General features: G+C 47.8%; 47 protein-coding genes and 3 riboswitches (2 of these 50 only partly in view). Of the genes, 23 read left to right on the top strand and 24 right to left on the bottom strand.

Annotated features, from left to right (window positions below; genetic code table 11):
- Window positions 1–561, top strand: the 3' portion of a protein-coding gene (locus EYB58_RS01810; RefSeq protein ID WP_111959378.1) for a substrate-binding periplasmic protein. The gene continues 216 nt to the left of window position 1, outside the view; only the last 561 of its 777 coding nucleotides appear in the window; the start codon falls outside the window, past its left edge; the stop codon is at window positions 559–561.
- A gap of 189 nt (window positions 562–750) precedes the next feature.
- Complete coding sequence (gene tesB / locus EYB58_RS01815; protein ID WP_111959380.1) at window positions 751–1,644, top strand: acyl-CoA thioesterase II; 894 nt, start codon at window positions 751–753, stop codon at window positions 1,642–1,644.
- Between the two features lie 17 nt (window positions 1,645–1,661).
- On the opposite strand, the gene EYB58_RS01820 is transcribed toward tesB, so the two are convergent.
- From EYB58_RS01820 to EYB58_RS01845, 6 genes are all read right to left on the bottom strand, one after another.
- Complete coding sequence (locus tag EYB58_RS01820) at window positions 1,662–2,054, bottom strand: hypothetical protein (protein ID WP_242637514.1); 393 nt, start codon at window positions 2,052–2,054, stop codon at window positions 1,662–1,664.
- Window positions 2,055–2,060: 6 nt separating this feature from the next.
- Window positions 2,061–3,110: a prolipoprotein diacylglyceryl transferase family protein gene (locus EYB58_RS01825; protein WP_111959382.1), complete on the bottom strand. Its 1,050-nt coding sequence runs from the start codon at window positions 3,108–3,110 to the stop codon at window positions 2,061–2,063.
- Window positions 3,110–4,141, bottom strand: a complete 1,032-nt coding sequence (locus tag EYB58_RS01830; RefSeq protein ID WP_111959384.1) for a phosphatidylserine decarboxylase — start codon at window positions 4,139–4,141, stop codon at window positions 3,110–3,112. The genes EYB58_RS01825 and EYB58_RS01830 overlap by 1 nt, the downstream gene beginning before the upstream one ends.
- 80 nt (window positions 4,142–4,221) lie before the next feature.
- Window positions 4,222–6,627, bottom strand: coding sequence for a hypothetical protein (locus EYB58_RS01835; protein ID WP_111959386.1), 2,406 nt, complete (start codon window positions 6,625–6,627; stop codon window positions 4,222–4,224).
- A 150-nt stretch (window positions 6,628–6,777) separates the two neighbouring features.
- On the bottom strand, window positions 6,778–7,188 hold the full coding sequence (arfB, locus tag EYB58_RS01840) for an alternative ribosome rescue aminoacyl-tRNA hydrolase ArfB (protein WP_170299836.1): 411 nt from the start codon (window positions 7,186–7,188) through the stop codon (window positions 6,778–6,780).
- Window positions 7,189–7,226: 38 nt separating this feature from the next.
- Window positions 7,227–7,463 (bottom strand): hypothetical protein, encoded by a 237-nt coding sequence (locus tag EYB58_RS01845; protein WP_111959390.1) that lies wholly within the window; start codon window positions 7,461–7,463, stop codon window positions 7,227–7,229.
- 9 nt (window positions 7,464–7,472) lie between these two features.
- Between EYB58_RS01845 and EYB58_RS23745 the strand changes: the two genes are divergently transcribed.
- Window positions 7,473–7,619, top strand: a complete 147-nt coding sequence (locus EYB58_RS23745) for a hypothetical protein (RefSeq protein ID WP_242637515.1) — start codon at window positions 7,473–7,475, stop codon at window positions 7,617–7,619.
- Window positions 7,620–7,736: 117 nt separating this feature from the next.
- Here EYB58_RS23745 and EYB58_RS01855 read toward each other — a convergent pair whose 3' ends face one another.
- Both EYB58_RS01855 and thiM (EYB58_RS01860) read right to left on the bottom strand, forming a co-directional pair.
- Window positions 7,737–8,978, bottom strand: coding sequence for an Nramp family divalent metal transporter (locus EYB58_RS01855; RefSeq protein ID WP_111959392.1), 1,242 nt, complete (start codon window positions 8,976–8,978; stop codon window positions 7,737–7,739).
- Between the two features lie 16 nt (window positions 8,979–8,994).
- Window positions 8,995–9,861: a hydroxyethylthiazole kinase gene (thiM, locus tag EYB58_RS01860; RefSeq protein ID WP_111959394.1), complete on the bottom strand. Its 867-nt coding sequence runs from the start codon at window positions 9,859–9,861 to the stop codon at window positions 8,995–8,997.
- Between the two features lie 170 nt (window positions 9,862–10,031).
- Window positions 10,032–10,134: riboswitch (TPP riboswitch) on the bottom strand.
- A gap of 204 nt (window positions 10,135–10,338) precedes the next feature.
- On the opposite strand from thiM (EYB58_RS01860), the gene EYB58_RS01865 reads away from it, so the two are divergent.
- Together EYB58_RS01865 and EYB58_RS01870 are read left to right on the top strand one after the other, a co-directional pair.
- Window positions 10,339–11,754, top strand: a complete 1,416-nt coding sequence (locus EYB58_RS01865) for a SulP family inorganic anion transporter (protein ID WP_111959396.1) — start codon at window positions 10,339–10,341, stop codon at window positions 11,752–11,754.
- Between the two features lie 112 nt (window positions 11,755–11,866).
- Complete coding sequence (locus tag EYB58_RS01870; protein ID WP_278186425.1) at window positions 11,867–12,688, top strand: STAS domain-containing protein; 822 nt, start codon at window positions 11,867–11,869, stop codon at window positions 12,686–12,688.
- A 99-nt stretch (window positions 12,689–12,787) separates the two neighbouring features.
- Here EYB58_RS01870 and EYB58_RS01875 read toward each other — a convergent pair whose 3' ends face one another.
- The 3 genes from EYB58_RS01875 to EYB58_RS01885 all read right to left on the bottom strand — a co-directional run bounded on the left by EYB58_RS01875 (window position 12,788) and on the right by EYB58_RS01885 (window position 17,268).
- On the bottom strand, window positions 12,788–14,398 hold the full coding sequence (locus EYB58_RS01875; protein WP_111959400.1) for an acyl--CoA ligase family protein: 1,611 nt from the start codon (window positions 14,396–14,398) through the stop codon (window positions 12,788–12,790).
- Window positions 14,399–14,594: 196 nt separating this feature from the next.
- Window positions 14,595–15,260, bottom strand: a complete 666-nt coding sequence (locus EYB58_RS01880) for a response regulator transcription factor (protein ID WP_111959401.1) — start codon at window positions 15,258–15,260, stop codon at window positions 14,595–14,597.
- A gap of 130 nt (window positions 15,261–15,390) precedes the next feature.
- Window positions 15,391–17,268 (bottom strand): cache domain-containing protein, encoded by a 1,878-nt coding sequence (locus EYB58_RS01885; RefSeq protein WP_111959403.1) that lies wholly within the window; start codon window positions 17,266–17,268, stop codon window positions 15,391–15,393.
- 236 nt (window positions 17,269–17,504) lie between these two features.
- Between EYB58_RS01885 and prmA the strand changes: the two genes are divergently transcribed.
- The 6 genes from prmA (at window position 17,505) to hisA (ending at window position 23,193) form a co-directional block, all read left to right on the top strand.
- The gene (prmA, locus tag EYB58_RS01890) at window positions 17,505–18,425 is read left to right on the top strand and encodes a 50S ribosomal protein L11 methyltransferase (protein WP_111959405.1); all 921 of its coding nucleotides are present in this window, start codon (window positions 17,505–17,507) and stop codon (window positions 18,423–18,425) included.
- A 300-nt stretch (window positions 18,426–18,725) separates the two neighbouring features.
- On the top strand, window positions 18,726–19,907 hold the full coding sequence (locus tag EYB58_RS01895; protein WP_242637516.1) for an ABC transporter permease: 1,182 nt from the start codon (window positions 18,726–18,728) through the stop codon (window positions 19,905–19,907).
- Window positions 19,904–20,653 carry an ABC transporter ATP-binding protein gene (locus tag EYB58_RS01900; protein WP_111959407.1) on the top strand — a complete coding sequence of 250 codons (750 nt, stop codon included), beginning with the start codon at window positions 19,904–19,906 and terminating at the stop codon, window positions 20,651–20,653. Before EYB58_RS01895 ends, EYB58_RS01900 begins: the two co-directional genes overlap by 4 nt.
- A gap of 18 nt (window positions 20,654–20,671) precedes the next feature.
- Window positions 20,672–21,736 carry an MlaD family protein gene (locus tag EYB58_RS01905; protein WP_111959409.1) on the top strand — a complete coding sequence of 355 codons (1,065 nt, stop codon included), beginning with the start codon at window positions 20,672–20,674 and terminating at the stop codon, window positions 21,734–21,736.
- Window positions 21,737–21,742: 6 nt separating this feature from the next.
- Window positions 21,743–22,405, top strand: a complete 663-nt coding sequence (locus EYB58_RS01910) for an ABC-type transport auxiliary lipoprotein family protein (RefSeq protein WP_111959411.1) — start codon at window positions 21,743–21,745, stop codon at window positions 22,403–22,405.
- Between the two features lie 23 nt (window positions 22,406–22,428).
- Window positions 22,429–23,193, top strand: a complete 765-nt coding sequence (gene hisA / locus EYB58_RS01915) for a phosphoribosylformimino-5-aminoimidazole carboxamide ribotide isomerase (RefSeq protein ID WP_111959413.1) — start codon at window positions 22,429–22,431, stop codon at window positions 23,191–23,193.
- A 186-nt stretch (window positions 23,194–23,379) separates the two neighbouring features.
- On the opposite strand, the gene trxC is transcribed toward hisA, so the two are convergent.
- The 5 genes from trxC to thiM (EYB58_RS01940) all read right to left on the bottom strand — a co-directional run bounded on the left by trxC (window position 23,380) and on the right by thiM (EYB58_RS01940) (window position 26,660).
- On the bottom strand, window positions 23,380–23,826 hold the full coding sequence (gene trxC, locus EYB58_RS01920) for a thioredoxin TrxC (protein WP_111959415.1): 447 nt from the start codon (window positions 23,824–23,826) through the stop codon (window positions 23,380–23,382).
- A 65-nt stretch (window positions 23,827–23,891) separates the two neighbouring features.
- Window positions 23,892–24,620 (bottom strand): Rossmann-like domain-containing protein, encoded by a 729-nt coding sequence (locus EYB58_RS01925; RefSeq protein ID WP_111959417.1) that lies wholly within the window; start codon window positions 24,618–24,620, stop codon window positions 23,892–23,894.
- A 197-nt stretch (window positions 24,621–24,817) separates the two neighbouring features.
- Entirely contained in the window at window positions 24,818–25,513 is a 696-nt protein-coding gene (locus EYB58_RS01930) for a thiamine phosphate synthase (protein ID WP_170299837.1), read from the bottom strand.
- On the bottom strand, window positions 25,503–25,820 hold the full coding sequence (locus tag EYB58_RS01935) for an MTH1187 family thiamine-binding protein (RefSeq protein ID WP_111959420.1): 318 nt from the start codon (window positions 25,818–25,820) through the stop codon (window positions 25,503–25,505). The genes EYB58_RS01930 and EYB58_RS01935 overlap by 11 nt, the downstream gene beginning before the upstream one ends.
- 3 nt (window positions 25,821–25,823) lie before the next feature.
- Entirely contained in the window at window positions 25,824–26,660 is an 837-nt protein-coding gene (gene thiM / locus EYB58_RS01940) for a hydroxyethylthiazole kinase (protein WP_111959422.1), read from the bottom strand.
- Window positions 26,653–26,777, bottom strand: a riboswitch (TPP riboswitch). It overlaps the preceding gene by 8 nt.
- 346 nt (window positions 26,778–27,123) lie before the next feature.
- Between thiM (EYB58_RS01940) and icmF the strand changes: the two genes are divergently transcribed.
- A complete protein-coding gene (gene icmF / locus EYB58_RS01945) occupies window positions 27,124–30,411 on the top strand; it encodes a fused isobutyryl-CoA mutase/GTPase IcmF (protein WP_111959424.1) in 3,288 nt (1,095 codons plus the stop codon).
- Between the two features lie 20 nt (window positions 30,412–30,431).
- Here icmF and EYB58_RS01950 read toward each other — a convergent pair whose 3' ends face one another.
- Window positions 30,432–30,632: a hydroxyethylthiazole kinase gene (locus tag EYB58_RS01950; RefSeq protein ID WP_242637517.1), complete on the bottom strand. Its 201-nt coding sequence runs from the start codon at window positions 30,630–30,632 to the stop codon at window positions 30,432–30,434.
- Window positions 30,625–30,749, bottom strand: a riboswitch (TPP riboswitch). (Overlaps the previous gene by 8 nt.)
- Window positions 30,750–31,034: 285 nt before the next feature.
- Here EYB58_RS01950 and tnpA point away from each other — a divergent pair.
- Window positions 31,035–31,466 (top strand): IS200/IS605 family transposase, encoded by a 432-nt coding sequence (tnpA, locus tag EYB58_RS01955; RefSeq protein WP_131071986.1) that lies wholly within the window; start codon window positions 31,035–31,037, stop codon window positions 31,464–31,466.
- Window positions 31,467–31,836: 370 nt separating this feature from the next.
- Window positions 31,837–33,510 carry an AIPR family protein gene (locus EYB58_RS01960; protein ID WP_111958367.1) on the top strand — a complete coding sequence of 558 codons (1,674 nt, stop codon included), beginning with the start codon at window positions 31,837–31,839 and terminating at the stop codon, window positions 33,508–33,510.
- Between the two features lie 270 nt (window positions 33,511–33,780).
- Here EYB58_RS01960 and EYB58_RS01965 read toward each other — a convergent pair whose 3' ends face one another.
- Together EYB58_RS01965 and EYB58_RS01970 are read right to left on the bottom strand one after the other, a co-directional pair.
- Window positions 33,781–35,619, bottom strand: coding sequence for a bifunctional metallophosphatase/5'-nucleotidase (locus tag EYB58_RS01965; RefSeq protein WP_111958369.1), 1,839 nt, complete (start codon window positions 35,617–35,619; stop codon window positions 33,781–33,783).
- Between the two features lie 484 nt (window positions 35,620–36,103).
- Window positions 36,104–36,796 carry a transposase gene (locus tag EYB58_RS01970; RefSeq protein ID WP_111958371.1) on the bottom strand — a complete coding sequence of 231 codons (693 nt, stop codon included), beginning with the start codon at window positions 36,794–36,796 and terminating at the stop codon, window positions 36,104–36,106.
- Between the two features lie 378 nt (window positions 36,797–37,174).
- Between EYB58_RS01970 and EYB58_RS01975 the strand changes: the two genes are divergently transcribed.
- The 8 genes from EYB58_RS01975 to EYB58_RS02010 all read left to right on the top strand — a co-directional run bounded on the left by EYB58_RS01975 (window position 37,175) and on the right by EYB58_RS02010 (window position 50,900).
- Window positions 37,175–37,825, top strand: a complete 651-nt coding sequence (locus tag EYB58_RS01975; protein WP_111958373.1) for a TetR/AcrR family transcriptional regulator — start codon at window positions 37,175–37,177, stop codon at window positions 37,823–37,825.
- A gap of 45 nt (window positions 37,826–37,870) precedes the next feature.
- On the top strand, window positions 37,871–39,229 hold the full coding sequence (locus EYB58_RS01980) for a TolC family protein (RefSeq protein WP_111958375.1): 1,359 nt from the start codon (window positions 37,871–37,873) through the stop codon (window positions 39,227–39,229).
- A 6-nt stretch (window positions 39,230–39,235) separates the two neighbouring features.
- Window positions 39,236–40,339 (top strand): efflux RND transporter periplasmic adaptor subunit, encoded by a 1,104-nt coding sequence (locus EYB58_RS01985; RefSeq protein WP_111958377.1) that lies wholly within the window; start codon window positions 39,236–39,238, stop codon window positions 40,337–40,339.
- Between the two features lie 66 nt (window positions 40,340–40,405).
- Window positions 40,406–41,806 carry a transporter substrate-binding domain-containing protein gene (locus tag EYB58_RS01990; protein WP_163354461.1) on the top strand — a complete coding sequence of 467 codons (1,401 nt, stop codon included), beginning with the start codon at window positions 40,406–40,408 and terminating at the stop codon, window positions 41,804–41,806.
- Window positions 41,803–45,018, top strand: a complete 3,216-nt coding sequence (locus EYB58_RS01995; protein WP_111958381.1) for a PAS domain S-box protein — start codon at window positions 41,803–41,805, stop codon at window positions 45,016–45,018. The genes EYB58_RS01990 and EYB58_RS01995 overlap by 4 nt, the downstream gene beginning before the upstream one ends.
- A gap of 11 nt (window positions 45,019–45,029) precedes the next feature.
- Window positions 45,030–46,340, top strand: a complete 1,311-nt coding sequence (locus tag EYB58_RS02000; protein ID WP_111958383.1) for a diguanylate cyclase domain-containing protein — start codon at window positions 45,030–45,032, stop codon at window positions 46,338–46,340.
- A gap of 8 nt (window positions 46,341–46,348) precedes the next feature.
- Window positions 46,349–49,399 carry an efflux RND transporter permease subunit gene (locus EYB58_RS02005; RefSeq protein ID WP_111958385.1) on the top strand — a complete coding sequence of 1,017 codons (3,051 nt, stop codon included), beginning with the start codon at window positions 46,349–46,351 and terminating at the stop codon, window positions 49,397–49,399.
- Between the two features lie 133 nt (window positions 49,400–49,532).
- On the top strand, window positions 49,533–50,900 hold the full coding sequence (locus tag EYB58_RS02010; protein WP_111958387.1) for an alginate export family protein: 1,368 nt from the start codon (window positions 49,533–49,535) through the stop codon (window positions 50,898–50,900).
- On the opposite strand, the gene EYB58_RS24355 is transcribed toward EYB58_RS02010, so the two are convergent.
- The 5 genes from EYB58_RS24355 to EYB58_RS23030 all read right to left on the bottom strand — a co-directional run bounded on the left by EYB58_RS24355 (window position 50,897) and on the right by EYB58_RS23030 (window position 57,280).
- The gene (locus tag EYB58_RS24355) at window positions 50,897–51,028 is read right to left on the bottom strand and encodes a PAS domain-containing protein (protein WP_278186343.1); all 132 of its coding nucleotides are present in this window, start codon (window positions 51,026–51,028) and stop codon (window positions 50,897–50,899) included. The two genes, EYB58_RS02010 and EYB58_RS24355, sit on opposite strands and share 4 nt — an antisense overlap.
- Before the next feature lie 198 nt (window positions 51,029–51,226).
- Window positions 51,227–52,609, bottom strand: coding sequence for a tetrathionate reductase family octaheme c-type cytochrome (locus EYB58_RS02015; protein ID WP_306464101.1), 1,383 nt, complete (start codon window positions 52,607–52,609; stop codon window positions 51,227–51,229).
- A gap of 104 nt (window positions 52,610–52,713) precedes the next feature.
- Window positions 52,714–54,246, bottom strand: a complete 1,533-nt coding sequence (locus EYB58_RS02025; protein ID WP_111958393.1) for a glutamate synthase-related protein — start codon at window positions 54,244–54,246, stop codon at window positions 52,714–52,716.
- 400 nt (window positions 54,247–54,646) lie between these two features.
- A complete protein-coding gene (locus EYB58_RS02030; RefSeq protein ID WP_111958395.1) occupies window positions 54,647–56,884 on the bottom strand; it encodes a vitamin B12-dependent ribonucleotide reductase in 2,238 nt (745 codons plus the stop codon).
- A gap of 246 nt (window positions 56,885–57,130) precedes the next feature.
- The gene (locus tag EYB58_RS23030) at window positions 57,131–57,280 is read right to left on the bottom strand and encodes a hypothetical protein (protein WP_163354463.1); all 150 of its coding nucleotides are present in this window, start codon (window positions 57,278–57,280) and stop codon (window positions 57,131–57,133) included.
- 337 nt (window positions 57,281–57,617) lie between these two features.
- Here EYB58_RS23030 and EYB58_RS02035 point away from each other — a divergent pair, with 337 nt between their 5' ends.
- Window positions 57,618–57,671: the 5' portion of a flagellin gene (locus EYB58_RS02035; RefSeq protein ID WP_111958399.1), read on the top strand. 747 nt of this gene lie beyond the right edge of the window; the window shows 54 of its 801 coding nt (coding positions 1–54); it begins with the start codon at window positions 57,618–57,620; its stop codon lies beyond the right edge, outside the window.

Consider the following 57,671-nt stretch of genomic DNA (forward strand, 5'->3'; position numbering starts at 1 on the left):
GCGGATCTTCTGCCATGGAGGCGGGTGCTGGCCTGCATGAAAAATGGCACCTACGATATTACCTTCCCCATTCAAAGCAAGCTGGAACGAAAGGCTTTCATGGTTTTCACCAATGTAATTCTTGAGGACCGAGTTTTTCTATGGCACCGGAAAGACCGTAAGGACGGCCTGTCCGAATGGCAAACCATTGATGATCTCAAACCTTACACCATCGGCATTGTTGCAGGATATACCTACCGGGACAAGATGGACCAGGCCATAGAAAACGGCATTATAAAAACAGAGAAAATCAACTCGCCTGAATGCAACTTTAAAAAACTTTTAGGAAAACGGTTTGATGCATTTCTGGAAAGCGAATCCGTTGTGATGAGCTTTTTTCAAAAGTATCCGGAATACAGAAACCAGATCACTTATGCACCCCAAATTGTATCCAAGGATGTCTTCAGAATCGGAATCTCAAAAAAATCACCGTTTGCACAGATGGTACCGGAGATCAACAGGATAATTCACGAGATGAAAGAGGATGGAACCATTGACCGAATTATGACACTTATAAAATAAGAATCTCAGATGAAATAAAAGACGCAAACAGATTCAATCAAAATTCAGCCTGAATTTGACGCAGTTTCTGCACCTGTCTTCTTGCCGCGTAAAGACTGAGATCCGCATTAAAAGAACAAACAAATGCCAATCATATGTGCCCCATGACAATAGGCGGCCCGACCAGTTTAAAATGTTTAGGTGAATCCCATGACAGATAGTATCAGACAAAATGTACTTAAAGAGCTTTTGGGGCTACTCAGCCTGGAAAAAATTGAAGCGGACATATTTCGGGGCCAGAGCCAGGATCTGGGCTACGGCGCCGTATTCGGTGGCCAGGTCTTAGGTCAGGCATTGTCTGCAGCATCCCGCACAGTGCCGGACCCTCTTTGTGCCCACAGCCTGCACGGATATTTCCTACGGGCCGGAGATGCCACCTGCCCCATTGTCTATATGGTGGAGCGCACCCGGGACGGCCGCTCGTTTACCACCCGGCGGGTCAAGGCCGTACAAAAGGGCCGGACCATCTTTTCCATGTCAGCCTCATTTCACAAATTTGAAGAAGGATTTGATCACCAGGATCCCATGCCTGATGTTAAAGGCCCTGACGGCGTGGAAAGTGATTACAACATGATGGTCCGCTATGCTAAGGATATTCCTGAAAATATTGTAAAAAAACTATTGTATCCCAATCCCATTGAACTGCGGGTCGTCAACCCGGTAAATCCCTTTCATCCCGTCCCCATGCCGCCGGACAAATTCGTATGGTTCAGGGCCACCGGTCCCTTGCCTGACGATGCCGCAACCCACAGGTACATGCTGGCCTATGCATCGGATTTTCACCTGGTCCCCACAGCGCTTTATCCCCATGGCAAAACCTTCTGGTCCCGGGACATGCAGGTGGCAAGCCTGGATCATGCCATCTGGTTCCACAGGGATTTCCGGATGGACGACTGGCTGCTCTACGTGATCCACAGTCCCAGTGCCGCCATGGGCCGGGGACTTAACCGCGGCGCCATCTACACCCGGGACGGTAAACTTGTGGCCAGCGTGGCCCAGGAAGGACTGATCAGAAGAGTGGACAAAAACAAAGTATCAGATTAGATCAACGTTAACCCGCGTCACTGCTTTTCTGCGATCAAACCTGCTCTAATCGTACGTATCAGATTTGCAAGCATCAGTAAAATCAGTGTCCAGAACACCACCCAGGCAGCCGTATCAAATTGTGGCCCGCCTGCCAGGACCGCATACACATAGGGAAACAGGGTATTAACCAGCACGAGTATCCCCCAGAAAAGGACCTTGGGCCATGCCATGACCCGGCCACTCAGGGAATTGACCAGCCGGGCACACCCCACAATAAATCCGGGCACGGTGATCATGTCAAGAAACAAAAATACCAGGGGATCAATCCCCCGGTTTTCCAGAAGGCCTTTGAATACCACATACTTTATAATATCGTAGCACCACAGAAAGCACATGCCCCAAAATTCATGGCACCTTCTAATTTTCATGCTCAATTAAATATTTTCCTTGACCACATGAAAGGAAATTTTAGATGCAGTAACAGTACTTCGGCCCGAATGAAGAAAGGAGACAATCCAGACGCCCTGGAAAAACAGAATCATGCCTGGATGCCACAGGGCTTTAAATCCTTTATTCAAAGAAACGACCACCTCGGGATCAGGAAAAAAGGCCAGCAGCACGATGGTGTAAGCAATGGCTGCCAGTGCCATGATCTGATACATGGAAAATTTGCGTTGGCCCCTGAAATCCGCCCTGAAGAATTCAGACACAACTCGCCAGATCTGGGTCACCATCAGGGTTTCCACAAGTGCGGTGCCGGCAAACCCCTGGAGAAACAGCAAGGTGCCGACAAGACCGGATATCGCATAAATCACGGCGGTGATGATCTGGATGGGAATCAACTCTTCACCGGCCAGCTCCGACGCATAAGCCACTTTTTTGGTATCCCCTGTAAAGACCACATTAAAATGTTTAAATACTTTTCGGGTGTGGCCGGTACACTGGCTCAACGGCTTGCCATAGCAGCAGCCAAAACTCAGGCAGGCAAGACGCCCCAAAGATTCTCCAAAGGTATACCCAATGCTCAAACAAGCCATCATCACAGCAACAGGCACATGAAAGTTAAAGGCCGTACCCAAGGTAACATTCACCAGCATGATGATCCAGGGTGCGGTCACCACACCGGCAAACACGGCCCCGCCAATGGTCAGGGTGGCTTTTTTCTTCTCAACAATCCGGGCAATAATTTTAGAAGCCGGAATGGTCACGGCCAGCAGCAGAACAGTCAGCAACACCAAGACAGCAATGGGTATCCCGGCGGATGCGGCCAGAACAACGACCATGATCACGCCAAAGGTGTAAGCATTGGCAGACAAAAGCCCGTACCAGGTCAGATTCATCCCCCGCCACTGGCCCTGTTCCAGCTTTTCCAAGGGGAAGGCCGCTACCATCTGCCACTTTTCTTTAGGCAACGTTTTAAATCCCCATATCAATACAAGACCAATCAGCAAACCCAGCCCAACAACAAAAAAAATGGTCCCCATTACAAATCTCCCAAAGTTGCAGTTTCACCAAAAGCGCATGCGTGGCCGATACTTGAACGCACGGTCACTTCGGTTTCCACAAGGGGTCTGCCAAACCCTTCACTGAAACGACTGCTCACGTCGGTGCGAACCTGATTTTCCAGTAAGTCTTTGGAAAAACAGATACGCTGCTTTTGAAATATAACAATGGTTGTGGAGGACCCCGGACGGTACAGGCTTTTGGGGCACCCCTTTTCCATGAAAAGTCCGGGCACCACAGCCTGGGAATTTTCATAGCCTTTTTTACTGTAGCACTGGACAATTTTTCCGATCATCATGGCCACCACTTCCACCATGCACACAAGCCCGCATCCGGTGCCCCCGGGTACATCCGTATCAATGATGGTGACCACCCGCCTATTTTTAGAGTAAGGCGTGACCTCCCGGACCACAGCCCCGGGGTTACAGGAATGAAAATATCCGTCTATCTCATAAATATCCAATACCGTTCCGGCCACGGGCGTATGGTTATAGTGATATTTATCCGGGGTAAGCCGGGTTACGGCAAAACTGCCAGCTTCAAAGGCCCCAAGCCACTGGGGTTTATCCCGGCCGATAAGCTCATAAAAATCAAAAAACTTGCCCTTAATAAACAGGGTTGAGTTTTTTGAAAAGGCCCCCACCAGAAGACGGGAATCTGCCGGAGAGACCACAGCAGAAACGTCTTCCGGCATGGGGCGAAGCTGTTCATACCGAATCTTGCGCTCAAAAACTTTTCGAAGGGTATCCAGTTTTGCAGGGTCTCCTGCCACCTCACTTAAATCAATACCGTGGGCAGCCAGAAAGGTTCTCGCATCAGTCGGGAGAGTGAAAAAAGGCAGATCATAGGAAACAGCCCCGATCACACTGGACATTCGGGCCGAAGTCATCAGACGAAACAAAAAGAAAGAATTTTCACGAATTGACGAATAAATGGTGCTGATAACGGAATCTGCCTTAAGGATTTCTGTTCTCACCTGCCTGGTTTTACGTTCTATATATTGATGTTTCATAATACCAACATTATGCCCGCACTTTGTTTTAACCGTGTTAATCTACGACTAAAAAAATATGTGTGAAGAATGAGGAGATCTTAAGTATTATGCCAGGCTTTCATCTCCCGGCTGACCACAAGAACCATCAGAAAAATAAACGTCTTAAGGGTTTCAGGCGCACAGGTATCATCCATGAAATCCTGACGCATGGATTTTAAAAATTTAAGTATATCCCGTCTGCCCAAAATCTGACCCAGGGCCTGCCCATACGAAGTATCCCGGTATCTTGCCCACAGGTCTATTTGCTCAAAGGCCTTGCCGAGCAGGTCAAACCCCTGGCTGACATGGGCCTTTCTCAGGGTCTGGCCGTAATAGCGTTCTGCTTTTGCATTAAACTGCCTGCTCTGTATGGACATAGGTTTATGCTTTCTGGAACCTTCAAGAATACCCTGGGTGATCCGGCCCCATGCGGCATGGGTCTGGGGCATATTGACCCGGTTGTCAAGGTCATCAAGAATGGGAGCGCCGTTTAAGGCCGATACAAGGTCAGGCGCATCTGTTTGAATCAGGGAAATCAGGGCCCGCTGGTATTCCCGGACCAGCACCCGGGTGTAACCGGAATACCTGTGGCTGTGTCTGGTTTTGGCTGTATTTTTCAAAATTTTAGCCAAAAACTGATTCCGGGTCCGGGTTTTAACAAAAAATGTTGGTACACCAATGGCCGTACAAAAAAATATCTGGCGGCGCTCGCTTTCAACAGCAGGGGAATCCGGTATCATGGCATGGTCCACCTGACGGGAATAGATATACTTCTGGGTTAGGGCCGTGATCAATACCTGCAGATCAGCAGCCTTTCCCATATCCCTGACAACATCTTCAAATACACTGAAGTAACGGTGTTCAAACCCGGAATACCCCATCTGATGGTATTTTCTCAAACGGACCAGCTGATACAGGGCCATGCGCCCGTCAAACACGCCCATGTCGGTCAGGTCTTTTTTAAGATTGGCTTCGCTTTCTAAACTGCCGTTCAAGGCTGGGCTCTGGAAGGTACTCATGACCGAAGTAAAATAGTCAATGAGTCGGCCATCCGGCACAAAATCTCCTTTTAGCCTGAATATATTTGCAATCAAGCGGTCCAGCCACACCGGGCCAAAGGGAGTCAGGGATCTGCCCATGACTTTAAGATGGGCCTTTTTCTTCCACCGCCGCCAGATCATGCGCAGATGGGTATGGGTCAGTTCGTGGGGCATAAAACCTAAAACCCGTTCCGGGTGAAACTCCTGAAAATCAATCCTGTGGGGGGCAGCCGAATAGGTGGTGGCAAACAGGGGCAAAAAATGCTCCCAGATTTTGATGGACAGATCGCCCGTATATTTTTCATCCAGGGCCGTAACCCCAGACCCCGAATCTGCCATGCACCGGGACAGTTTAACGCTGCCAAGACTGATATGGGTGCCGTTATTGGCCAGGCTGATATTAGAGGTGTTGGGCAGCACCACAAGGTTGGTGTTGATAATACCGGCCTCTTTAAGCTGGGCAACGGCATTGATCTGGCTGCGGGACAACACCTTGTGGCAGACGCTCATGTACTCTTTCTTATCTTCTCCCCGGTCCCATCCGGACAGGCAAGGGCTCATGAATAATTCTCGGTAGAACGCGTCTGAAATAACATCATTAAGACGTTTCTGGTCCCCGGGCGGGGTGGCGGAGAAAAACACCTTGACCTTCTGGCCATTTTCATTGAGTTCAAATTTATGCCCGGCATAGGCCACCAGGACCTGGGTCAAAAGAAAACGAAGCAGGGTTTCGGCAGCAAGCTTTTCTCCCAGGCTCCCGGAACCATCAGATTTAACCGGGTAAAAGGAAAAAAGTTCAGGCGAACTGTTGTCATTGGAAAAATGGGCGAGCATTTTTTCGCCCCAGGCGTTTACCGGCTCCGGCACACCTTTGTCACCGCCAATCGCATCGGCCAGGGCCAGCTTGAGCAGATAGGAGACAGGCACGCGGACCTGATTCTCACCATTTTTTTTAAATACGAAGCAGGCAGCATCCCTGCGATATTCTGATGTGGGAGTGGATTTATCGGCCTTAAGATCCTCGTTAAACACCTGATTGGCATACCGATTGAGTACCCTGCGGGGAAACCATACCCAGGAATTTTCCCAATCTTTGCCATCCTTGTCTTTGAGCAGACGTTCCAAGGCCACGACCCGTCGCTGGGGCGTTTCTCCGGTTTTGGCCTGTTCCACAAGATTCCGGTAATAATTGGACGTCTCAATGACCCGGGCCAGGTCGATATTTTCCCGTTTTCCCGCAACCACTGCCTGGAATTCATTTTCAGCCCCGGCCGTGACATCCCCGGCCATGAAAGGCAGGGTCTGGACAAAACTGTCAGCGGTCTGGTCATTCAGGCCCACAGCTGCGCTGATCCGATCTATACGACGTGCCATGTCATACGGTGTGGACACCTTTTTTTCGTTACGCTTTATGGCTGCAATCATATTGGGGAGCAGTCCTATCCGAAAGGTTTGTGGCTATTCAACTTCAAGAAAGAAAATAGTATTTTATTATTATATTAACGTTACAAGGATGCTAAGATTCTGTGAAATAAAAGTCTGTATGGAAAGTGCCAGCTGATAAAACTTGCTATACTATATGTCGATTCTTTTTCTTAATGTTTTAATCCTGCCGCGCTTATTTTTCGAATCAAGGCGCCTGGTTTTCGATGCTCGAGTGGGCCGGGTAGGTTTTCTTCTTTTCACAGGCCGGACAGCACTTCTGATCAATTCCGCAAGCCGTTCCAATCCGTTCTCACGGTTTTTTGCAGCACTTCTAAAGGTCATGGCCTTGATCACAATAACCCCCTGCCGGGTAATTCGCCTATCGTTGAGGGACAAAAGCTTTGCCTTAATTTCATCCGAAAGGTCCGAGGCATGAATATCAAAACGAATATGAACACCTGAAGACACTTTGTTCACATTCTGCCCACCAGGTCCCCGGGACCGGATGGGGTAAAACTCGATGCTGGTGTCCGGGATGGATATGTGATCGGATATTTTCAAATTCACCTTCCTTTTATATGAAAGTTCCGATAAGTTACTCAATTACTTTCATGCTTTGTTGTGGGTTGAGCCTGGGTGTTGATAGACCAGTCCAGCCCATGGCTGTTTATATTACAAATGCCGACAACATCTAATACGTCCTGACCGGCAAACCTGTCAACAGGATTTACACAGCGAAAAAACAACCGGAGAACGGTATTTCCCCCTGCATCTGCTTCTCCCGACACATCGGAGTAGGCGCCCTCAAAATCGCTGATCTTTTGGCCGAACGGCATCCCGGCATCATGAGTGAATTATTTAGCATGCTGATCAGCGAAAAGACCTTTTTAAAAAGCGACTATGCAGGGCAACTTGCAAAAACCGTCACCGTCACCGCTCTGGCAGGGCAGGCTTCCACTATCTTGAACTCCCTGGCTGTCAGGACACCGTAAGGACCGCAGATTAAATTACTTGAACAAAGTAGCTTGTCTTGTTATCCGTATTCTTTGTTGCGACTCAGGGCATCAGGAACATATGATGACTGAGTCGCAATATTTGGGATATCATGTCTAAATACCCCAAACCCACTTTATTCCTAGAAACAAAGTAACCAGCAACGCGCAGCCACCTGCAATATTCAACACCGGACCGTTTCTGTACTGCTTTGCCCAGTTCCTATCATTGAGCAGCCATAAAAATATTCCCACAAAAAGCGGTGTGCCCAAAAATGACAGGGCGAGCATGATCAGCAAAAGGTTAACCGGTCTGCCGGAAAGAAAGGATCCGGGAAGGGCAATGAGGCACCCAACCAGAATTATCAGCCTGTACCGGCGGCTTTTGGGGTGCATTTCCCAGTTCATTTTATCCCCAAGCACATAGGCTGCAGCAATAAAAGTGGGCATAATCGTTGAAAACACGGCACACCAGATTCCCAGACAAAAGAAGCCATGGGCATAGGTGCCTAAAAGCGGCGTGATGGCATCGGCCATTTCAAAAAGGGTATTCACATGGATACCGGCCGGGTGAAGTACACAGGCACCGGTCAAATAGATGGCCGTACAGTAAAGACCGAATGCCCCAAGAAGCGAAAGGGCCGTATCAAAACGGGCTGTTCCCAGATCTGACACCCCCCACCCTTTTTCATGCACGGTATAAGTCTGCATGGACAAAATGGTCACATGGATGGAACCGCCCATGATAGCGGTCATCATCAAAATTTCAGCTTTTCCAAAATGGGAGAAATCCGGCAAAAGCCCGCCAACAGCCATGCCCAGGTCCGGCTTTGCAATAAAAAGGGTGCCGATAAAGCAAACCACAAGCAAAGAGACAATAATCTTGCACAACATCTCAACAATCCGGTATCCGCCGTGGGCCACCAGAACATAGAACGCGATGGTGAATACGATACCCCACCAGGGGACATCAAGGCCGGATACATATCCGGTCACCGCAACCAGAATTTTTAAAAGCACCACATTGCAAAGCCAGATTACCACAAGGGCATCCAGTGTCACAAACCAGGCAGGCAGACTGCCCCATTTGTCCTGCACAATGGAAACAATCCCCCTCCCCCCGATCAGCGCAGTCTTGGCCGCCATGTACTGGCAGACGAAGGCCAAAATGACACTAAGGACCACCACCCATAAAAAATCATAGCCATAGGTCCCACCGGCCTTGGCAACACTTAAAGTGGTTCCAGGCCCCGCGGCCACGGCACTGATGATCCAGGCAGGTCCTAACGCAGATATAAAACGTTTGAAAGACATGCCTTTACCGGATGAATTATTTTGACCTTCTTTTAAATCCGCCATAAAAATCTCCTGTATCTCAAAGGCTGTGAACTTCAGCCCTGAGATATTGATGAATATCCGCTTCCCGAAGTGCGTACAAACTGTCTATAAAATGGGGCAGAAAAAAGCCCGGACCTGTCACCCGTGATGCGGCCAGTTCCCCGGCAATGCCCGTAACGGCAACGCTTGCAATCGCAGCGTCAAAACCGTTTTCAGCCACGGCATAAAAAGCGGCACAGATGGCGGAAAGCATGCACCCGGTACCGGTTACCGCACCCATGAGTTGAGATCCGTTGGCGATTTTAACCATCTTACCCTGCCCCAGCACCATATCCGTGTTCCCGCTGACAACAAGTGCAGATGCGGATTCAAGAAGCGCGGTGGCGCCGCTTGGCAAGTCATCCGCATTTCGATCGGGCCGGCCGTGCCCGGTCAGAATGGCCCTGGCCTGTTCCGGAGAAATCCCGCTGTCCACCCCTTTGGTGGATAAATGGTCTGCAGCAAGGGCGCAGATTTCCGAAGGGTTGCCCCGGATAATTTTTGCCGGGGCAAGGGTGCAAAGTTCCCGGGCAATATCCGTACGGAAGGGTCCTGCCCCGGCCCCCACAGGATCCAGGACAACGGGTTTTTCTACGTCTCCGGCAAGGGACATCAAGGATTTCATAACCGAAATACGATCCGCAACCGGGGTACCGGTATTAATGCAAAGGGCGTCCGATACACCGGACATATACGCTGCATCATCTTCTGCCCAGGACATCATGGGTGATGCCCCAAGGGCCAGAAGCACATTGGCGGTCTGGTTCATGACCACAAAGTTGGTCACCACATGGACCAATGGTCTTGTATCGCGCAACGCGGCAAAAAGCCTATAGGTATTTTCGGCCAGTTCATGGACGTGCATATGCTCACTCTTTCCTTTATATCCCGGGCATTTTTCCCGGAAAATCAATTATTGTTTCCCCGGCAGGGGACGCTTAAATAAAATAAGGCAGGGGGAAAACGGCATGTGGATTGAGGCGGTACACCACAAAATCTATACATGGAATCAAAAGGCGGGAATAAGTGGAAAACCGAAGGTTCTATCCGCTTCCCTGCGTCGGCATTATCCGCATCAGGTTCCAAGGGTCAGGAATCGCTTCCTTCTCAGCCGGTTAAAGCACCCCCAGCAAACGTTATTTTCAATAAATGTACTATGTACGGCAACCGATGATTTGTCAATACATTTTAGACACACCAAAGAGACGGGCAAGGAAGCAAATTCATCCAGTTTTGTTTGACAATTGGCTTGAAAGAATTATTTTATCAAAAATAATACCACAATGTAGTACTGATGATTGATATTAACCCGCGTCTCAACCCATTAAAGAGAATATGACCTTTGAACACTTCCCCCAACGAAATTCAATCATCATCTTTTTTCTCTATTCTGACATGTGGTTTAGTTACAGGGTCGTTACAAGTTGTCCTTTCCGTATCATATGCAGCACTTGTCTACGGTGGACAACTTTCTCTTTATTCCGCCCAAGGGGTAGGCTTTGCTTTACTCGGTGCTCTTATTACCGCAACATCCCTTACTCTTTTTTCTGCCTTACCCGGGACTGTCGGAAGTAATCAGGATGTGTCTGTTGCAATTTTCAGTTTAATTTCCCTGTCAATTGTTGCCTCCATGCCTCCTGGAGCTGATTTGGAAAATACATTTTATACGGTCGCTTTAACCATTTCGATTACCGTACTGCTTACAGGATTGTTTTTTCTGGGATTAGGGGCTTTTGATTTGGGCGGTTTGATCCGATATTTGCCTTACCCTGTAGTTGGTGGTTTTTTGGCCGGGACAGGCTGGTTGCTGTTTACCGGTGGATTGTCGCTAACTGTTGAAACTGAAAATTTTAAAGAAATTTTTCAATCCCATTTATTGGTCAGATGGCTTCCCGGTCTTTTGTTTTCATTCATTATCCTGGTTGTTTCCAAACGATATCGCAATAGCATTATATTGCCTGGAATCATATTTTCGGGCTTTTTTTTATTTTATGGCGCGGCATGGCATTTGGACTATTCCATTGATGATCTTTTGAAAAACAAATGGCTTTTGGGGCCTTTCCCAGAGCAAAGCCTATGGAAGCCGATCTCTGTAACCAATCTTTCCATGGTTGAATGGAATGTCATTAAAAATCAAGCTGCCAATATTGTAACCGTTATGGCTGTTAGTTCTTTAACCCTCCTGCTCAACGCAAGCGCCATGGAATTGGAAACAAAGAAAGATATCGATCTGAATAAGGAGCTGCGTTTGGCAGGTATTACAAATTTGCTTTCGTGTCTCAGTCCAGGTTTTGTTGGTTTTCGACAGCTTAGTTTGACCAATTTGAATTTTAGAATGGGGGCTCAAAGTAGAATAACCGGCCTTATTGGAGCATCCGTCATAGCGTTTACTCTTTTTTGGGGGATATCAATAGTTTCGTATTTACCAAAAATTATAATGGGCGGCGTTCTCATGTATTTAGGCCTGACTTTTCTTGTGGAGTGGGCCTATGAAACATGGTTTACTTTACCTAAAATCGATTTTGCTATTATCTGGCTTGTTTTGCTGGTGATTGCTACATTTGGTTTTATGCCTGGTATTGGCGTAGGCCTTGTTGCTGCAATAATTATGTTTGTTGTCAGCTATAGCCGTACCGAAGTTGTGCGTTACGAATTGACGGGAAATAACTATCAAGGTCTGTTCTCAGGGAATTCAGATCCGAGTCTGATTGTAGAAAAAAAAAAGGAATATGTATACATCCTTCGGCTACCGACGTAAGGCGGGACAGTTTGAACCGTTTGATCAAAGTCTTCCAGGACGTCAGCCTTAAAAATAGGGCATCTCATAAGAGGCCTATTCTACGGCGTGTCCCGGCTTAAAACGGTAGCCCATCCTTCAGTTACAAGGCTTCATTTTTTTTGGCACGGCTCATCGATTGTTTGAGCAGTTAAAGAAAAAAATAGCTTGTATCAGCAACGATGAAGATAATTTTATTATCCTGGATTTTCAGCGAGTTGATGTTTTAGATTCAACCGGCATGCTGAGTTTTAAAAAATTAAAAAACCTAATAAACATCTCCCAGACTCATCTTATAATTACCGCGCCCAATTCCCAAATACATCAGCAACTTTTAAACGGAGGCCTTTCCTCATCGCACCCTTTGATTCACTATTTCCCAGATTTAAATGCCGGCGTTAAATGGTGTGCAAAAAAAAGGCTCAAACAGACACCAAAACATCTTTACGATCCCCCATCACTGACGGAACGCTTGTTTATAAATTATCCCCAAAAAATGGATCTTTCACAACTTCTCCAATATTTTGAACGAATAAAAATTGAATCCGAAACATGCATATTCAAACAAGGGGCTTTTGCAGATACATTTTTTTTCGTTGAGTCAGGACATGTAGTGGAGAGGGGTGAAACACAATCACATGAATCTCTATTGCAGATAGAAACAATGGGAAATGGTCACTTTATCGGTTACATCGAATTTTATTTGGGTCTTCCTCGAGCAGTAGATGTTTTTGCTACTGAACGATGCATAGTTTATCAGATGTCCAATAAACGACTGAAACTGCTTGAAAAAGAAAATCCAAAATTCTCTGTCATGCTGCACCAGATGTTGGTATTTTTATTATCTGAACGAGTTACGCATCTCGCAAAAACGATACACGCACTGCAGCATAAAAAAACCATAACACGCTCTTAGACATTATCAGAAATAATATTGTCAAAAATCTGGAAGTATTAAAACAGAGGGGCAAGGCTTGTGCCTTGCCCCTTTTTCATAAAATATACAACAGTAAAATTAGTTAACCATACGGTCGTGACCTTCCCACTCCTTCTCCCGCAGCTTGAACTTTTGTAGTTTGCCTGTGGCAGTTTTGGGTAAGGGACCAAATTCAATAGACTTGGGAGCCTTGAACCGGGCCATCTTTTCCTTGCAGTACGCAATAATCTGAGCCGGATCCGGATTGGTACCGGCCCGGGGCACAATAAACGCCTTGGGCACTTCACCCCATTTCTCGTCGGGCACCGAGATTACGGCCACTTCCAGCACATCCGGATGGGAGTACAATACATTTTCGATTTCAACAGTGGATATATTTTCACCGCCTGAAATAATGATGTCTTTTTTACGGTCCATGATTTGCGCATAGTTGTCCGGGTGCATAACAGCCAAGTCCCCGGAATGGAACCATCCGCCCCTGAAGGCCTCGGTACTGGCCGCCGCATCCTTATAATACCCCAGCATGACGTTATTGCCCCTCATGACGATTTCACCCATGGTAGTGCCGTCCCTTGGCACCGGTTCCATGGTTTCAGGGTCGACCACGTCCATGTGCTCAGCCACAATGTATGGTACGCCCTGACGGGCCTTGATGCCGGCCTTGGCCATGGGTGCAAGGTCATCCCATTTATCCTGCCACTGGCATACGGAGTGAGGACCAAACACTTCGGTCAAACCATATGTCTGGGTGATGTTGGCCCCGATATGTTCCATGTTCTGGATCACCATGGGTGCAGGCGGTGCACCGGCGGTCATGATCTCCAGGCTTTTGGACAGTTTGACATCATTTTCCGTGGCAAAAACAGACATCCCGATGAGGATGGTAGGCGCAGCGCACAGATGGGTAACACCCACCTGTTCGATAATCCGATAAATTTCAACAGGATCCACCTTTCTCAGACAGACATGGGTGGCACCCATGGCGGTGATGCCCCAAGTAAAACACCACCCGTTGCAATGGAACATGGGCAGGGTCCATAGATATTTGCTGTCCACATCAATCTTAAACTCCAGCAACTCGCCCAACGCGTTAAGATACGCGCCCCGGTGGTGATACATCACGCCCTTGGGCCGTCCTGTGGTGCCGGAGGTATAATTGATGGCAAGTATTTCGCGTTCATCGTCAATGGCAAGGGCAACCGGATCATCGGGACTGTCCGCCAGAAAACGTTCATATTCCGGTCCGTCCAGGGGCATGGAATCATCAATGTCGCAAATATTGATAAAGGTTTTCACTGCGGTGAGTTCGGGCACGACCTCGGACAGTACGTTGCCGAATTCATTATCCGCCACCACGACTTTGGCGTCGGAGTGATTAACGATATAGGACATTTCATTGGCAGAGAGCCGAATATTAATGGAAACCAGGGCTGCGCCCAGCAAAGGTACCGCATAATGGGCTTCCAACATGGGTGGTGTATTGGGACAAATAAAGGCGACCTTGTCACCCCGGCCAACGCCAAGGGCCTTCAGACCATTGGCTAAACGAAATATCCGTTCCTGGAACCCTGTCCATGTAAAGATTTCATCCCCATAGATGACCGCAGTTTTGTCCGGATAGACTTTTACGGTTCTATCAAGAAAATTGGTGGGGCTTAAAATTTCGTAATTCACACTTTTGTCCGACATGACAGGGCTCTCCTTATTGTAAATAATGATAAATGTTTTCCAGGTGTCATTAACAACGAATCTTTTAATGGTTCAATCGGTAATTACCCCATATTTTTATGGCCGATAACCTGATGAGGCCTAGGCTTAAAACCTACAAGTATTTTCCCTTCGGTTTTACAATAACCGAACAGCCCCACCGGCAAAGGCGCCAACACTATTTTTTCATTTCATAGACCCAGTGCACAGCAGCCTTGACAAGTTCCGTGTAGTGTTTGAGCTGAAGCTTTTCCTTAATATTTTCCCGGTGGGTGCCCACGGTTTTCATGCTTAACTTCAGTCTTTCCGCAATTTCCTTTGAGTCCAGGCCTTCGCCCATAAGCCGAAACACCTCAAGTTCCCGATTGGTCAGGGTGTCCAGACTGAACCCCACGGCAGACGGTTTTCTTGAGATCATTCGACTGAGCAATTTTTCCTTGATCTTATCACTGGCGTAAATATGCCCGGACAGGACCTGACGCACCGCCTCCACCACCTGGGCGATGGCTCGCTGTTTCATCACATAGCCTCTGGCACCAGCCATCAACGCCCGTTCTGCATACATGGAATCATCATACATGGACAAAACCAGGATCGGCAAATCAGGACATTTGCCGCGCAGTTCCGCCACCAGGTCAATACCGTTGCTTTCGGCCAGGGAAACATCCACAATCATAAGATCAGGCATGTCCTGTTCAATGATCTGCCGGGCTTTTCCCGCCGTGTTTGGACAAGCCACCACCGTCAGATCCGGTTCTCGGTTGATCAGTTCACTCATACCCAGGCAGAAAATGGGGTGGTCATCCACAATAACAATGTGGGATTTTTGATGGGTCTGAATCATGCCGGGGCATTCTCCTTTTTAGCAATTTTTATCCGGGGCAGACGAACTCAGATTGATGCCTGTCCAGAAATAAGAATTTTCATCCAACGAGGGTTCGAAGAAGAGCTCCGCTCACAATTGGGAAAAAAGGCTATTTCTGGATAGGCACCATACTGACATGAATCTGTGTTCCCTTTGGTCCTGTATCAATGTTGAACTGCGCATCAATGATTTTAGCCCGGTAGGCCATGATCTGCAAGCCAATGCCCCGGCCCGAAGGCTCAGGGACAATGCCGGTACCATTGTCCGTCACCGTCAAATGAATCAGACCATCTGCCCCATCCCGGATCAAAGCAATCTTTATCCGATCGCAGTTTGAATGTTTAACCGCGTTGTTCACGGCTTCCCTTGCAATATGGTAAAGATGAATGGCACAGGAATCTTCCATGATATCCACGCCCTCGTCCATGCGGCACTCGAATCGGATACCGGGGTAATAGGAAAACTGATCGGCAATCTCCTCCAGGGCTGACTGAAATCCATGGCTGACCAGATGAACCGGACAAAGGCCCCTGGCAAGCAGCCTGGTCTTTTCCACAGCATCTTCCATGAGCACGCCCATTTTCCGGGCAAGTTCTGCGGCGGGGTCGTTCCGGGATTTAAGATCTTTCCAGATCACGGCGGTCAGACCTGAAATGCCGATGAGATGAGGACAAAGATCGTCATGAAGCTCCTGGCCGATGTTCATCCGTTCCCGGTCCCCGGCCTGCATTACCTGTTTTTCAAGTTTTTTGGACCGGGTAATATCCCGCTCTAACTCCTGATGGGCTGATTCAAGCTGGTCCATGAACAGGTTAAAATACCGGGCAAGCTGACCCACCTCGTCGCCTGCGCGGCACTCCATCCGGGTGGAGTAATCCCCTGCCGTGGCCGTGCTGAACCGGGCCATGAGCTGGCGAAGCGGTGTGGTAATGGTTCGGCTGAGGCCAAAGGTCACGGCCAACATGATACTGAAAAACAACAGGGAGATGCCTAAAAACACATTGCGGATGGTTTTCAACGGCTGGTAAAGCTCATCCAGGTAGGATGACGACGCCACAATCCACTGGTATTCGGGAATATAATTAAAAATCACCAGTTTTTTGCGTGCCCGGGTCTCCCCGGGATTTTTCCAGTAATAAACAGACCGGCCCTTTTTGCGTTGCATCATGTCTTTGAGATATTGATTGGGCAATTCAGGGGTTTGAAAAATATTAACATCCTGCAGGGCCGGATGGATGATGGCCCGGCCGTTCCTGTCAAAAACAAAGGCATAACCGCTTTGCCCGAATTTTAAAGAGAGGATACTCTGCCTGAAATCCTGGACATTGACAAGCCTGATGAATTCAGACCGGTAGGCCGAGGCGGCAATAATCCAGTCCCAGGGTTCAAAACGCGCCATATAAAGGGCTTTAGGCCGAATATTTTTTTCTCCGGGATTTTTCCACTCATACTCCAGGTATCCCTGTTTTTTTTCCATCATCTGCCGGACAAAGGCGTATTCAGCCAAGTTGCTGCCGATGAGTTCGGCTCTTGGGTGCACAACCACATCCCCGCGACTGTCCAAACAATAAAGATAGCCCGATGTTCCGATGGTCTGGCTTAAAATCACGCCAGTCGCTCTTTTGCGGGCATCCTCCCGGGAAAGGGCGCCGGCCAGGCTTTTTTGGTACAGATCGTTCAGTATGTCCAGATTCTTTTCCGCCACGGCCCGCAGATGATTTTTAATGGCGACATTCACAGACGTATTGACCATATTATAAATCATGGCGGTGGTATTGGTCAGTTCGCTTTCAATGCGGTCTTCAATATTGTTGCGCACATAAACATAGATGAACAGGTTGCACAAAAACATGGACAGAAAAAAAATCAGGGAAAAACTGATGAGAAACTTATACCGGATCTGAAGCGAGCTTAAAAAAAGCCGAATATCGAAAATTTTCCCCTGTTTGGTCTCTTTTGTTACATGTGTTGTTTCAAATTCAGTCACACCACCGTCCTATCAATTGATATGAATGCTGCCTGCTTTTAGCGTTAGGACAGGCAGGTATGGATTGTCAACAATAATGTTGATATAACAGCCATAGGCTGATCTGGGTTTTCACCGTGGTTCAGCCCACAACGAATATTGAAAAATCTATATAGGTTTACACAGACTTTCTTATAACAGCCATGGGCTGGGCTGTCCCAACCCGAGACAAAATATCAAAAAAGACGGAAAATACCATGAAATTCAAAAAAGTTATTGCTCGCTTCGATACAGATAATATTGACCTTGCCGAAGAAATGATCTGTTATATTTTCTTTTCATTCAACCTGAAAGGCGTCATCTGCGAGGTTCCCATTCCCGAACCGGATGAGGGTTTTGGCACCCGGACCCTGAAAAACCCTGAGCACAACAGCATTATCGGCTATCTGCCGGACACCGATGATTCCGATATCATAATTTCCAAAATCAAAAAACGTCTGGCAGAATTGTCGGATATGGCTGTCCAGGTGAATGTTTTATCGGAAATTGTGGATGAAAAAAACTGGGCCCATGCCTGGAAGGAGTATTTCAACGTTACCCGGATTACGGACAAAATTGTGGTGAAACCCGAATGGAAGGACTATACCCCAGCCCCCGGAGAGATTATCATCCACATTGACCCCGGTATGGCATTTGGTACGGGTACCCACCCCACCACATCCATGTGCCTGGCCCTTTTAGAAGAACATGTAACGCCGGGCAAAACCCTGTTGGATGTAGGATGCGGGTCGGGCATACTGATGATCTGTGCCGCAAAGCTTGGGGCAAAAGCCATGACCGGCATTGATGTGGACCCTATGGCCGTGGATATCACCCGACAGAATTTGGAAAAAAACGGGATTGCATTTGACGGCGTCACCCTTGGGGTCGCAACCTTGGATAAAACACCAGAAATCCAATATGATATTATCTGTGCCAATATTATTGCCCAGGTGATCGCACCCATCATGCCGGATATTGCGGCCCGCCTGGCCCCGGACGGAAACGCCATCCTTTCGGGCATCATTCAGGAGAGATTAACGGACATCTACGCAGCCCTGGATACGCAAGATCTTGAGTGTGTCAAAAAAAGCACCCAAGATGAGTGGGTGGCGCTGGTGGTTTGCCGTAAAAAATAATCCGGCTATACAACCAGGGCATGCGGTTTTTAGCCGGGTACAATGACTGTTCAATGGTAGGGTGGGCACGCTTTTTGTCCCCACCGGTTGTCCATAAAGTTGAGCCCATCTGATTTATCGTTCAGGCACAGAATGTTATACATACAATGGTGGGCAACACTGCGCTTTGCCCACCCTACCTGACTAATAAACGTTGCTGAGTAGAACGCCCCCCACAGGATCTATCTCTTGCCCCTGTGATCCGTTTATAACACCTTGATTCCCTGATACAGATATGATTTAATCTTCAGGCTGTCACTCATGATGTTCCAACGGGACATGGAAAAAAACAATTTAACGAACAATCTTAACGGGGAAAGGGATATTTTGCCTGAGCTGAACATTGAAACCGTAAGCCAGACAACGGTAATGCTTTTTTCAGGAAGGCTGGATGCCCCGGGCGTGGCCCGATTATGGGATACCGCAGTTAAAACGGTTAAAAAGCCAAACCAGGGGAGAATCCGGATAGACCTTGAATCCGTTGATTACATGGACATGGCCGGTGCCACCTTTATCTCTCATTTAAGCCGCCTTGCAGGCAGCACGCCGGCGGAACAATCCGACTTCGTGACCGGCGTGAAAAAAGAGTTTGCTCCCCTTCTGGATCTATCCCAAAAATCAAAAAACGAGGCATTACCCCCCCCGCCGAAGGTGTCCTATATTGAAAAAACCGGCAAAGATCTGGTTACGTCCCTTGAAGATGCCAAAATGTTTATCACCATGGTTGGAGAAATCACAGTCGCCCTGTTTTCGTGCTTAAAAAATCCGGGCCGTGTCCGGTGGGCCGACACCTGGATGGTGGCGGAACGCTCCGGGGTCAACGCACTGCCCATTGTGGCACTGATTTCATTTATCGTGGGCCTGGTCATGGCGTTCCAGGCCGCCATTCCCATGCGTATGTTCGGCGCGGAAATATATGTGGCCAACCTCATCGGCATTGCCATGATCAGGGAACTTGGGCCTCTGATGACCGCCATTGTGCTGGCCGGCCGTTCCGCATCGGCCTTTGCCGCAGAAATCGGCACCATGAAAATCAACGAAGAAATTGACGCGCTCACGGTCATGGGTATGGAGCCGGTCAGGTTTCTAATCGTACCGAGGGTCATTGCCGCCACTCTGATCACGCCGCTTTTAACGGTTTTCTCCAATTTTGTGGGCATCCTCGGCGGCATGGTTGTCGTTCTCTCCTTGGGCTACCCCCCCATTGCCTATTATAACCAGGTGGTAGGCTTTGTCACCTGGGAGGATCTTGCCGGGGGCCTTGCTAAATGTTTTGTATTCGGCCTTCTCATTGCCGCCACCGGTTGCATCCGGGGGTATCAAACATTGAGAGGGCCTTCTGCCGTGGGCGATGCCACCACAAGGGCCGTGGTATCCTCCATCATTTTAGTTGCCGTGTTTGACGGTATTTTTTCCATAATTTTCTTTTATCTGGGCATATGAACGAAACTATTATCAATGTCCGGCACCTTTTTGCCGGGTACAACAACAACGCCATTATGGAAGATCTCAACTTTGATGTCCAAAGTGGTGAGGTGTTTGTTATCCTCGGCGGTTCCGGCTGCGGCAAAAGCACGGTGCTCAAACACATGATCGGCCTGGTGCCGCCGGTGTCCGGCCAGGTCTTCATCCATGGCGAAGATATAATAACGGCCCGGGGAGGAGAACGCAACCGACTGCTTGCCACCATTGGTGTGGCGTTCCAGAACGGTGCGCTGTTCGGCTCCATGACCGTGCTGGAAAATATCACGCTGCCCCTGATCGAGTTCACGGATCTTCCCCGGGAAGCCATTGAAGCCATTGCCCGGGTCAAACTTGATCTGGTTGATATGGGGCATGCCCTCTATCTTCTGCCCGACGAGTTGAGCGGCGGCATGAAAAAAAGGGCCGCCATTGCCAGGGCCATGGCCCTTGATCCGGCCATCCTTTTTCTGGACGAGCCCTCTGCCGGGCTGGACCCCCTAACCTCCGCCGAACTGGACCGCCTTATTTTGGAACTGGCAAAATCCCTTAAAATCACATTTGTCATTGTCACCCATGAACTTGAAAGCATTCTGAGCATTTCCGACCGGGTAATCATGCTGGGCAAAGAAAAAAAAGGCATCATTGCCCAGGGCGATCCCAAAAAGCTCAAAGCGGATCCGTCAAACCCATATGTATATAATTTTTTTAACCGGAACCCATCATAATCCTTTGGAACCCGAGCTATGACACAGAAAACCAATTATTTCAAACTCGGCCTTTTTGTCATCCTGGCCTTTGCACTGACTGCAGCCATGCTTATTGCCTTTGGTGCAGGTAAGTTTTTCAAAACAGAAACCCTTGCCGAGACCTATTTTAACGAATCCGTCCAGGGCCTGAACATCGGATCGGAAGTTAAATACAAAGGGGTAAAGATCGGTGCTGTAAAATCCATTACCACCCCCACAAAAGTTTATGACATTGCCTCAAATTATGTATTGGTCACCTTTTCCCTGTCCGAAGACTGTTACGTGGGTCAAACCGGGAAAAAGCCCAAAGAACGTATGAAAAAAGCGGTCGACGACGGGCTTTCCGTCTTTTTATCCTTTAACGGCCTGACCGGGTCAGCATATCTGGAGACCGATTACAAAAAAAACGGGCCGGATGACCTGCAAATCTCCTGGACCCCGGAAAATCTTTATGTGCCGTCCCAGTCCAGCAACATCAAACAGGTATCAGACGCAATCAGCCAGGCCATGGAAACCTTAGGCTCCATGGATTTTAAAGAGATGAAAGAGGATTTTTCGGCCCTTCTCAAAAGCCTGAATATCACAAAGGTATCGACCTTGGCAGAAAGCCTGCTCAAAGAACTTCGCCAGACCAACAAGGACCTGGCCAAAATCCTGACATCCGGTCAGGTCAAACAGATTCTGACGGATGCAGGCGCATCGCTCACAGACCTAAAGCAGATTGTTCATGCCGCAAAAGTTCCCATTAAACAAACCCTGGCAGATATTAATACGGCATCAGGCAGTTTCAAACGCATGACCACCGGGCTGGAACAAAATTATGAAGGGAAATTAACCGAAATGGCCGATAGAATGGATACGGTTCTGGCTGGCCTTGAAAAAACATCCCGGCTACTGGAAAACATGATCTGGACCAATGCCGACGTCATTGAAAAAACCATAGGCAACCTGGAGAATACCACTGAAAACCTCAACCAGTTCACCCGGGAACTACGTGACTTCCCGGGCAGCCTTCTCATGGAAGCGCCGCCTAGGGCATCAACATCAAAAAAGGAGAAATAATCCGTTATGAACCACCTTCGTCCCTTAACGCGTTTGCCCTTTTTCATGATGATAACCTGCATCTTAACTGCAGCCGCCTTTTTAACCGGATGCGGAATTAAAAATGATTACACGAAAAAACAGATGTTCAGACTGTATGCCGACGGCAACGCCCCTTCCGGCCAAAGCAACCGCTCAGCCGGGGCTCCTTTGGTGATCAAACGCCTGGACATTTCGCCGGAATTCAGCGGCGCGGGATTTGTCTACCGGGTGGGTCAAAACCGGTTTACCCAGGATTATTATAACAACTATATAACATCACCGGCCCGCATGATCAGTGATGTGATGCTTGAAGCCCTGGTCGATACGCCTCAATTTGCCCCGGCACCCCAAAACCGGATTCCGGACGATATCTTTCAGTTATGGGGTAAAATTACAGCACTTTATAGTGACCAGCGCAATACATCTGCGGTATCGGCGGTGGTGACCATGGCGCTCAACCTTGACCGGTTGAACAAAGACGGGTTTACACCGATTCTGTCAAAAACCTATTCCAGGCAAATTCCCCTGGGCAAGAATACCAGTCCCCAAGCCTATATCCAGGCCCTTAATAGTGGACTATCCGAAATTGTCAAAGATATTGTGTCGGATTATCAAAACTTACCGACCCGACAAGCTGTTACGGAATAAATAATTTTTAGGATATATTTTATATGAAATTTCGCCCCTGCATTGATCTTCGAAACGGCCAAGTAGTCCAGATTGTGGGCGGCACCCTGTCTGACAAAACCCAGGACAGCCTTATCACCAATTTTGAAAGTGCCCGAACCCCGGCACAGTTTGCACAGATGTACCAGGCTGACCAGCTTTTCGGCGGCCATGTCATTGCCCTTGGCCCTGGAAATACCCAGTCCGCTCTTGAAGCCTTGCAAGCCTTCCCCGGCGGTCTTCAGATGGGTGGTGGTATTCATCCTGAAAATGCACACACCTTTCTGGATGCAGGCGCATCCCATGTCATCGTGACGTCTTATGTGTTTTCCAAAGGCCGCATGGACATGGACAAGCTCAATACCCTGGTGAATGCCGTGGGCAAAAAACGCCTGGTTCTGGATCTAAGCTGCCGTAAAAGGGACGGACAATTCTGGATTGTAACGGACCGCTGGCAAAATTTCACAGAAATGGCCGTAACCCCCGCCACCATCGGACATCTGTCCGCATTCTGTGACGAATTTCTCATTCACGGTGTGGATGTGGAAGGCAAAATGCAGGGTATCCAGGAAGAACTGGTGACACTACTGGGGGAGCACAGCCCCATCCCAGCCACCTATGCCGGCGGCGCAGGCCATTTTTCAGACCTGGACCGGGTAAAAGACCTTGGCCAGGGCCGTGTGGACCTGACCATCGGTTCAGCCCTGGACATATTTGGCGGCACCATCCCTTACCAAGAGGTCGTGGCGTGGCACAAGACTCAAAAATAGCCATCCAAACAGAGAAGATCTATATAGTACCTGAATGGGAATTCGTGTTTGGGCGAAAAGTTGCCCAGATGCAAGGCGCAAGCAAAGCTGAAACCGGAGCGTACTATAGTACGTGAAGCCCGATTTAATGATTTGGCAGCTTTGTGCAGCAACGCCGCAGGTGGTGGGTGACTTTTCGTTCAAACACTAAATAAATGATTTTATCCTGGCCTCTAAAGCCTCCTTGGGCAAAGCCCCTGTGACCTGATCCACCAGACTGCCGTTTTTCACGAAAAGCATGGTGGGAATGCTTTGAATGCGGTATTTTGAGCCGGTTCCAGGATTTTCATCCACATTGACCTTGGCAATTTTAAGCCGCCCCCGGTACGTTTTTGCCAGGCCATCCAGAATGGGGCCCACAGCCCGGCAGGGACCACACCAGGGGGCCCAGCAGTCCACCAGCACCGGCAGGGATGACTGCATGACCTCCTGATCAAAATTGGCATCCGTAACATTCACGGGGGTATCAAAAATTTCAAATCGCAACATTGTTCCGCACTTGCCGCACTTGGGGCTTTCCGAAATCTTGTTTTCAGGCACCCGGTTTTTTGCCCCACACTTCGTACACCGAATAATCAATTGGTTCTCACCCATGTTTTTTATCCCTCTTTCTTAATGGTGAAATAAAATACTCAATGCGACTATAAGGACCGATGTCCTCAGTGCCCGCAATGGCAATAGCTTGAAAGCCCCAAAATTTTAGCCGGGGCACTGATGGTCACCCCGAAAAAGATGGCAGGTTTACCGCTGCTCAAAAAATGGGTAATGGTGCCGTTCACAATGGTTGACCCGGTGGCAAATATCATGTCACACCAGTCAAGGGCTTCCTCGAAATTTTCCCCGGATTCTATACGCACCCCAAACTTTTCGGAGCCCACGTTGTCCGGGTCAAGGTCCAGGACCCGCACCGTATTCTGTTTGGCAAGATATTCCAGAAATCTGGGTTGAAGCCCGACCAGAAGAATCTTTTTCCCTGAAAACTGCGGTTGTTCAATCAGATTGTTGGCACACTCCACCGGTTCCTTGTCCTTGCAATGTATTGTTTTTTCACAAAGATCCAAGGCTCTGTAAACCGCATTGAGCCCTGCAATGAAAATTGCTCGGTCACTGGTTTTTGTGTGGTCCAATTCAAGCAGACCATCCACGGACAAAGAGATATCCGTGTACTCGTCCGTAAAGGACTGACCCACAGCCCCGTTAAACGTTGCCGCCATCATCACCTCTTTACCTTTGACAATGGGGTAGTCATCATGCTCCGGGGTGCCGATGGCCTCTTCTACGGACAAAGGTTTACACTTGATGTCAATTCTTTTGTTTGCCAGGTCGTGGCGGACAATTTCTGATTTTAAGGCGTCTTTTAGTTGAATGTAAATGTCGTTGATATTCATTTTATTTCCTTCTATTCGTTCAGGCCGAAGAGCAAACAGTTTCTATGTGTTGGGCGTGTCTTTTAGTTTTCCGGCCCGTCAAAAAAACCTAACGGCCTACTATACTGCCTTAAACTCATCTTGAAAACAAGCAAATGACCTGGCACTGACGGCATGTTTCCTAAAACAAGCAGATGGACTCTTTTGACCATACGCCTTTACCGCTTATGGCTGTTCCAGGTCTTAACCAGATTTGCTGCTTGAAGCCCTGGGTCATCTGCCTCAGATATCGCAGATACAACGAAAAAACCGGCAACGCCGGTCCGGGCAAGCGACGGTATGTCGGCAAGTTTGACGCCGCCGCCAACCACGACGGGAAGCGAACTGAGTTGGGCAAGTGTTGTAATATCCTCAATACTTCTTGTAATTCTTTTTCCGTCCACATCAAGCCCGCTGTCCGGTTTGGTCTGGGTTTCATGCAAAGGACCTGCGCCAAAATAATCAATAAGGCTGACATCGGCATTTTTTATATACTCAAACAATTCATGGGTCCTGGCGGATAAGCCGACAATGGCATCAGGGCCTAGATATTCCCGGCAAACGTCCACGGGTATATCCGATTGGCCCACATGGATGCCGTCAACGCTTATACCTTGTTTTTTGGCCGCCAGCACCACGTCAAGGCGGTCATTCACCAACAGGGTCACAACGTCGGATTTACCGGTTTGCGCGATGGCTTCGGACGCCTGGCCGGTTAATTCAATCAATTCCCTGGCAGACGCTGTTTTGGATCGGACCTGCACGCATGTAATGCCGGCCTCCACCGCATCCCGGATAATGAACGCCACAGGACGCCCTTTGGTATTCTCCGGGCCCACCACAAAATAGGCTGAAATATCCAGTTTACTTCTCATGCGTATTTGTCCCTTTCAAAATACCATTAACTTTATCCACTTTGGCTGTCATCATGTCCGTAAATCCAGGCCGGACATCGGCTTTCAAAACAACGCCCGTACGGATGCCTTTTTCGGCAAGCACAAAGGTTGCGTCCTTTACAACCTTCATCACATCATCCCATGGGCCTTCTATCTCTGTGAACATGGAATTGGTTCGATTTTTAAGACCGGATTCCCTTATGATTTTTATAACTTGTGCAACCTCTCCGCTAAGCTCGTCCCCTGTCCCGCAAGGTGATATGGCAACTGAAACCAATGTATTCATCTATTAAATCTCCTCAATGTCAAATGGGTTTTCTGCAATGTCCCTGGGTTTTGCTTTATACAATTCGTCCAAAAAATGAACCTGAAAACTTGCCGGTGCATCTGTTTTTTCAGCGGCGCGAGAACCGGCCAGATTATAAACAGCCGTGCCGGTCAATGCTGCGATAAACGCAGGGGCCGCAGTGGCATAAACAGCCATGACGCCGCCCAAAGAGCAGCCTGATCCGGTAATTTTTTCCATAAAGTGTGAGCCGCCATGACAGAGGGCTACAACAGAACCATTGGTAACCAAATCCTGCTTGCCCGACACGGCCACAGCCCCACCGGTCCATCGGGCCAGGGCCACGGCCCCATCCTTGGCTGCGCTGACCGTATCCTGGGAATCCACCCCCCGGACATTGGATGTTTTTGTGCCGCCATCCAGCCCCCATAACCCGGCCAGGGCAATAATTTCAGAGGCATTCCCACGGATGATACTGGGTTTACAGGATTTAAATGCCAGCAACAACCGGGTGCGAAGCTCACCGATGCCAATGGCCACAGGATCCAGGACCCATGGTTTTGCGCTGTTATGAAGCGTTTCTGCCATGCCGGGTAAGGTCTTTTCATAGACAGGCTCTATGGTGCCCATATTTATGTAAGCGGCACCACCGGCCTGGGACAAAAATTGGGCTTCATCGGGCATATAGACCATGGCTGCCGAACCGCCCACGGCAAGCTGGGCATTGGCGACAAAGTTGATGGTCACCGTGTTGGTGACGGATCCTGCCATGGGATTGGTTTGCTGTACGGTTTCAACGGCATGAATTATTTCGGCTTGAATATCTTTTTTAAGACTCATTTATAATTACTCCTTCCGCTGGTATTATCCAGATCAAGTTCAATGGTATAATCTCAGCCCTGCGGTCAAGGCCGCATTCAGTCCGTTACCCACAGACAGGCACCCATTTATATTTCTGCCTTTTTAACTTTTTTTTGCCTTTATTGTCATCTCTTTTTCCAGGGCAATTCCATGTAAACATATCCTGGAAATAAAAATAAGGGTTCTCTCCAATATAATTGATTCTTGGATGTTGAGCGCATGATATATATCCCTGCCGGGACCATATTTCAGGTTCTTGATAATCTTTTTATCCTTTGTTATACTTTTTTTGAAAATAAAAAAAGTTCCTTTCCTTGAAGGATGTATGTTGTTACGGCTCTATCAAGTTTTCATTATATTCTTCAAGCATACAGTTAAACATTCGTTTCCGAAAAAAAACGTTGGCAACTTCTTGATCTCAATTTTTTATGAAGGAGGAAAGATGAGTGACGCTGTAGAAATATACAAGCCCCAACATAAAGTACGTGTCATCACAGCAACGTCCCTTTTCGACGGCCATGACGTGTCTATAAACATGTTTCGAAGGCTGCTTCAAAGCACCGGTGCTGAGGTGATCCATTTGGGCCACAACCGTTCCGTAAAGGAAATTGTGGACGCAGCCATTGAAGAAGATGCCCAGGGCATAGCCGTTTCCAGTTATCAGGGAGGGCATATCGAATTTTTCAAATATATCGTAGATCTTTTGAAAGAGCAAAATGCCTCTGACATTAAGGTTTTCGGCGGCGGCGGAGGCGTTATTGTGCCCGATGAGATTCAGGCGCTTCATGATTACGGCGTAGCCAGGATATATTCTCCTGAAGACGGCACACGGATGGGACTGCAGGGAATTATCAACCATATGGTAAAGACGATTGATTTTTCCACGGTAGAGGATGATGCCGTTGATTTTAAATTGTTGTCTTGTGAAAACAAACGTCTGGTGGGCAAGGCGATTACCGCAATGGAACAAGCCAAGGCTTCCGGCAACGGCCATTTGGACCATTTCAGGGCCCAACTATTGAAAAAAACAGGAAACAGAACTGTGCCGGTCATGGGCATCACCGGAACCGGTGGGGCGGGGAAATCTTCGCTGATTGACGAACTGATTATTCGCATGATCAATGATGTAAAAGATATGAAGATCGCTGTTATCAGTTCGGACGTATCCAGAAGAAAAACCGGCGGTGCCCTTTTGGGGGATCGCATTCGAATGAACGCCATCGGAAATGATCGTGTCTACATGCGCTCCCTGGCGACGCGAAAAGCCCACTCGGAAATCCCGGAGGCACTGGGAGACGTCATTTCTGTGGTCAAGGCCGCCGGATTTGATTTTATCATCGCCGAAACCGCCGGCATAGGTCAGGGGGATTCCCAAATTACCGACCAGGTGGATTGCGCCATGTATGTTATGACGGCCGAATTCGGGGCGGCAAGCCAGTTGGAAAAAATAGATATGCTGGATTACGCGGATCTGATTGTGGTCAACAAATTCGAAAAAAGAGGAGGAGAGGACGCTGTCAGGGATGTTCGCAAGCAGGTGCAAAGAAACCGGAATGCATGGGACATGCAGTCGGAAGATATGCCGGTATTCGGCACCATTGCCTCCAAATTCAACGATGACGGTGTAACCGCCCTTTATCAAGCCCTGCTGCAGACTATTTTTGAAAAAACCGGGGTTAAATTTGAAAGTCGGCGCCCTAAAGTCGATGTAAAAACATCGTCATCAAAAACGGTGGTCATCCCGCCGGAGAGAACACGCTATCTCTCAGAAATTGCCGACACCATCCGAGACTACCACAAGCGCACGCAAATACAGACCCAGGCCATCCGTAAGGTCTGGCACCTGGAAGAAACGGCCAAAGCCATTGATGAGAGTCTGCTTGACGGGGATAAAACAGAACTGATCGAACATTTAAAAAGGGAAATTGACGCCGCCAGGGGAAGCGTTGATGGCGAGGCCAAGGAATTGGTAACACAATGGGATGACATGAAGGACGCCTATACAAAGGACGAACTGGTATACACGGTTCGGGGCAAGGAAATAAGAGTGCCTTTGTATACCCAATCCTTATCCCATCAAAAAATCCCCAAGATCAGTCTGCCCAAATTCAAGGACCCTGGAGAAATCTACCGGTGGCTGCGGCGGGAAAATCTTCCCGGGTACTTCCCTTATACGGCCGGTGTGTTTCCGCTAAAACGGGTGGGGGAAGACCCTACGAGAATGTTTGCCGGAGAAGGAGACCCGGCCAAAACCAATACCCGTTTTCACCTGCTTTCCGGTGACTACGAGGCCAAAAGACTGTCTACGGCATTTGATTCGGTCACGTTGTACGGGTGTGACCCAGAGTTGCGGCCGGATATTTACGGCAAGGTCGGCAACGCAGGCGTCAGTGTATGTACGTTGGAAGATGTCAAAGTACTATACAGCGGGTTTGACCTGTGCGCGCCTTCCACGTCCGTTTCCATGACCATCAACGGGCCGGCGCCTATCATTCTTGCCATGTTCATGAATACGGCCATTGATCAGCAGGTGGACAAATACACAAAAGAGAACGGTAACGCCCCGACAAAGCAGGTGTATCAAAATATTCGTGAATCGGTACTAAGCAATGTTCGCGGCACGGTTCAGGCGGATATTTTGAAGGAAGATCAGGGTCAGAATACTTGTATTTTTTCCATTGAATTTGCCCTGAAAATGATGGGGGATATCCAGCAGTTTTTTATCGAAAACAATGTGCAAAATTTTTACTCCGTATCCATTTCAGGCTATCACGTCGCTGAAGCCGGGGCCAATCCCATTACCCAACTGGCCTTGACCCTTTCCAACGGCTTTACCTATGTGGAATACTACCTTTCCCGGGGCATGCCCATTGACAGTTTCGGGCCCAACCTGTCATACTTTTTTTCCAACGGCATGGATCCCGAATATACGGTCATCGGCAGAGTTGCCCGAAGAATCTGGTCCATTGCCATGAAAGAAAAGTACAACGCTTCGGCACGGTCTCAAATGCTGAAATACCACATCCAGACATCCGGGAGATCGTTGCACAGTCAGGAAATCCAGTTCAACGACATCCGGACCACCTTACAGGCCCTTTGCGCGGTATATGACAATTGCAACAGCCTGCATACCAATGCGTTTGACGAAGCCATTACAACCCCTACGGCGGAGTCGGTGCGACGGGCCCTGGCCATCCAGATGATTATCAATCGGGAATGGGGATTGACCAAAAATGAAAATATGAACCAGGGAAGCTTTATCGTCGAAGAGTTGACGGATCTGGTGGAACAGGCTGTCCTGAGAGAATTTCACCGTATCTCGGAACGGGGTGGTGTGTTAGGCGCCATGGAAACGGGATATCAGCGAAGCAAAATTCAGGAAGAATCCGTCTACTATGAGACATTGAAGCACAATGGAGAGCTTCCCATTATCGGTGTCAACACGTTTCGTGACCCGAATATGGAAGACGAGGTGTCGGCACAAAGCAATGCCGGCTGTGAACTGGCCAGAGCCACGGAGGAGGAAAAACAATCCCAGTTAATGCGACTGGCTGATTTTCAAAAACAGAATGAAAAAGAAGCGCCCCAAGCTCTGGAGAAACTTCAACGGGTGGTCCTTTCAGGGGACAACATCTTTGAAGAATTGATGGAAACGGTTAAGGTCTGCAGCCTGGGGCAGATTACCAGGGCTCTTTACGATGTGGGCGGCCGGTATCGCAGGAACATGTAGCCGAAAATAGAGAAAGATCCTTACAGACAAGGGCAAGAAGCTATACCAAATTTTAAATCCGGCAGATAGACCGTGGCTGCCGAACCGCCCACGGCAAGTTGGGCATTGGCGACAAAATTGATGGTCACCGTGTTGGTGAGGTATCCTGCCATGGGATTGGTTTTCCTTACGGTTTCAACGGCATGAATTATTCCGGCTTGAACATCTTTTTTAAGACTCATTTATCATTACTCCTTCCGCTGGTATTATCCAGATCAAGTTTAATGGTATAATCTCAGCCCTGCGGTTAATGACGCATTCAGTCCGTTAACCACAGACAGGCACCCACTTATATTTTGCCTTTTTTAACTTCTTTGGCCTTTCTTGTCACCTCTTTTTCCAAGTCAATTGCATGCAAACATATCCTGGAAATAAAAAAGGATAGGCTTGGATGGGCCTTCGTCTGAAAAGCGGACTTTGTCACACAAGTAGTTCACTCCTTAAGCATTTCGGTTGAATCTGCTTAATTCTATTGGGTAAACCTCCACCTCCGGTGGAGGACTCGAAAAGTTTGACAGTTCCGGGAGTTGAAAATAAACAACCTTCCTTAAGTTAGCCGCTCAAAGCTATTAAAGGAAGGTTGTATGAAAGATTATAAAAGTTTAAAGCATTCAAAGTGGTATTGCAAGTATCATGTGGTTTGGATTCCAAAATATCGGAAGAAAGTTATTTACGGGCAATTACGTCGGGAACTGGGGTCAATACTACATGGTTTGGCAAAACAAAAAGAATGCGAGATCGAAGAAGGACATTTGATGACAGACCATGTTCATATGCTGATCTCCATTCCACCCAAATTTGCCGTGGCTCAGGTAGTTGGGTTCATCAAGGGGAAAAGTGCTATTCAGATAGCACGTCAGTTTTGTGGTAAAAAAAGGAACTATAATGGTGAAAAATTTTGGGCCAGAGGTTATTTTGCATCAACAGTAGGAATCGACGAACAAACTGTTCGAGCATATATCCGGCATCAAGAAAAAGAGGATCAACGTTGCGAACAGATGAACTTGTTTGATTAAACCGCGCCTTTAGGCGCTTTTAAAAGACCGCTTTGAGCGGTTAACAATCAAGCCCCCAGTTTCACTGGGGGTCATGACTTCCCTTATCAAGCTCCTAAACAGTGAAATAATTTTAAACTTATACTGTTCTGATACAGGGTTAGAGTGTACTATTAATTAAAATGACACTTTTCATGAGGAAGGCCATTTTTTTTAGGAATGATAAATGAGGCAGAATAAAATCAGACAAGAAATCGAAACGTTGGATGTCTTTAAAGAATTTTGCTGGGAGGGGATATATGGGACTCTTATAATCACCCGGCAAAGGCGGGCCTTAAAACCGATCTTGTCTGGTATGAAGAAACACGAGAAGGGCTTTAGGAGATAAAAAATGAACATCAACGCCAGCATCATCGACCAGCGGGTCACCGGTATTGTCGAGGATCACCCAGAGTGGTTACCGGAAGGCTCTGATATTAACAAGAAGAAGTCAGCGGCATTTGTGCTGTTGTGCATCTCAACTTGCCTTGAGATGCCTCTTGAGGATGCTGCTGAATTGATTACCGAAGGCGGCAACGATGCGGGGGTTGATGGACTCCATGTTGGCGAGGTGGAGGATGGGGAGTTCCTGGTCACGATCTTCCAGGGCAAATACAAGGTAAAGGATCTGAAAGGTGAAGCAAATTTCCCAGAAAACGGTGTTCAGAAAGCTGTTGATACCGTACAAGTGCTTTTTGATCCCTACCGTAGGGTCGCGTTAAACAAAAAGATAGCACCAAAAATTGAGGAAATCCGTTCTCTTATTAGGGATGCCTACATTCCCAATGTACGTGTCATCTTATGCAACAATGGCGCACAATGGACGGAGCAGACTGGCAATTGGATAAATGAGGCGAAAAAAGATTACGGCGACAAGGTTGACTTCGTCCATTTCAATCACGACTCCATAGTCAACATCCTGCAAAGAAGCAAAAAGGTTGATACCACATTGACCTTGAATGGCCAGGCGATTGTCGAAGACATGAATTACATGCGCGTGTTGGTCGGACGTGTTTCAGTGCAAGAGATTCATAGACTGTTTAATGACCATGGAGACAAGCTTCTAGAAAGAAATATTCGCCGCTACCTCGGCCTCCACACGAATCGCGTTAACACAGCTATTCATGAAACGCTTTGTGATTCACAACGATCGGATAAATTTTACTTCTACAACAACGGTATAACAGTGGTCTGTGAAAAATTTGATTACAATGCCTTTCAAAAATCGGACTACAAAGTGCAGCTCAAAAATATGCAGGTCATTAATGGCGGTCAAACATGCAAAACGATTCAGGAAACCTTGAATGGTGATCTACCCGGCATAGTGGGCGAATCAGCCTATGTCATGGTTCGCATTTATCAACTCGCCGAGACACATAAGGATTTTGTACAAGACATCACTTATGCGACCAATAGCCAGAATCCTGTCGATTTGCGAGATCTTCGTTCAAATGACGAGATTCAAAAACAACTTGAAATCGGTATTGCTGATCTTGGCTATACATACAAACGTCAGTGTGAAGAGGGAGGTGGCGGCTCAAGTGTCATAACCAGTTCCATTGTTGCGGAATCGGTTCTGGCAATCTGGAGGCAACGGCCACATCAGGCAAAATTTCGGCGTAAAGAACACTTTGGAAAACTCTATGAAGATATCTTCAAGGATTTGAATGCGGCTCAAGCGCTGCTGGCCGTTCTGATTTTTCGGGCAGTGGAAAATGAAAGGAAACGCCCAACTTCTTCGACACCACCAGATTTCATGCCTTATGCATCGCATTACATTTCGATGTTGATTGGCAGAAAACTTATGGCTGACATGGGGGTCTCCCTGATAGAGGTTTCGCATCGCAACTTTCAGAAAATAGTTCAAAAATTCGAACATGGCCAAGCGGAATATCATGCAAACGCCGTGAACGATGTGATAGATGCTCTGAAAGCCTGTTACGGAGAGAGAGAAATATCTCTCCAACAACTTTCAGCGACCTTCAGGCGTGGAGATCTTCTTGAAACACTTGGATCACATGACTAATTCTTGGTAATACAGCACCGTTCATAACCCGAGACCACTAATTTTACCATACGGAATTTATTGCAAATTATACTTATACTGCCAATATTTTTATCGTGTCACCCGAATGACCCCATCACAGCGTTTATACATAGACAGATTATGGGGTTCCTTCGAATTCTGATAAAATTTTTGAAATTGGACGATTTTTTAACACCACAAAGAATCGGCTCATCCGATTCATTTTGAAATGCGTATGCTGTCCTCATATTTTACCCTGGAAGTGGCGTTTCAGATTGCCGACATGATCAGGGCACTAGGGCCAGGTTTATCCGGCGGAATAAAGCTTTTGATGCAGTGATCTCGGCTCGGCAGTTCTGCAAGGCCTTTACCTGAAAGGTCCATGGCCTGAACATGGGTGATAAATGCCCGGGCATAATCCAGATACGTGTTGACCGTTTTTCCGGGCACTTGTGACGCCGCACCAAACCCTTTATACCCGTCCTTGCCCGAGGCAATAAAATCATTGGCCACCACCACATAACTGCGCTCGTCCTCAAGCGGAACATATCGGCCGGACACGCGCTCCCGGACTTCCAGCCCGGAAAACCGGCTGCCAAAGGGCTTGCGCGCATCAATATCGTACCGCAGGCCGTAGGCATAGGGAAACGCACCTTTTGCATCGTTTTTCAGCACATATTCCAGGGCTTGTTCAAGGACTTGCCGGATCCTGTGGCCGGGCATTTCGATTTCAAACAGGGTATTTGAAAACGGCAGCATCCCGTAGACCGTGCTATAACGGATCGCCCCCTTTTGAATACCGGTACGGACCCCGCCGGCATTCTGTATGCACATGTCAGCATGGGGAACCTGCTCATAAAATGCCTGTGCCACCAGCGGAACCAGACGGCTTCCCAAAGGCATTGGTTTGGTGCCATGAACCTGGCCCGGCACCCGCACATGCGCCAGGTCCTGACGGGCGGTTCCGATAATGGTCTCGCCTTTTTCGGCCACCTGCCGGGAAAACTGATCCAGAACACCGGCAACTGCGGCATTTTCAGGGGCAATATCCAGACTATCGTCCCGGCTGATGCGGTCCAGAATTTTTTCTCGCTCAGCACCGGTAACCCGCTGCCGCTCTCCTGTAGCACCTTCCCGCCAGAATTGATCCCCCAGCACCAGGTGGGACCGTCCGGACCAGGCGGCCAGCCGGTCTCCCTTGAATCTCACATCAAGCTCCCCCAGCACCCGGCCGTGGGACCATGCCTGAACGATGCATACCGGATCACCTTCTTTGTTTTCGGAAATTACCGGATAGGGGCTGTCACAGGCCAGCCCGTAAGGCGCCAGATCACCCAGAAGCGTATGGCTGTGTCCGTCCACGATCACATCCACATCGCTGACCTGCCCGGCCAGGGACAAGATATTTTCATATCCGTAATGACTCAGCAGGATAATCCGGCCAATCCCCTTGGCCGAAAGCTCATCCACCGCTGCCTGAACGTATCGCACCTCATCGCCGAACAGCACCCCGGGACCGGGCCGAGAGGAGCGGCGAGTCACCTCTGAAATGGTCATGCCAATGATTCCAACCGGCCGGCCGTCAATTTTTTTCACCACATAAGGGGCAAACAGGTGTTCCAGCACATGCCCGGGGTCCACCCGGATATTGGCACTGACCACCGGCACCTTCAAAGACCGGATAAAACCGGCCAGCCACGAATCCCGGTTGTCAAATTCATGGTTGCCCAAAGCCATGGCATCAAAGGGCATGACATTCATCACCCCGGCATCTGCCCGGCCATCAAACAGGGTAAAGTACAAGGTTCCCTGAACCGCATCTCCGGCATGCAGCAGCAGCGTCTGCGCGGGTTTGACCGCCAGCGCATCCACAAGCCCGGCAACTCTGGCCATACCGCCGACCTCACAGATGGTGGACTGCCCCTCGAAAGTCAGTTCTGCGGTCTGGGGAGCCAGAAAGGAATGCACATCATTAAGATGCAGAATTTTGAGCTTTGTTTCGGAAGGAAAAGACCTGCAGCCCAGAGCGCTGAGCACCACGGCTCCGGCCAGCAGCAAAAAAAATCGGACCACAATACGTGTTTTTATTTTTCTTCTTTTTGGGGCCATTTAATAAGACTCAATTTTTTGCATTCTCTGACTATCAGGATAATTCAAAATTTTTTAATTGTTTTTTACCTCTATGTTTTTGTTCCGACCGACTGCTCATTCGTAAAAAAATAAACGCCACGGTTCACGGGCCGTAGTCCTTCGTGAAACCGCTTGTTATGGGTGATTTTGGGGTTGGTTTTAATTTCGCCCGCTGCTTTGTGGGTAACGGCTAAAGAGGTACTAACTATTTAATATTTCAGTTAAAATTACGAATTATGAGCCAGTAGTTCCTCTTATTGGACGAAGTTAAAACCAACCCCTCGTTTAATTAAAGAGTCAGATTTTATCCTTTCTGGATTTCTTCTCTTTTTTTTCATTACGCTTTTCTTTCAACGTTTTTTCTGATTTTTTCTTAACTGTTTTTTGTGCATCTCTTCCCTTAGCCATGAATTTCTCCTTTTTTCAGTCAGTCAGTCAGTTAAATATATTTATTGTATTTCCACTAATCCAGGGACACCTTATCTATTTTCTTTCGACCTGGCTTCATTGCCCTGAGCCGTCTGTCTAAGATAGCCTCCAAGTGCTTCACAAAAGTCTTTTTTCCCAACGGTCGGCCGGTTCGTTCATGCTTTCTGAACAATTCGATTTCAGATTCCTTAATATCAGAAGATAAAAAATCACCCCAGGGTGTATTGACAATCTCAAGCAATGGTCTTGTTTTGACAAGAATGTCATCCTTTTCATCCATATGTGCCCCGGCGCTGCTCCATTTCCAATCCTCAGGACGTTTTGCAAGACCGGCACGGACCGGATTATACTCGATATACCGCGTGCACGCCAGCAGGTATTTTTCTTCCATGATAAATGATGCGAACCGCCCCTGCCATAAATGACCGCGCCAACCTTCCCTGAAATTGATCATTCTCGTATATCCCCGGTGTGCTTCCCCGATGGCCAGATTTAATCCATCCTTGGTTTCAGGAACTGCAATAAGGTGAATGTGATTGGGCATCAAACAATAGGCCCATATTTCGACCTTATACCTCAAACACCATTCCGCCATCAAAGCGAGATAGGCTTTAAAGTCCTGATCTCTGAAAAATGTCTGCTGCCGTCTGTTCCCCCTTTGTGTAATGTGATGGGGAAAATCTGGTGCCACTGCCTTGCCATTCGTGCCATGAAAAGAGTTAAGCATAGCCTAAAGTCTCGCCAATAAAAGAAGGTGGTAAATCACCGCATTTTAGCTGATTTGGAACTATGAAATCCCCTTTAAAATTTGAAGATTTCGAAAGTGTCGCTGTAGTGCTAAGGAATGAGTCCGAAATAACTCAACTTGGGAGCGCGGGCGTCCCGCCGCATCTTTACTGCAGGCGGGACGCACGCGTTCCCGGATATAGCAAAATGGATAAGTTATTTAAGACCCGTTCCTAAGCTGCAGGAAAGTTACAGGCGATTGTCTTGCCTCTTTTCTCCCCTGCACCCTGGACAAATAAAAACTAACCGGTTATTTTAAACAAATGGTTAAATTTTTTCAAAACCTGACAAAAAAAGTTTAGGCAGAAAGGAGTCAGCAATGGCGGAGGCCGGCATTAGAGCGCATAAAAAAGACCAGTCTGTGCGCAAAATTTTAAATGCGGCCTTACTGGTTTTCAGCACCCAGGGATATAACGGAGCCCGGGTTGATGCCATTGCACGCAAAGCCGGGGTAAACAAAGCCATGATATATTACCGGATCGGAAATAAACTGGCCCTGTACCAAACGGTTATTCATGACATCTACCAGGACCGGGCAGCGCAGCTTCGCCGGGAAATCCAGTCCAGCACCACGCCCGAAGAAAAATTAAAAGCTTACATCGCCAGCGTTGCCGCCATCATGGATGCCCATCCCCATTTCACCCGGATCATGATACGGGAGATGGTTTCCGGGTGGGCCAATTTCGGCCCGGCCATCTTTGAAGAGGTGAGTGTGACCGTTAAGATAGTTCAGGCAATACTTGACGAAGGCGTGGAAAAAGGGGTTTTTGTGAAAACAGATCCCCCGGCAGTTCATACCATGGTAATTGGGTCGCTTATCCTGAATCATCTTACCCAACCGGTAAAAAACCAAATTATGGCGGCCCTGGGCACATCAGAAACCCCACCTGATATCAGTGGTTTTAACCAGCTTGTACCCCAGGTACAGCGCCTGGTGATTGCCGCGTTGCGTCCCGAAGCTGATAGCTGATAGCTGATAGCTGATAGCCGCAAGCTAAAGAATAAGAGGTCAAAAATGAATAAGGCAATACAAGCAAACCGGTCATTTCTTTTATTGATATCCGCTGTGCTGATTTTAGTATCCCCGTCAGGCACATGCCGGGCCCAGGACCGGCTGACCGTGGACCGGGCCGTACAAATTGCCCTTGAAAACAGCCTGCAGCGGCGAATGGCTGCAAAGGATGTGGAAATTGCCGATGAGGGTCTTTCCCGGGCCCGGGCCGAATTCGGACCGACCGTGACACTTCAGGGGGGGCTTTACCGGTATGACGACCAGCCCAGTCTGGTGCAGATAAACCAAGGCCTGGCGGAGCTTAATAATGCCCTGTCTGCCATGACCTACGGCCAGGTGCCGGAAGTAAGTCTGCCCAGTGACAGCCGCACCTATTACGGCGGACAGATCAAGGTAACCCAACCTTTATATACGGGGAATAAACTGACCGCCACCCGCCGCCTGGCCCAAGCCAACCTGGAAAATGCCCGGAAAAACCTGGATGCCTCGGACAATGATCTGGCGTTATCTGCCCAAAAAGCCTTTTATACTGTGATGCTGAGCCGGCAGATGGCCGAAGCCATGGACGAGGCGGTGGAGAGCATGACCGGGCATGTCCAAGAAGCAACCGCCTACCATGATCAGAAAATTGTTCCCAAGCTGGATCTTTTGCGGGCCCAAGAAAAACTTGCGGATTTAAGACAACAGCAGTTGTATGCCCATAATAATGTGAATCTTGCCCAGACCTCTTTGAACTATGTGCTCGGCGTGGACATGGACACCCGCTACACCTATGATGATGCGCCACAGCCCCTGCCCCTGCCCCTGGATCTTAAGACCTGTATTAAAACCGGTATGGAGAACCGGCCGGAAATCGGTGCGGTGGACGCACAGATCCAAATGGCAAAAGAACAGATCGCTATTGCCCAAAGTGACCATCTGCCCACCCTGGCCCTGGTGGGGGAAGCCCACCGCTATGAACCTGAAAATGAGGAACCTTCGGCCCAGATCGGCATTGTGGCCAGCATTGATCTGTTTGACAGCGGCCGAACCAGCCATAAAAAGGCCCAGGCCGCCCGGGGGCTTGAAAAGGCCCGGATCGTAAAAAAACAATTATTCAGGGGAATTCGCCTGGCGGTGGAAAAAGCATACCACGATGCCCAGGCCGCCCTTAAATCCATTGATGTGGCCCAAAAATCCCTGGATACGGCCCAGGAGGCCCTGAATGCCGCCCGTACCCGGTACCGGGTGGGGTTAAGCACCTCTCTGGAACGTCTGGATGCCGAAGTGTCCCTGACCCGGGCCAAAACCAATCATATTCACGCCTTAAGTATGTATAACATTGCGGTCTGCGAGCTGGAACGCGCCATGGGAAAGGAGTAACCCCTGATGAAGCAATGCAAAAAAAAATATTTTATAACGGTGCCCGCGCTCTTTGCTCTATCCATGCTAATCACGGCCGGGTGCAACAACCCGTCGGAACAAGAGGGCAAGGCCTTGTTGGAACCTGCCCCCCTTGTCACCAGCATAACCATTTCCGCCCAGGATACCCAGCCGACGCACCGCTTTCCAGGCGAGGTCCGGGGACGGTACGAGACCGCCCTGGGATTCCGGGTCCCGGGCAAGGTGATTGCCCGCCATGTGGAGACCGGTACCCGGGTCAAGGCAGGAGATCTGCTCATGCAGGTGGACCCCAAAGATATCAAAGAGGCGATGACGGCGGCCAAAGCCCAGGTGGATGCGGCCGAAAGCCAATATAAGCTGACCGCAGACCTGCTCAAGCGCTTTAACGCCCTTTATGAACAAGACTACATGAGCAAAGCCGAAATTGACCGTTACCAAAACAACGCGGACTCAGCCAGAGCGGTATTAAAGCAGGCCCGGGCCCAGCTTACCCAGGCGGGCAATCAACTGGACTATTGTAATCTCAACGCCGACGATAACGGTGTGGTGCTTGATGTTCGGGCAGAAACCGGTCAGGTGGTGGCGGCAGGCATGCCCGTGGTCATCATGGTCAAGGGAGACCAACGGGAGGTTGAAATTTTCGTGCCCGAGAACCAGGTAGCAACATTTAGCCCCGGCGCTTATTTTCACGTCAATTTCTGGGCACTTCCCAACCTGGCGGTGCAGGGACAGGTCCGGTATGTATCCCCTGTGGCAGATCCCATTACCCGGACCTACAAAACCCGCATTACGCTTATCGATCCCCCGGACAGTGTTCGGCTGGGCATGACGGCGTCTGCGGTCAGTGCCGAACATGAAGCCGGCAGCAGCCGGATATTTATCCCGATGTCCGCCGTTTATCAGACCGGTGATGCGCCCATGGTATGGGTGATTAAAGATCACAGGGTCGGGCAGCAGAAAATCAGAGTAGAAAAGGCCGGGCAAGGAGAAGAGATCCAGGTCATTGAAGGTCTGTCCCCGGGCGATGAGATTGTCACCACCGGTGTACACAAGCTTTCGGAAGGACAGCTGGTTCGGACCCAACCTTAGGCAAATAAAGACAAATAACAGCCATGAAAACAATAAAGGACGGCTTGTCTGACAGCTGACATGATAATGAGAATAACAAATACAATTGTTGGCGCAAGGAGCAAATATAAGAAGCAAATCAAACCGGTGTTTTTTGTTCTTCTTTTGTTTCACATGTTTTTCTGCCCTGGGGGCCTGTTTGCACAAAATGCAGACAATAAGGTTGCAGAAAGACTGAAGCTGACCCCTGAGGAGGGAAACTATCTTCAGGGAAAAAAAGTGCTGCAAATGCCGACCCATGACAACTGGAAGCCCTTTAATTTTATAGAAAATTCAATACCACAAGGGTACCTGATAGATCTTGCAAAAATGCTTGCTGACAAGATAGGTGTAAAAATTGAGTTTATTCAGGGGTATGCCTGGGCTGAGCATATGCAAATGTTAAAAGACGGGAACGTTGACATCGTCGGCAACATGGTGCAGACCGAGGAGCGGCAAAAAAGTTATCTCTTCAGCCACCAAAAAACCCTGAACCTGTTGACGGGACTGGCCAGCTTTAAACAGTATACCCGTATTAATGAAATCGGAAACGGCACTCTTGGCGTGCAAAAGGGTTCTGTCTTCGACAGCTTTTTTAAAAAGCATTATCCGGATCAGAATGTAACGTACTATTTAAATCTTCAAGAACTTTTCAAAGCGCTGGTAAATCGCGAAATTGATGCCTTTATCGAAAATTATTCCGTTATAAATTACCTTATCAATACGTCTCTTCTTTTTGAAAAAGATCTTGGCGTCTATCTGCTTGAAGACGAGCACAGGCTCGATCTTCCTATGCATTTTGCCGTCAGTAAAAATGAGCCAATACTTTTTTCTGTTATTAACAAAGCATACGACGCCATTGCCCAGAAAGATTTGGATAATCTGAAATCAAAATGGGAAATGAGCCCAAAAAAGAAAAAATCTCCCGACTTTACCGTTGATGAGAAAGCATGGATTCAGCAGCATCCGCAACTCAAAGTGGGCCTTTACCATGCACCGCCCTATAGCTATACGGAGTTTGGAGAACCGAAAGGCTACTTGGTCGATATTGTCAGACAAGTATTTGAACGTGCAAACTTAACCCCTGAATTTACCAGAACACTGCCGCTGAAAACCAAACTTAAGATGTTGCGGGCAAACGAGCTTGATGTCGGCATTGGTCTTATCAAAACAGAAGCAAGGGAAAAGTTTTTAGATTACACCAAAACACAGAAGGATCTTCAAGTTGGTATCTTTGCCCGGAATGACGGGCCGCAATATCTTAATGAAAAGAGCCTTAATGGTCTTACCATCGCTTCATATCACAGCTATGCTCTTGCTGAAAAATATATAAGAAAATATCAGGATATAAAAATTGTCAACGCAGACGATGCAGACGGCATGATGAAACTGGTTTCCCAGGGGGAGGCTGAGTTGCACTCCAAGAGGTGGCAGGTGCCAATTTTATGATATTTTGGGCCAACTACAACAACCTTGTCCTGAAAGGATATCTTCCGGATGCGATTCAGATCAGTACCATGGTTACCGGCAAAAATCACCCGCTCCTGAAATCTATCCTGGAAAAATCATATCAGGCCATTCCATTCAGTCAACTCTATGCCCTTCACGAAAAATGGCTTGGTGCAGACTTTTCGGCAGAACAAAGAATTATGACCAGAGAAGAGCTGGCGTTTTTAGATAATAAAAAGACATTTACCGTTTGTGATTATAACGACATGAACCCCATATCCGGTGTTCAAAATGGGCAACTAATCGGCGTTATGGGAGACTATTATAACGAAATCGCTTCACGCCTGAACGTAAAGTTTGAAGCGATCCCAACAAGTGATAGAGAAGAACTCAGCCGTAACGTGGCCGGCGGTAAATGTGATTTTATCTCTGTAATCCCAGCAGACCAACCTCCTTTTCCTGCAATCAAAAGATCCGACGAATTTGCCGGAAGTATTTATCTCTCCATGGGCAATCTGAAAAGTATTTTTTTTGATCAGGACAGCGATTTTGAAGGTCATACCTTCATTGTCTGTTATGAATCCTTCAAACAGGCGCTACAAGAAGCATATCCGGATCTTGACATCGAAGTGAATTCCGATATGGATCGTATTCTTAAAAAAATCAGCTCAGATGAAAATTCCCACTATGTAGCGCCTAAACCAATTATTGACAGCATTATTCAAAAATACGGTTATCAGAAATTTAAAATAAACGGTTCATTTGAAAAAGCTGAAATAAAATATGCACTGGGTGTGCATGATAAAAACCCGCTGCTGCTCTCCATAGTGAATAAAATCATCGCAACTATTCCGCCGGATTTAACAACCCGAATTTTCGATAAATACGAGCTCCGTGAAGTTCGTATCGAAAAGAGTTACAACATATATTTTCTTTACATCCTAGTCGCACTGCTCGTTGTAATGATTGTAGGACTGCTCGTCATCTTCCACCTAAAGAAGCAACACAAAATTATAGAAGCTGAAAAAGCAAGGTTTGAAACGCTTATGCAGAATGCCTCTGATGGTATTCTGATTATTGACAAAGACGCAAGCGTCCTTGATTCAAATATAAAAATACAACAGATGCTCGGTTACACCGCTGATGAAATAAAAACACTTAAAGTTTATGACATCAACAAATTTCATAAAAAAGACTGGGTAATCAAATCGCTGCATTCCATAATCACAGAAAACAGGCAGATCGACGTCAAGGCAGAATATACCCGGAAAGATGGTTCTACATTTCCGGTAGGTATCACCTCAAGCTCTATTGTGTTGGATAATCAGAACTGCAGTTACAGCTCCATCAGGGACATCAGCGAGCAGGTTGAAAAAGAAAAAGCCTTGACAGACAGTGAATTTCGCTGGAAATTTGCCATCGAAGGCAGCCGGGATGGTTTGTGGGACTGGAATGTGAAGACCTCGGAGGTCTATTTTTCACCACAATGGAAAAAAATGCTCGGTTTTAAAGATCATGAATTTCAAGGCACCCTTGAAGAATGGAAAAAACTGATTCACCCTGAAGATATGCCACAGATAATGCAGGACACCACTGACATCTTTGAGGGGAGAACACAAATTTTTATCAATCGTCACAGAGTCCGGACCAAAGGTGGCGACTATAAATGGATTCTCGACAGGGGTGTTATCGTTTCAAGAGATGAACAAGGCAACCCCGAGCGTATACTTGGCACACAGACCGATATCAGCCGGCAAAAAGAGACTGAGGAAAAACTTAAGGCCGCCATGATTGAGGCGCAGGAAGCCAATCGCAGTAAATCTGTTTTTCTCTCTAATATGTCCCATGAACTACGGACGCCGTTAAACGCCATACTGGGGTACACACAGATTTTTGCCGATGATAAAACACTAACAAAAAAGCAACTCTCCGGTATTCAAACAATGCAAAATGCCGGAGAACATCTACTGATGCTGATCAACGATATGCTTGACCTCTCTAAAATAGAAGCCGGAAAGTTGGAAATTCAATCGAGTGAAATAGAGCTCAAGGCATTTATTACCCATATTTGTAATTTCATAAAAGTGCGCAGTGATTCTAAAAACATTGAATTTTATCATGAAATCAGCCAGCACTTGCCGGACATTATTATTGGTGATGAATTGAGGATACGGCAGATCTTACTTAACCTTATTTCCAATGCCGTCAAGTTTACCGACAAAGGATACTGCTCATTTCAGGTCATTGGAGAAACCGTGAGCGAAGGAAAAACAAAGCTCAACTTCATTGTGGAAGACACAGGACCAGGAATCGATAAATCACAGCAGGAGATCGTATTTGAGCCTTTTAGACAGTCTGGAGAGCGTTTAAAATATTCCGAAGGAACCGGCCTTGGCTTGACTGTCAGCCGTAATCTGATCGTGCTTATGGGAGGCGAGCTTATTCTTACAAGCCCGATACACGACAAAAAGGAATCCGGCGTTGGTCTCGGCACCCGTTTCACGTTTAGCATTGTCGTTGCTTCAGAATATCGGGAAATGCCGCAAAAATGTGAACCCGGCATTTTATACAGTTTTCCCGACATAATGCCGGGATCAAAGAAGGTACTCATTGTAGACGACCAGTTCAGTAATCGTGTTGTGTTAAGAGATACGCTTGAATCTTTTGGGTTTGCCGTTTCAGAGGCCAAAGATGGTGGGCAAGCATTATCGGTATGTAAAGAAGTGCAACCGGATCTTGTGTTTATGGATTTGCGAATGCCGGGTGTTGACGGGTTTACGGGGGTCAAGTTGCTCCGTGAGGATGAACGGTGCGCTAAAATACCCGTTATTGCAATTACTGCTTCCATGGCAGGTGAGGATTATCTTAAAGAGAAATGCTACGCGTCCGGTTTTGTCGGATTTTTACCAAAACCGTTTGTGAAGCAGGATTTAATTCAGATGGTTGCCGACATTTTGAATCTCTCTCTCAAATGTCATAAAGAAACACCAGAAACCAATGAAGATATCGTTGCCCCACCACAGGAAGTGTTAGAGCAACTGTGGAATTTTTTACTTGATGGTGATCTTGATGCGATTTCCGACACGGCCCAGGAAATCAAAACAACAGACTCCGGACGTTACCGCAAATTTTCAAAACGATTGCAAGAACTTACAAACGAAATCCAGTTCAATGGCATTGAGCGGTTGTTGGATCAATATTTGAAAAAATAACGAGGAGCCACATGGTGTCGACAATTCTTTTAGTGGATGATCAGCCCAATAATATAAAGGTGTTGCTCTCTTTTTTAAAAAAGCATAATTTCAAAATCCGTGTGGCAGATTCCGGTGAACGGGCCCTGCAGATGCTGGAGCGGTTTCAGCCGAGCATTATTCTCATGGATGTTATGATGCCCAGGTTGGACGGCTTTGAAACCTGTCGGCGAATCAAACACAATAAAATGCTCCATGAAATTCCTGTGATTTTCATGACCGCCCTTGACAACGTAGAAGATAAGGTAGCCGGATTTGAAGCAGGAGGAGTTGACTATATTACCAAGCCCTTTCATCAGGCAGAAGTATTTGCAAGGGTCAAATTGCATATTGATCTGAGAGAAAAAAATATTGCCCTGCAAAAGAGTGAAAAACAAATTCGTATGATTGTAGAAAATGCGCCCATCAGCATTCATGAATTGAATCTGCAGGGGAAAATCATTTCTATGAACACGGCTGGATTGAAAATGATCGGGGCATCCAGCGAAGAACAGGTTCTTGAAATGGACTATAAGACAATAATTGATGAAACGGAAAAGTTGCGTGTGAACCGCATTTTCGACAAAGCATACGAGGGTAGCGTTTGTCAGTTTGAATTTAAGGCAAAAGGAAAAAATAACCCGATCTTCAGTGCACGGCTTGTCCCGATCAAAGACAAACAGGGCAAAATAGAACGATTGCTTGGCATTTCTGAAGATATTACCGAACAAAAAAAAGCAGAAGAAAAAGTCCGGCAAATGGCGTTTGTTGACGCCTTAACGCAGCTTCCCAACCGACGATTGCTTGAGGATCGTATTAAAAAGATCAAAGCACAAAGTGAAAGAACGGCAAACCACAATGCCCTGATATATATTGATCTCGATAATTTCAAACCGCTAAATGATACATGGGGCCATAAAGCCGGAGATTTGTTGCTGATTGAAGTAGCGCAACGCCTTACACACTCGGTACGGAAGATGGATACGGTTTCACGTCTTGGCGGTGATGAATTCGTTATCCTGCTCAGTATTCTGGACAAAGAACGTCAGCAGGCAGTAACACAGGTAACCCAGGTGTCCGAAAAGATACTTGCTGCTGTTTCAGAACCTTACGAGATAAACCTTGACCAGGATAACGGCAAGGTATCGCAGATTAGGCATATTTGTACGGCCAGTATTGGTGTTGCCGTTTTTGCAGGTAATGAGATTGCCGGTCCTGATGAAATTCTCAAATGGGCAGACGAAGCAATGTATAAAGCCAAAAATGCCGGGAAAAACACGATCCGGTTTTACGAAAAGATATAGATGATATAATGAAACACTTCAATCTAACCCAATGGTCCTTGAACCACCGGCAGCTGATCTGGTTTTGTATTGTTTTAACGGCGGTGGCCGGTGTCTATGCCTACCAGGGCATGGGGCGCATGGAAGACCCCAATTTCACCATACGCCAGATGATCATTGGCGTGGGCTGGCCCGGTGCGTCGGCAACCGAAGTGGAACAGCAGGTCACGGATAAAATTGAAAAGGAACTGCAGGATATCCCGGGTCTGGATTTCCTTGAAAGTTATTCCAGGCCCCAGACAGCGGTCATCTATGTCAACATCAAGGACACCGTGCATTCAAGCGACATCCGGCCCACCTGGCTTGAGGTGCGCAACATGGTCAACAACATGGTGGATGACCTGCCAAACGGCATTTTAGGCCCCTATTTCAATGACCGGTTTGACGATGTTTACGGTAATATTTATGCCCTGACATCAGACGGTTTTTCCTACGAACAGATGCGGGAAAAGGCCGAAGATATCCGTCAGGACCTTCTGATGATCAACAGCGTTAAAAAGGTGGTGCTGGAAGGGGTGCAGCCGGAAAAAATATATATTGAAATGGACAAAAAGAAACTGGCCCGCATGGGTATTGACCCCCTGCTTGTGGCTGCTGTCATTAAAAAACAGAACACCGTAACCCCGTCGGGCATGCTGGAAACCTCTACGGATAATGTGTTTATAAGGGTGACAGGCCTTTTTGACGATGTTGACGATCTGCGGAATCTTCCCATCCGGGTGCTGGAACGAACCTTTCGACTGGGGGATATTGCCACAATCCGCCGTGCCTATGCAGACCCCAGCGAACCCAAAATGTACTACAATGGGGAACCTGCCATCGGCATTGCCGTGTCCATGGAAGATGGGGACAATATTCTCAAACTGGGCCAGAACCTTGAAGCGGCCTTCACACGGATCAGGCAGAACATGCCCCTGGGGCTTGACATCCACCAGGTGGCCAACCAGCCCATGGTGGTCAAGGACGCCATTAATGAATTTGTCAAAACCCTGGCCGAAGCCATTGTCATTATTCTTGTGGTCAGCTTTTTAAGCCTTGGCCTTCGTTCGGGTATGGTGGTGGCGCTTTGTATTCCCCTGGTGATTGCCGCCACCTTTCTTTCCATGAAAATAGTCGGCATTGACCTGCACCGGGTCTCTTTAGGCGCACTGATTATCTCCCTGGGTCTTCTGGTGGACGATGCCGTGATCTCTGTGGAGATGATGGCCGTAAAACTGGAACAGGGGTACGACAAGGTGCAGGCGGCCTGCTTTGCCTACACCGTGACAGCCTTTCCCATGCTCACCGGGACGCTTACCACCTGTACAGGCTTCATCCCCATTGGTTTTGCAAACGGTGTTTCTTCGGAGTTCTGCAGGACCATCTTCCCGGTCATCGGTCTGTCCCTGATCATTTCTTGGGTGGTATCGGTCATGGTGACCCCGCTGTTCGGGACTTATCTGATCAAGACCCGCCCCACAAAAGAAGGGGAAAAGGAAAGAGACATTTATGATAAAGCCTTTTACCGGGTGTTCAGGCGGCTTCTGGTCTGGTGCCTGCGGTTCAGGTATGTGGTGCTGATTCTCACCGCCGCAGGTTTTATTTTTGCCCTGCACGGTTTTAAATATGCCAGGAAAGAGTTTTTCCCAGGCTCCGTGCGCCCGGAGCTGGTGGTGGATCTCACGTTACCCGAAGGGGCCTCCATTCAGGCCACGGACAGCCAGGCCAAGGCCTTTATCAATGCCATTTCCGGTAATCCGAATATTGACCACTTTGCCTGTTATGTGGGATCCGGCGGACCACGATTTGTTCTCACCTTTGAACCGGTTATGGCCCAGTCCAATTTTGCCCAGTTCATCATTGTGGCCAAGGGGCTTAATGAACGAAAACAGCTTGAAAGCCAAATAAAAAACCTTCTGGACAACAACTTCCCCAATGTCCGGGGGCATCTGCAGACCCTCCAGATGGGACCGCCGGAGCCCTACCCTGTGATGCTGCGCGTATCTGGACGTGAGTATGCAACGGTGCGACAGATTGCAGACCGGGTCAGGGATGTGATGGCTGCAGACCCGGATTTAAAAAAAATCAATTTAGACTGGTATGAAAAGACCAAAAAACTTCAATTAAACGTGGACCAGGACAAGGCCAGGGCTCTTGGTGTCACAAGTTCCGACCTGGCTCTGGCCATCCAATCCCAGCTTTCTGGTATCCCGGTCAGTGAATTCAGAGAAAAGGATAAAACCGTTGATATCGTATTGCGGCTGTCTGCAGGCGATCGGCAGTCCCTGGATGATATCCGGACACTTCCCATCCATGTGGGCCAGGGTAAAACCATTCCTCTATCGCAGATTGCCGATATCCGTTTCGGCATGGAAGAGGGTCTGATATGGCGACGCAACCTTTTGCCCACCATTACGGTGCAGGCAGACACTATGGCAGGCGTCACCGGCAACGATGCCAGCCAAAACGTGTATGAAGCCCTGAAACCTGTCCGGGAAAGCCTTCCTATTGGGTATTCCATTGATATCGGCGGCCTTTCAGAACAGAGTCAAAAAGCCACGGGCTATATCCTGGAGATGGTGCCGGTAATGACCATGATTATTGTGATCCTTCTGATGATCCAGATGCAGAATATCCCCAACATGATCCTGACCCTGTTAACGGCGCCTCTGGGGCTGATGGGGGTGATTGCCTCCCTTCTGATTTTCAACATGCCCATGGGTTTTCTATCCCAGCTCGGCATTCTGGCCCTGTCCGGCATTATCATCCGCAACTCGGTGATCCTCATGGACCAGATCGACCTCCAGGTGGCTGCCGGAGAGAATCGGTACCATGCCATTATCAAGGCCACGGTGTTCCGGTTCAGGCCCATCATGCTCACAGCGGCTTCCACCATCCTGGGTATGGTGCCCCTGGCCGTGGACAAATTCTGGGCTCCCATGGCCATAAGCATTGGCGGCGGACTTTTGGGTGCCACGATCCTGACCCTATTTGTTCTGCCCTGCATGGTGGCGACCTGGTATCGGGTAAAAGCAGAGTAAAAAAGGTATTAAATCGGCAATTAAACTGCGAAAAATGCATAGGGACCCCATTTACTCCCCGCTATTTAAAAACGTGCAACAAAAATGGTATCATGTCCCCAAATTTATGACATAGAAAGGAGGATTGATAAGGTTGAAACTCAAAGGGATATTACTTGTAATTGGTATTGCGATTTTTTTATACACAGATTGCCAGGCTGGCACCAAGGACACTTCGGCTGAAAATATACTGACTTTTGGTGTCAACATGCGCTTTCGGTATGAATATATGGATAATTTTAATTTAAACTACTATGGTGATGAACCAGCAAAAGGGAAAGGAACCGATGGCTTCCTCCTGGGAAGATTACGGATGGGTATGGATTATCGTCCCACAAAAAATATTCATGTGGCTGTCTGGGGGCAACATGCACAGGTCTGGGATATAGGGTTTAAAGAGAGCGATTTTTACAATTCGACCTTTGACCAGGAAAACAATCCATATGAAGATGAATGGGAGCTTTACAATACCTATCTGGAAGTCACACAGATTCTGGATCAGCCACTGAGTATGAAAGCGGGGAGGCAAATCATTTCCTATGGCGACAAAAGGATCTTTGGCCCGGGGCAGTGGGGAAATACTGGCAAATGGATCTGGGATGCCGTCAAATTTTCCTACAAATTGGGCGACGGATTTGTGGATGCCTTTTACGGGAAAACCATGCTTCATGATTCGGACCAATTCAGCCTGAATCACGATCACGGATTTGAAAGTTATGGATTTTACAGTCATTTTAAGCTTCCCAAAAACCTGTTGGGTATTATGGTTGAACCCTTTTTTATGACCAAAAAAAACGATCGGGACACCTATAAAGGTGAAAATGGGCAATGGGAAGATTTTGATTCCTACTATCTGGGGGGCAGAATCTTCAGGATGGATCTTAACGGATGGGACGCTGACTTTACCTTTATAAAGCAGGAGGGGGATCTCTCCGACGATGATATCGACGCTTACGGTTACCATGCGTTGATTGGCTACAATTTTAAAAATATTGTTTTCACACCCCGGATCAGTTTAGAGTATAGCTATGCTTCCGGTGACAGTGATCCCACTGATGGGAAAAAAGAGACGTTTGACGGGGCATTTGGGGCCAGGGACAAGATGTTCGGCCGAATGAATCTGTTTCAATGGAAAAATTTAAAGGATGCCCAGATCAATCTGGAAGTCAAATTAAAAAAAGGCTTTTATTTAACGGCAGAATACCACCAGTTCTGGTTGGCCGAAAAAGAAGATGCCTGGTATCTGAACAAGAACTATAAGGACACGACCGGCAATTCAGGGGATAAAATCGGAAAAGAATTTGATATCGTCGGCAGGTGGGATCTTCCCAGAGGGAATCAAATTCAGTTCGGTTATGGTCATTTCTGGCCGGATGAGTTTGCTGAAAAACAGGCTTCGGATAAAAAGGCTGACTGGGTCTTTTTACAGTGGACCTATAACTTTTCCTATGGGTTGATTTAAGTATAGAAGTAAAATCCAAAAATTCGTTCAGCAGCCACATTCCATAAACGTTTCGTCCCTTCGGTATCTGCAAATATCATTGCATCGAAATTTTGCTCTACAAGGCTGTCCATGAATCCGTCGTTCATATTTACATCATCACCTCAAAATGAGGGGTTCTTGAAATGATAGCACCTAACGCATAACGCCAGCATGCCGTAGGGCCTGGCCTTTGACCAGGTCCGACGACATGCGCTTGTTCTAGTTTGGTTACTCCTGAAAAGCCATATCCGTTACCATATTAGCAGCTGCGATCACAAAACGATCGCCAATATGGACCATTGCTCCTATTTTTCAAACCGAGCGCCACCGCCGGCCGGATCCTGTTTATACCCCAGGGCCTTGAAATCCATCACCCCTGAAGGACTGTGGCAATCCAGGCAGGACAGCGATTCCTCCTTGGGAACCACCCCATGGTTCAGACGCCAGTACATGACAGTCTCAACAAAGTCAACCTTACCGCTAAAGGGAAGTTTTGCGGCCTTCATGCCCTTTTCCGCTGCCAATTTCCAGTCTCCCGTGGCCATAAAACCGTCCTTGCCCGTTAAATGGGGAACAATAAGGATTCGATTTTCAGAATCCATGGGCTGCCGGCTTTTTACCAACTTGTAGGGGGTAATCCTTGCCAATGGGTCTTTGATACTGCCCACCGGGGAATTAAGTGCAGTGACGCCACTTGTTTTTATAGTGTCTCCCTTAAGATACCTGTGGTGTTTTCCATTGTACCAGGCATAGGTTGGACGCAACGCCTTCTCTTTTACGGTGATGCCTAATTTCCCCTGCACCACGATCTTGTTTTCACTCTGCTCCAGGATCTTATTTTCTTTAGCCCCTTTGGAAAAATCTCTGGATGTCAGGGTGAACTTTTTGCGTGCAAAGGTGGGAATATGGCAGGTCTGGCAGGCAATGGATTGACAGTGACCGTTCAACTGCTTCAACAGCGGAGACGCGTCATCATGGGGTGATTCGTCATGGCAATCCAAGCATGAGACGCTGCCCTCACTCACGGCTGAGGTCGTGCTGCTGCCTGCAATCCGATGCTGATCCGTGGCGTGGCATTCCTGGCAGGAAAAATCCTCTCCTCCCATGTGGACATCAAAAGATCTGGAAGGATTGAGAAATTCACTGCTCAGATCCCCATGCTTAAAATTATCCCCACCGCCACCATACCAGTGACAGGCGCCGCAGTTCCCCCGCCCCGGAGGACCGACGCTCCCAGCGATTTGTGCCAGGTCAATCCCCTTGTCTGGATAACCGCACTTATTTTTCTTTTTGGAATAGCGGCCCGTGGTATCATGGCACACCAGGCAGTCCACATTGGCCATATCTGTAAAATCAAAATTTTCGTCTTTCCACCCATAACCGGCATGACATTTGGTGCACCCGCACCAATTGGATTCGATGCTCACTCAGTAGTCGTTCATCAAATTTATTTTGCCAAGTTGGATCCCCTTAGCACGGCCTTCTAAAAAAGGGGCATCCCCCTTCCACAGCCAGTGGGCTGTCTTTATAAAGGCCTCACCCTGATCGGCATGGCACTCCAGGCATCGACGGGTGAGAGCCTGACCATTGGCATAATTTTTTTCCATGTGTTTGGAATGATCCTCCATGGCATAGCATGGGCTGTAAAACATGAGTAAAGAAATAAAAAACAACACTTTTTGAATCATGATTCCTCCTTAGGTTATTTCTCTGAAACAGACACAAAACCGTTTATGAACATCAAACAATACTATTTTAATATGGCAGCAGGATTAGTACCATCTATTTTTTCTTAATCCTGTCGGGGCAAAAACCACTTATCGGTCATCAGGTCCCTAGCATCGGATGTCAGGGGAATCAGGTCGCTTTTATCTGCAAGGCCGATCTTGAACTTCCGGTTCAATGCGGCAAAATGCTTTAACCCAAAGGCGATTTTATTGAGGTATGAAAAGACCCCGATGGCACCGGTGGGAAAATCGTTGGCCCGGGTGCCGTAAAGGGCGCGCAGGTCGGGCAAATCGCAAAAGATTCCCTCAACCGTGGTGCCGTAGGCTTTGAAACGTTCCGGCACTTTGCCCTCCCTGATTTGTTCTCCAATGGTCTTGGCGGTCATGGCCGCCGCCATGGAGGACCGGCACAGCCCGATGGCGTTTACATAGCCGTCCCCGTAAGCCAGTCCCTTGAAGACCTGGTCCTCGCTGGCGAAGCCGCCGGTCATCACCATGGCGGGCAGGGATAAGCCTTCGGCCTTCAGCCGGCTGCAAATGCGGACCACGGCATCCTCCATACAAACCGTGGGCAGGGACCATTCATTCATCATCTTGGATGGGCTGTACCCGGAACCGCCCCCGGCCCCATCAAAGGTGACCATATCCACCCTGGACATACAAGCCAGCCGGAGTACCCGTTCAATATCCACCCGGTCATACCCGGCCATTTTAAAATAAATATTTTCAGCCCCCATATCCCGCAGCATGGCAATATGGTCCATCATGGCCGTTTCATTCCACATGGGCAAACGGGCATAGGTATAGAAATTGGGGCAGACACCGTCGTTCCAGGCCTTTTGTACTTCCGGATCGCTGGGGTCGGGGTGGACGATGTTACCCTGGGCCTGTTTGGCAAGGGCGGTGTCAAGGTCCGCCACCCGGACCACGGGCTGGGTGCCTTTGGCCCCCTGGCCGAATTTAATTTCAATGGCTTTGGCCCCGTATTTTTCCATGGCGATTTTGGGCACGCCCATGAGATCGTCATTGGCATTGGACTGGAGCACAATCTGGCCGTATCCCCTGTCGTATCGGTTAAAGCAGTCCAAGGCCTTTTCCAGCAATGGAAATTCTGAAACCTTGCCATTGGCGGTTTTCAAGTCCGGGTCATTATTTCTGGCATCCTCACCGATGACACAGGTCACCCCGGCCATGGCCGCTCCTGAAAAATAATCCTGCCAGTTGAGCTTGATCAGGGCCGGCAGGATCACGGGCATGACCATCTTCACCGGGTTGATCTGCCCGTAGGTCTGGGTAAGATTCACATTGAATATGGTGGCTTCTTCATGGGTTTCCCCGGCCCCCTGGGCTCCAAAGACCCGGCCGTTGATGTTGAAGTGGGAAAAATCTATGGGATAGTCCTTTTCCGAAGCAATCTGATTGGTCCCGGTGGTAGTGGGGTATACGGTCCGGGCTCCGAGCACAGCGGCCTGGGCAATCTCGCAGGTGCCGCCGCAATCCTGGGTGCAAAATGAACACATGCCCGACTGGGGGGAGATGAAGGTGCTACGGTTTTTGGCAAATGTAAATCCTGAACTCAATCTGGGAGAATAGGTCATAGCGGCTCCTTTTATAAATTCACCTTTTTATATATTTTTTATTAAAACACTGGCAATTGCCGGTCCTAGGGCTGCGGCAATCAGCGATCTTAAATAATTGTTAAGGCAAACATAATGCCACAAAACAACATTGCGCGAAAGCTGATGATAATCTGTGTAAATTCAAGATGAGCCTGGTGCCGGCATCTATCGGCACCAGGCTTTGGATCAGAGACAAAAATTTATCTGAATAAGTTTAAGGCCCAAGTTCAAAATAAAACCTTCCGTATGTTTTGCCTTTTCATCCGTCTTCTTCGTTGTGTCAATGGGTACATATATCTAATATGCTCCCATTGCCACGCCTTGAATACGAACGAAAATTCTAAACCATATTTTGGAATGTTTTATTCCGATCATGAGCCTAACCGCACCGGGTATACCCGCATGAATGGCAGGTTTTGCATCCCTCTTCAAAAGTTATGGGCTGGCCGCATTCAGGACACAGATCGGATTTAAGGCTGTTTTTATATTGTTTTTTCCCGTTGCCGTTTCCCTTGGGCAGATATCTTTTTTCCAGCACCTTGGCAATGGCGTCAGGAATTGAGTAAATAAGCCCGCGATCCTGGAACACCGCATGCTCACCACGAATCCCGCTGATCTGCGCGATGATCTCATCCACCCCAATACCGGATCGCAAAGCCAAAGAGATCAGCCGCCCGATGGCCTCTGTTTTTGCCTGGGTTGATTTTCCGGATTTGCCCACGGTTGCAAAAAGTTCAAAGGGCCTGCCTTTAAATTCCGAAACCGTTATATAAAGACTGCCCATACCGGTTTTAATGCTCTCGGTAAATCCTTCCAGGATCTGCGGTCTTTTCTGCCCGGCCAGAAGAAATTCATCTTCGACAGGAATTTCTTCCTTTTTTGAAACCGAAAGTACCTGGTTATCCTTGCTACCGTCCCGGTATATGGTAACCCCTTTGCATTTGGTCTCAAAGGCCTGGTCATAGATAAACCTGACATCCGCCGGGCTAGCGTCATGGGGCAAATTCACCGTTTTTGAAACCGCATTATCCGTATACTTTTGGAATGCAGCCTGCATTTTTATATGGTATTCGGGTTTAATATCATGGGCTGTGACAAAAACACTTCGAAGATCGGAAGGCACATTCAGATTCTCTTTGACGGTTCCGTTTTCAGCAATCTCCTCCATCAGGGCATCGGAGTAAAAACCCTTTTCAATGGCGAATCGCTTGAAAACAGGGTTAACTTCAATCAACCGATCATTATCCATGACCGTTCTGACATAGCTTAATGCAAAAGCCGGTTCAATCCCGCTGGAGCATCCGGCAATGATACTCAGCGTGCCTGTTGGCGCAATGGTGGTCGTGGTGGCATTACGCCGTGGATCTTTATTGTCTTTAAAAATACTGCGGTCAAAATTCGGAAAAGAGCCCCTCTCTTTGGCCAAATCACTGGAGGCTTTGTGAGATTCTTTTTGAACAAAGGCCATGATATTTCCTGCAAGTTCCAAAGCCTCATCTGAATCATAGGGTATCTCAAGCATGTAGAGCAGGTCTGCAAACCCCATGATGCCCAAACCGATTTTCCGATTCGCCTTGACCGTTTTATCAATCTCATCAATGGGATATCTGGACATATCTATGGTATTATCTAAAAATCTCACAGCAAGATGGATGGTCTCTTTGAGCTTTTCATAATCCAGTTCAGATTTGCTTTCTTTTTGCGTGATGAACCGGGTCAGATTTATAGAGCCCAAGTTACAGGCCTCCATGGGTAACAGCGGCTGTTCTCCACAAGGATTGGTTGCCTCCATTTCTCCGATATCCGGAAGCGTATTAAACCGGTTGATTTCATCTAAAAAAATGATGCCCGGGTCCCCTGTTTCCCATGCCTGTTTGACCAGTTCATCATATACTGCTTCAGCACTCAGACGACCGGCCATTTTCCCTGAACTGGGGTCAATGAGGTCATAGTCCCCTTTTTGGGACACAGCGTCCATGAATTGATCAGTCACACCCACGGAGATGTTAAAGTTATTCAGTTCGCTTTTATTACTTTTACAGCGAATAAAGGTCATGATATCCGGGTGATCCACCCGAAGAACAGCCATATTCGCCCCTCGTCTGGTGCCGCCCTGTTTAATCTGTTCCGTGGCAGTATTAAAAATTTTCATAAAAGAGACAGGGCCGGATGCCACACCGCCGGTGGATCCCACCTTGCTTTTTTCAGGGCGCAGCCGGGAAAACGAAAACCCGGTACCGCCGCCTGATTTATGGATGATTGCAGCATTCTTAACCGCTTCAAAGATACCGTCAATGCTGTCGTCAACCGGAAGAACAAAACAGGCTGCCAGCTGCCCCAAAGACCTACCCGCATTCATCAGGGTCGGGGAGTTGGGCAGGAACCTGAATTCAGCCATCAGGCGGTAAAATTGATCTTCAATCTTTTGGATATCTGCATTTTTATCATAATTTTTCTCAGCCTTGGCAATATGGGCGGCCACCCGCCGGAACATATGTTCCGGTGATTCGCATACTTTTCCGGATGCATCTTTTTTTAGATAACGCCTTTCCAGAACGGTTCTGGCATTTTCCGTTAAAAAATCGATCTGGTCTGTTACCTTTTCTCCATCACCCATTTACGCAACTCCTTTAGAATCATTGAACGTTCAAAACTTAATTAGATCGTTGGTTCGCATCGAAAAAGAGCACTTTATATAGTTGTAGACAGAAAGGCAAGCACAATATGTAGCGCTTTTTTTCAAAACCCCCAAAATAAATTTCATCTACCGCTATGCTGATAGTCTGCATCACTCATAAGATTATTCTGGGATTAAAACGATCAGCTTTGCTTGATCTCCATCAACTGGATAATTAATACATATTTATTGATCAAAAAGAAAAGGAAAATGGATGGTAAACAAGGCTCCGTCTGCCCGGCCCCTGTCTACGGAGATGGTCCCGCCGTAATCTTTGATAATGCCGTAGCTAATGGACAGGCCAAGACTTTTTTTGAATTGTCTGAACCGCTTCACAAATGCTCCCAAATCATTTCTGTGACATATGTGCCCTTAAGGCCCACCGAAGGATGGGGATTTCCCCGGACACCAGCCCTTTTGACAGAACATTACACACAGTCCGTCGAAACAAGTAAAAGATTTAGAATATCCGTAAACAAAACCAAACGGATATCATGGCTCCGTCATTTTTTTTTAAACAGATGCAAATTCAAGTTTTTTTCAACAAATGCCGATTAAATGATTTGAAAAGATTAAAAAGAAAGTTTTTACATTGAATTTACATATATCCTTCTATAATATTTAGATATTATCATAATAGATAATACAACACTACAAAAAGCGGGGAGGTCCCATGACACTTACTATCAACCAAAACCCCACGGCATTAATCGCCGCAAGCATGCTT

The organism is Desulfobacter hydrogenophilus (assembly GCF_004319545.1).
GTDB classification, from domain to species: Bacteria; Desulfobacterota; Desulfobacteria; order Desulfobacterales; family Desulfobacteraceae; genus Desulfobacter; species Desulfobacter hydrogenophilus.

Excerpts from the sequence above, each read along its gene's own strand:
- tesB (WP_111959380.1), top strand. The coding sequence starts at position 751 with ATGACAGATAGTATCAGACAAAATGTACTTAAAGAGCTTTTGGGGCTA.
- EYB58_RS01820 (WP_242637514.1), bottom strand. The coding sequence starts at position 2,054 with ATGAAAATTAGAAGGTGCCATGAATTTTGGGGCATGTGCTTTCTGTGG.
- EYB58_RS01825 (WP_111959382.1), bottom strand. The coding sequence starts at position 3,110 with ATGGGGACCATTTTTTTTGTTGTTGGGCTGGGTTTGCTGATTGGTCTT.
- EYB58_RS01830 (WP_111959384.1), bottom strand. The coding sequence starts at position 4,141 with ATGAAACATCAATATATAGAACGTAAAACCAGGCAGGTGAGAACAGAA.
- EYB58_RS01835 (WP_111959386.1), bottom strand. The coding sequence starts at position 6,627 with ATGATTGCAGCCATAAAGCGTAACGAAAAAAAGGTGTCCACACCGTAT.
- EYB58_RS01845 (WP_111959390.1), bottom strand. The coding sequence starts at position 7,463 with ATGCCGTTCGGCCAAAAGATCAGCGATTTTGAGGGCGCCTACTCCGAT.
- EYB58_RS23745 (WP_242637515.1), top strand. The coding sequence starts at position 7,473 with ATGAGTGAATTATTTAGCATGCTGATCAGCGAAAAGACCTTTTTAAAA.
- EYB58_RS01855 (WP_111959392.1), bottom strand. The coding sequence starts at position 8,978 with ATGGCGGATTTAAAAGAAGGTCAAAATAATTCATCCGGTAAAGGCATG.
- thiM (WP_111959394.1), bottom strand. The coding sequence starts at position 9,861 with ATGCACGTCCATGAACTGGCCGAAAATACCTATAGGCTTTTTGCCGCG.
- EYB58_RS01875 (WP_111959400.1), bottom strand. The coding sequence starts at position 14,398 with ATGTCGGACAAAAGTGTGAATTACGAAATTTTAAGCCCCACCAATTTT.
- EYB58_RS01880 (WP_111959401.1), bottom strand. The coding sequence starts at position 15,260 with ATGATTCAGACCCATCAAAAATCCCACATTGTTATTGTGGATGACCAC.
- prmA (WP_111959405.1), top strand. The coding sequence starts at position 17,505 with ATGAAATTCAAAAAAGTTATTGCTCGCTTCGATACAGATAATATTGAC.
- EYB58_RS01895 (WP_242637516.1), top strand. The coding sequence starts at position 18,726 with ATGATGTTCCAACGGGACATGGAAAAAAACAATTTAACGAACAATCTT.
- EYB58_RS01900 (WP_111959407.1), top strand. The coding sequence starts at position 19,904 with ATGAACGAAACTATTATCAATGTCCGGCACCTTTTTGCCGGGTACAAC.
- EYB58_RS01905 (WP_111959409.1), top strand. The coding sequence starts at position 20,672 with ATGACACAGAAAACCAATTATTTCAAACTCGGCCTTTTTGTCATCCTG.
- EYB58_RS01910 (WP_111959411.1), top strand. The coding sequence starts at position 21,743 with ATGAACCACCTTCGTCCCTTAACGCGTTTGCCCTTTTTCATGATGATA.
- hisA (WP_111959413.1), top strand. The coding sequence starts at position 22,429 with ATGAAATTTCGCCCCTGCATTGATCTTCGAAACGGCCAAGTAGTCCAG.
- trxC (WP_111959415.1), bottom strand. The coding sequence starts at position 23,826 with ATGGGTGAGAACCAATTGATTATTCGGTGTACGAAGTGTGGGGCAAAA.
- EYB58_RS01925 (WP_111959417.1), bottom strand. The coding sequence starts at position 24,620 with ATGAATATCAACGACATTTACATTCAACTAAAAGACGCCTTAAAATCA.
- EYB58_RS01930 (WP_170299837.1), bottom strand. The coding sequence starts at position 25,513 with ATGAGAAGTAAACTGGATATTTCAGCCTATTTTGTGGTGGGCCCGGAG.
- EYB58_RS01935 (WP_111959420.1), bottom strand. The coding sequence starts at position 25,820 with ATGAATACATTGGTTTCAGTTGCCATATCACCTTGCGGGACAGGGGAC.
- thiM (WP_111959422.1), bottom strand. The coding sequence starts at position 26,660 with ATGAGTCTTAAAAAAGATATTCAAGCCGAAATAATTCATGCCGTTGAA.
- icmF (WP_111959424.1), top strand. The coding sequence starts at position 27,124 with ATGAGTGACGCTGTAGAAATATACAAGCCCCAACATAAAGTACGTGTC.
- EYB58_RS01950 (WP_242637517.1), bottom strand. The coding sequence starts at position 30,632 with ATGAGTCTTAAAAAAGATGTTCAAGCCGGAATAATTCATGCCGTTGAA.
- tnpA (WP_131071986.1), top strand. The coding sequence starts at position 31,035 with ATGAAAGATTATAAAAGTTTAAAGCATTCAAAGTGGTATTGCAAGTAT.
- EYB58_RS01960 (WP_111958367.1), top strand. The coding sequence starts at position 31,837 with ATGAACATCAACGCCAGCATCATCGACCAGCGGGTCACCGGTATTGTC.
- EYB58_RS01965 (WP_111958369.1), bottom strand. The coding sequence starts at position 35,619 with ATGGCCCCAAAAAGAAGAAAAATAAAAACACGTATTGTGGTCCGATTT.
- EYB58_RS01970 (WP_111958371.1), bottom strand. The coding sequence starts at position 36,796 with ATGCTTAACTCTTTTCATGGCACGAATGGCAAGGCAGTGGCACCAGAT.
- EYB58_RS01975 (WP_111958373.1), top strand. The coding sequence starts at position 37,175 with ATGGCGGAGGCCGGCATTAGAGCGCATAAAAAAGACCAGTCTGTGCGC.
- EYB58_RS01980 (WP_111958375.1), top strand. The coding sequence starts at position 37,871 with ATGAATAAGGCAATACAAGCAAACCGGTCATTTCTTTTATTGATATCC.
- EYB58_RS01985 (WP_111958377.1), top strand. The coding sequence starts at position 39,236 with ATGAAGCAATGCAAAAAAAAATATTTTATAACGGTGCCCGCGCTCTTT.
- EYB58_RS01990 (WP_163354461.1), top strand. The coding sequence starts at position 40,406 with ATGAGAATAACAAATACAATTGTTGGCGCAAGGAGCAAATATAAGAAG.
- EYB58_RS01995 (WP_111958381.1), top strand. The coding sequence starts at position 41,803 with ATGATATTTTGGGCCAACTACAACAACCTTGTCCTGAAAGGATATCTT.
- EYB58_RS02000 (WP_111958383.1), top strand. The coding sequence starts at position 45,030 with ATGGTGTCGACAATTCTTTTAGTGGATGATCAGCCCAATAATATAAAG.
- EYB58_RS02005 (WP_111958385.1), top strand. The coding sequence starts at position 46,349 with ATGAAACACTTCAATCTAACCCAATGGTCCTTGAACCACCGGCAGCTG.
- EYB58_RS24355 (WP_278186343.1), bottom strand. The coding sequence starts at position 51,028 with ATGAACGACGGATTCATGGACAGCCTTGTAGAGCAAAATTTCGATGCA.
- EYB58_RS02025 (WP_111958393.1), bottom strand. The coding sequence starts at position 54,246 with ATGACCTATTCTCCCAGATTGAGTTCAGGATTTACATTTGCCAAAAAC.
- EYB58_RS02030 (WP_111958395.1), bottom strand. The coding sequence starts at position 56,884 with ATGGGTGATGGAGAAAAGGTAACAGACCAGATCGATTTTTTAACGGAA.